We start from the raw sequence: 56445 nt of genomic DNA, 5'->3' as shown, positions 1-56445 counted from the left end.
TGTATCTACTACATTTACAGCCCATGTACTTGCCGGAACATTAGCGAACCCAAGCCCAACAATAGCCCCACGGTGTGTATATCCGCTACTTGCTGGCATACCATCCGTACCTGCCATATTTGAGAATATTCCCGTTGGGGACATATAGGAAACCGCATTAGAATAAGACGGTGCATTTTTAGCCCTTGTTTCAAAAATTCCACGGTTAGCGTCTATTGTCATTTTTGCACCAAAATCAACAAGCGCATAATCACCACCACCACTTGAAGATTCAATATAAATACGAGCCATTGAAGCATCCAACTCTATCTTATTGCCATCATCCATAGTGGAAACAATCTTACCACCCTTAGTAAACCAATCTCCAATATTTGCCCCCTCAGCCAATAATAAGTTTGTGGCAATAGTTTCAAATTGCGCTCCAAAAGTATTCCATTTACCTGTATTAGTCGGTACGAACCCAGTGAAAGTTCCAGCATCTATACGGGCTATATAGTATTGATTGTTGTATTTTACAGCATCCAACCGCTTGCTATTCCCGTAATAAGTCTTGGATGAATCATAAATACCCCTGTAAACAAGTACGGGGCTATCTCCTTTCTCCCCCTTATCACCCGGCTTTCCATCTTCACCTTTATCTCCTTTACTTCCCGTCACACAGATTGCAGCCGTAGTATCACTCGTTCCGTTCGTATAGGTGATAACCGAACGTGTCCATATATACCATTTGTCTTTCCATGTTGGGCGTGTCGTACTCCATGAGCCATTAAGTAATGAGGTTGCCGAACTGGATAGGTAGTATTGTTCAATGATAGAACTTACGCCAACACCGCTATTACCTGTAGAGCCTTTGCCGCCTGTGATACAAACCGCCTTAGTGTAGGTAGTCGTATTGTCGGAATAAGAAACTTTCGTCCTACTCCAAATATACCGCCCATCTATCCATGTCGGGGCGGTTGTTTGCCAACCCGTAGTAGGCGCAACGGAATTTGACGTGCTTTGTGCATATTCCACATCTGCCAATGTCACACTAACACCCGGCTTTCCATCTTCACCATCATAAGGATTTACACGGATAGGGGTACTCCATTTCTGTATCATCAAGTCCGCTTTGCCATTCATTACGGAAGCAATGTCATTCACGGGTAAAGCCCCCATCAGCAAACGCACATCATCGAAATACACGGCAGAGCCGAATACATCATCATCGTAAATAGCAAAGCCTACAGCCATGATATTAACGCTGCCACTATGTAATTGCTCCCCGTTTTTGAATACCGTAACGGTACGGTCATTAAAACGGAATGCAAGGTGAAACCACGTGTTAGGCGTGATTACAATACTCTTTTCCACATAGTGCCTACCGTTATATCCGTTCAACATCCACTTGACTTGATTTTGGTCTGACTTCATCCAAAAACAGAGCGTGAAACTTTCTCCAAAGGGTAAATCATAAGGAATACAGCTCTCCATTCCACCACTCAGATTGAGGGCATATCTCGTTCCGTCCTTTACCACCGTTCCACCGCCCAGCACACCATTATAACCGTTACCCGAAATATCGGCAATACTTGAAGTGTCGTTAGCTTCAATGGGCAAATGAAATTTGGTACGGTCTGCAAGCCCGGACTTCTTAGCCATTGTACACCAAATATATTCCAACGCTCCGACTTTCGGCATTTCCGTACTCCACCCGGTAGGGTTGGAAGAATTAACATCCAAATCGGGCGGTACTAAAGTCGAACCATTTTTAGCGTAACGATACTCGTAATATTCGCCAGCTCCGGCATCCGTTCCACCTGTACCCGATTCGCCTTTAATCAAAGCCCAAGTGTAATCCATCGGATTATCACTGTCTTTCTGCACATAGTCGGTGTATTGCCCTATATAGTCACCCGGCTCTTCGCCATTGTTTGCAGTGAACGACATTCCCCCGTTGTCCGAATACTTGATATGGAAGTATGGAGTACGCCCATCTTCACCGGGTAAACCGGGCGTTCCGTCTTGTCCTTTCGTGTCGCTCCACTTGTAAGCACTTGATTTGTCGCTATCGGTAGGTATCATATCCACGTACAAACCCAACCATCTTCCGGGTGTTTCACCGTTCCCGGCTGTGAACGTTTTGCCGCCATCATCGGAATACTTCTTGTGAAGATAGCTACTCTTTCCATCTTCCCCCTTAATAGCTCCAACATCTTTCCAGTTCGTACCATCCCAAATATAGAGGTTGCCTCCGATTAGATAAGCATCGCCCTCTGAATTTCCAACGGTAGGCAGTTGTGAAACATTTTCCTTAGAACCTTTGATATTGATTGAAGTACCATCAGCACCACGCACACGAAAAGGAATACCCCACGCACCCTCCGCATCGGTCTTGGCGTTCTTTATACTCATCCAAACCACGTTTTCGGACGAAGTTCTGTGCCAACCTCCCGTAGAGCCATCCCCCGTAGGGGTGGCAGGCTTGGTTTCACTGTCATTATAGGTATAGAATACGGATAAACCGCTTTCTCCCTTATCCCCGGTAGAACCTTTCGCCACAACCGACCAATATACGGAATTGGTAGGCAAGTTGCCCATGCTTGGCGTGGGGTTGGTGTATCGGTAGGTACACGTTTCACCAATCACCGTGTAAGCCACCTCATCCCCGGCATAGTACACGTACTTCGGGTTATATGTGCCACGGAACACCCCGATATGTGAGGTGTCCCCACTATCAGAAAGCAAACGGACGTTGTGCAACGTTAATTGGCGTTTTGCCGTTACGTTCCAATCAATAGAACTTGAAGAATCACCGATACGGAACTTGTTGCCGTCCAAATCCAAATAGCACTCCTTATCGCTTGTTATAATCTTACCCGTAGTGATAGTGTTCCCGTTGATACGGGTAAATCCGTAGGTGGTGGTAAAGTCCCTGAAATCATCATCTGAATGCACCGACCCCAATATACCCACTTGGAAATAATAGTTGTTCGGGTCTTCGGTTGGCTCAACCTTTAGTTGTTCCTGTGTCACATACCAAATGCCATCCGTGCTTTTTTTGGAGCATTTGGCAAACACATAGTACCCCTTTGGGCTTGATAGAGTGAATGAGCCAGCCGCCATGTTCCAATGCTTGATTATCTCATCATCAATAGTCAAGTGAGCCAATACCCCGGCAGAAGCGTCAAAGCGGTTAGATATTCCGTTCACGTTGGCTTGTAGTATCACATCAATCAAAACAAACTGTTGGCTTTTAGACCCCACCGTAAGCATATTGGTGTCAATGGAATTGGGCTTGATGTTTTCGGGGTCAAAATAACCGTCCGTATCATACACCATTGTACGCAGTTCCTCTGTTGTGCGCCATCCCCTCCGTGCCTTAGTCAAGTCCCGAAGCCGATTGTTTTCTATGATTGTTTCGTGCCGTCCCACATCCACAACCGTTTGAGTGATTGGGGAAATGGCTGTAATGTCCGAAAGGGTCAGTGTATAGTCATGCTCCACAAGCAGGTTCTTTGTCACCTTTTGGATGCGGATATTCTTTTCAATACCGAAACGCTCATCTTTCACGGGTACATAGTTACCCACATGAAAGACGGTTGTTTCGCTATCGCTTGGCAAAGCGTTCAAAAAATAGGAGCGTTCAAAGGTAAGCTGATATTGCGCCCGTGCCTGTGTGCGTGGCTTGAACTCGTTATATCCGGCATACCATAAATCTTCCTCTGCATCATCTTCATAAGATTTAGGCAGGCGAATATCCGTAATCTTATACGTGTCACCCTCCGTTATACGGTAAGCCTCGCTTTCAGTGGTAGGAATAGTTAACCCCCTGTTGTCCGTAAATGGAATGAGCGTAAACCTTTTTGTTGCATGGTCGTACCCTCCCTTTTGCGCCAATTCAAATTGTTGCCCAGCTAATTTACCCGAAATGAAAGTAATCTTTGCCGATACCTCGTTAATCAGATACTTTGTACCCTTATCGTCTTTCTCGTTCAGGTCAAAGTCCATTGTATCATCAATAAAGCTGTTTATATCATCAGCCACCAAAGCAGTAACCGTACCCGTTCGTTTCGGGAAAATATCATCATACGTCACAGCATCCTCATCACTGCCCAGTGCATCCCTCAAATCGCCATCCTCCAAATAACGCTTGTTATCATCGGATATGCCTATATATTCGCTCTGAGGCGGTACTATTGTACCGTCCCATAGTTTGTGTTCCTTTTTGTTCAAACGCACTGGAAACGGAAGCTGTAAGCGTTCCGAATAGTCCCTGTAATCACTCCGAATGTTGGTCGTGCCACCCTCCACCCAAAGCCTCGTGATAATGGTCTTATCATCCACCTTTTGCTCTTTGAGCTTGTACAAGCCGTTGCCTTTACCCCACTCAAAGAAAGCGTTGCCACCCGGGGGCACAACCTTTGCACCGAACTTTCCTATGTGAATGGTACGCACCCCGTCCTTTTGGGTAATGAGAAACTCCAAATCAAATTCACGGTCACTGCAAAGCATTTGCAAAACCTGTAGGCAGTTGTTACGGGCAAAGGAAATGGTACGGGGTTCTGTGTCCGGGCAATTAGCTTCATCGAAAGCCCATAAGCCCGGATAGTCACGGCTCACGTTGTAGATAAGCACCTTTACAAAGTCCCGGATATTATAAGTGAGGTCAAACGTGCTTTTGCTGGATTTCCCGTTTGCATCTGTGTTTCGATACAGGCTTTTCATCAGCTCGTACATCACCCCGTAGAAAGTGGCATCATGCACATAATGGTTGTCCGAAAGCATTTCACGGTTCACCTTAGTGCGGATGGTGTATTCTTCACCCTCCACTATGATTTTATCTCCCTTGCCTAAATTAAGTAACTCAGAGGAAACAATGGAAAGCTGTACGTTATCATCCCCCATTAAGGAACTGTTTTGAGCGGCTGATTTCAGCGTGCAAAACGGCTCTTTGGAAAACAAGCGTATCTTTTCACCGTTGCGCTTGATTATTTCAAGAGTTCCCATATCACAATAGCGTTGGTTTCAAATTTTTCAATGTCTTCAATCACGCCCGAAACGATTATCTCGTATTCACCGGGTGTAACGTAAGTGTGTTCTATCGTTTGTTCGCTACCAGACACATCGTAAGTGTGCGTGCCGTCACCCCAATAGATGTTAAGCAGCTTGGACGAAGTGACGGTAATCGTAGCTTTGCCGTTTGCAGTCCCACCTATATACCTAAGCACCTTTTTCACAGGTTCATCTTCCACCAGCTTTAAGCGGAATGTGCCCACCATCAAATCGTTGCTATATTGTCCCCAGTTCTTTTCCGGGTCTGCCTCATCCAGCAATTCCACTTCATATACCAAAGGCTTTGCCTTGCCGTCATAATCCACACGCAAACGGTGGTTTCCCTCCGCATCGAATCGGGAAAAGAAAAGGTTTACCCATTCCACATAGGCGGCACGTCCCGAAGCCTCTATAAAGCAATCCAGCGTAATATTGCGTTCCTTGTAGCGTGGTCGCTTCTTATCCCTTACAATGCCGTGATAGTTGTCCCAGTCCACTTGCAAGGCTTCTTTGCGCTCCAACCGTCCAACCAATCCGGCACTTTTGGAAACAAATACCCCAAACTCCTTGAAGTTCTTTCCGTCTATGAAATATTCCACATCCGTATCTTTTTGCAACTCGAATATTTCACGGGGTTCTTTCGCCACGTCAAACAGTTTCACTTCGTCCAGTAAGGCTTTCGTCCCAAATAGTGATTGGTCGTTAATGGAAAGCCCCGTTGGTGTCTTTGGCAACATTTCACTGAATATCCGGGTCGTGTTCTCATAGACGGTAAGCATATTGCCGGACTTAACGAAAGCAAAGAAAATCCAGACATCGGGCATTACATCCAGCCATTGCTCTTTATAATTGTCTATACCGGGCATATTCAGCACCCAGCCTAACTTTTGAGAAACAGGCAGTACCCAAAAACAAAGTGTAAAATCACCGCTAAAGGGTATGGAACGAGCCGTTTCGCATTCGCCCGTACCATTCAAAGCAAGGGATTTACCCACTTTGGATTTCTTGGAAAAATCCGCACCCTCCGATAAGGTGGCATCGTTGCGGTACTGTGAAAAGTCGTAAGCTATACTACCGTCCGGGTCATCGAAAGGCAGGTGTAAAATCATGTTCTTATCCATATCAGTAAGTATTTTTATTCATTTGTCTAACTTCTATCCCCACTCCCTCTATATCCGCTTTGGCATTGCCATACAGATTCACAAGCACCTTTGCATCCGTTCCGGCTACCGCCACATACAGATACGAGTTATCGAAAGCGTCTATGGTAACAATCGCATTGTCCGACACGTTTACGGCACTATGGGAATCATGCCGTGCATATACCCGTGAAACGGAATAGCCGTCATACTCCAACATAGCTTTGCAGTCACCATTCAGCACCACATCGGGTAAATTCACCTTATCTGTAACCTCATCATCCACAAACACCCCGTAAACCTCGCATTTACCTTTGAAGTGTTCCCGTATAAAGTCAAGCGTGGGGTAATTCTCCGATATACAGAAATCTATACCACGGATATAAAGCTGTATCAGTTGCTCATAGTCAAGCCCTGTTTTCAGCTTCATTTGCCACATCCGGCAAAGCCCTTTTGCCTTGCCATCCTCTTTAAGTTGTTGTACCAGTTCCATAACTATGCTATTCCTTGTGATAAAAGTGAACTATCTTTATTTTCAATACGCTTCAAAGTGCTTTTAATCTCCGTCAGCTCTGATGCACTCAACTTCGTGTTGGCAGCTATTTCGGCTTGATAAACGAGTGCCTGCCTCATAATAGAAGTTTGGTCGCTTTGGTTTATGACAAAGGCATTCAACCGCCCGGCTATCACACCACCCGTTTCCTCACTCATGGAAGTAACCGCACCCGTAAGGGGGTCTTGTTGTACGGTTTCTTCCTCCACGTCCTTAATCCAATCGCCAATACCCTCCAATGCGGAATTGAACAAATCTCCGGCAGCGTTCACCATCCTTTCAAATTCTCGCTTCTCTACATCGGTCAGTTTCCCGTCTTTCATGGATTCTCCCAAATAGAGAACGGCATCATTGATTCCCTTTGCCAAAAACTCACGTTTCAACGCTTCCACAACCGCTTTTTTAAGGACTTCTTTTGTCTTTTCGCCCAATGCTTCCGCTGCATCCTCACCTTTGCAATAAGCATCTACCAACGCATCGGCAAATTCATCAATGGCGGTTTTTACATCCGTTCCGGCAAGCGTTTCCATCATTGACCTATCCAAATCCTCTATCTGTTGGGTAATGGATTCTATTTGCTCGTTCCACTGTTGGATTTTTCCGTTATCGGTTTTCTTCTTATCCTTTTCAGCTTGAATTTGCTTTCTCAAATCCTCTTGTTGCTGTTTGAGGTTCTTTTTCTGAGCCTCATAGATGGAAAACATATCTCCGTTTTCTTCCGCATTCTTCAACTGCTTGTTGAGTTCCTTAATCTCCTTGTTGAGTTGAGCGTAACGGGCAAAATCCCAATTCTTCTTTGCTACGTTGGCTTCTTGTTCCAAAGCCCGTATTTGGTCGTTAATCAGTTGGATATTCTTTTCGTAGGCTTCACGTTGGCTATCATTGAACACCCAATAAGTATTATTGTAGGCTCGTTCCAAACGGCTGTAGGATTGTTCCAGCGCATCTATTTCCTTTTGCAGATTTTGAATTTTCTTCTCATACTTGGAATCATGCAATTTGGCAAATATGCCCACTACAGAAGTAACGGCACTTACCATACCCGTAACGCCTCCCAATATGTCACCGCTCATCATTTTACCTACAGAGGCGGCGGCATTGCCCAACTGCCCGAACAACTCCATTGCAGTGCCTAAGCCGTTTGCCAAATCATCCTGTCCCAAATCAGAAAACATGGATGCAATGGCATTGCCGCACGTGGTAGCCGTATCGGTAATCGTTTCAATGGACTTGGTTACGCCTTTGGCGGCTTTCTTCATGTCAGCCTCTGCCTTTTTCACATCCTCATCCGTACCCTTTCCGGCAGCAACATTCGCTTTGGCTTCTGCCAGCTTCTTTTTGGCTTCAATGTAATCATCATAGAATGTGCCTAAAGCCTTAAAGGGATTCTTTGAAATAAGCGTTTCCTTTGCTTGATTCAAACTATCAATCAAAGCACGGTAATCTACGGGATTCAGTTTCAAATCCGCATCTTTTAGCTTTGTTTCAATATCAGCCACCAACTTATCTATTTCAGCTACAGAAAGGCTATCCAAATCGCCAAATAACTTCTTCCAACTATCCGATTGCTTTAACATATTGGCGGTAAGGGTGCTTAACGCTTCTGCCTCCGACTTGTTTACTTGGTTAATCCGTTCTTGGTCGCCCGTCTTTTGAGCGGCAGCACGCAGCAAGGCGTATTCCTTTTGGATGTCATTTCTTTGTTCCTCAAAGGTTCTGTAAGAGGAAAGTATCTTTTGCTGTACTTCTTCCTGTAACTTTTCATCTTCTTCTGAAACAAACAAAGTGGCTTCCGCTTTTTCGTCAGCACCCACAAGCCCGGAGCTTCCATTAGCCAGCTTCTCTTTTGCATCGGCTATGGCTTCCAACTTCTCGGCAAGTGTTTGGGCTTGCTGAATGGTCTTAGATACAGATTCCTTGAAAGAATCCATAGCGGACTTTGCCCCCGTGATTTCATTGTATTGCATATTAAGGGAAATAAGTTGGTTACTTTCTCCCTCTGTGAGTGTTCCGGCTTGTTGTTTATCCTTTAGAGCCTTGATTTCATTTTCCACATACTCCTTGTACGATTTACCACCTTTTAGGAGCGTGGCAAATTGGGTATTGGCTACATCTTCGCCCATGTTACGCACCCAACGGAAATACAAGGCATATTGCTGTTTCTTGTACTCTATTTCACCGTCAAAGAGTTTGTTTTGGGCTTTGTCATATTTCTTGTTTTCGAGTGTTCGCCTTTCATCGAAGCCGTCCTTTTCAGACTTGGATAAGCCACCTTTTCCGGCATCCTTACGGGCTTTAGCCAAAGCCTTTTCCTCTTTGTCTATATTATCCAATGCCTCCTTGTGTTGGAGCGCAAGGGTGCGCTTGCGTTTTTCGTAGCCCTCTTCCAAGACTGCAATACGGTCAGCCTCCAATTTACGGTCAGCTTCAAGTTGCCTTTCTCGTAGTTGTTTGGCGGCAGTATCCGCTTTATCCCCCGTGGTATGCTTGGGTAAACGGGCTTCCAACTTCTTTATTTGCGTATCATAACTCTTATAGTCAGAGCTACCGATAATGGCAGCTTCACGCAATTCTTTAAGCTGCTTGATACGGTCTGATATTCCCTTTTCCGTGTTAAGGTTTGTAGTCTTGGTGTTTACAGCACCATTCAATTTATCCAACAAGTCTTTCAACTCTTTCAGTTGGGTATTATCGGCTTCCACCTTTACCTTTTTGGCATTGAGGGTATCAATGCTTCTCTGAGTTTCACCTATTTTCTTATCCAGCTCGTTAAACGACATAGCCACATAGTCGGTACTCTCTGTTACAGATGTCGTATCTTTCGGAGCAATGAACGCTTCTAATTCCTTATTTACCTTGCCTATGGTTTCATCTGCCTTTTTTGCTGATTGTACAATACTTTCAAGATATGTTTTTATGTTACCTTTGAAAGCATCCATTTCTTTATCAGTCGCACTTGTGCTTTGCTTAACTTGTGAAACAATGCTGTTTAATGAGTTGTTGAACGCATCGGTATAGGCTTGACCTGTAAGCCCTTTCAATTGGTTTGCGGATTCTACCGCCATAGATTCTACCGCATCCCATACAGCCCCCGAAGCTCCACGAATAGAACTTGAAGCCACATCAACAACCTTATTCATCATCACGGTTACGCCCTCCGGGGTGGTTTCCATAACTTCTTGAATTTCTTTGTAGGTTGCATCTTCGGCATTCTCTTTCAGCTTATCAAGTGCCTCCGTTTGGCTTTGTACCAGTTCTTGCATAGCTTGTTCGGTATATTTAGCCTTGATTTTTTCGGCTGTAGTTTGCTGAATGGCTGTAGTCAATTCCTCATATTTAAGACGCTGTAAATCAAGTGTAGCGTTTTCATCAAGCAATGTTTTATTATATTGTTTACATACGGCATTGATTTTTTCAATCGTATTTTTATGTGTTTGAGTTCCTTTCTCCGTATTTTGCAATACGGCAAAAAGTAAATTCAAATCGTCAATCTCTTTTTTCGTGGTATCTTGAAATTCACCCGTTGCCGTGGTTGCTTCTTTTTGTTTGCCCGTAAAAAGAGTAATTACACTGACTAATGCACCTATCAATCCCAGTACCCAGCCGATAGGATTGCTCATCATGGAAGCCCAAAGAGCTTTCACCGCTACCGTTGCTTTTGTTGTGATTGCAGTCAGTACGGAAGTTACAACCCCTTGTGTTGTCTTTGCCGTAGTATCTGCCACGGAAGCGGCTGTGGATTGCTTGGTGGCTGTAGCTTCAAGTAGTTTTTTCTTTGCGTAAAAATCGGATTGGGTGGCTAAAGCCGTCTTTCGTGCGATAGCTGCGTTATCCTCCGCTGCCTCCATCTTCTTAGTGGCAATGGCTATCTTTTCAGCATTCCCGGTCTGTTGTGCCCTGTACACTTCCAAATAAGCACGTTCTACAGCCGCCTTTGCCGCCAGTGCATCAGCCCGTGCCGATTCCATCTTTACGGCTGCTGCCTTGACATCGGTACGCATGGCATTTAAGGTAGCCGCACTGTTTTGTGTCTTAATGGCAACCTCATTTTCCAAAGCGGCACGATACACGGCACTTTTAGCCGACAAATCCAGCTTGCTTAGGGCTTGCTTTTGTTCAACGGTAAGAACACTCAGAGCCACCGCCTCATAATTGGCAGAAGAAGCCGTTAGATTCAAATTGGAAAGATATTCCGCTTGTTGGACGGTAAGCATTTGTTGAATGGCGGCAATGCGTAACTGCTTTACCATGTTGGCGTGTTCCTCTACCGTCAGTTGTGCTTGCAATGCTGCGACATGGCTGTTTTGGGCTGCAATCATCGCTTTTGTCTGAGTTGCCACCTGCCCAGTAGCAACGGCTTCCAACTTCATTAAGGAAATCTTAGCTTGCCGTGCCGTGTTATCCAAAAGGGCAACGCCCGTATATCCCTTTGTGGCTAATGTATTCAGCACAATAGCAGCTTTCATACTTCCATAGCCTATAACAACAGCTTTTAGAATACGCAAAATATCATCCAAATGCTCTGCCATGTAGGTAGCACTTTCAATAGCTCCGGCAAATATATCTTGATTGGCTTCCCCCAAAGCGTTAAGGGAACTTTCCCACGCATCACCCATATTGGAAATCATACCCGTGAGGGACTTGCTTTGCTCCTGCATGAGGTTAAAATAAAGCCCGGATTTATTCGTCATGTTTTGGAAAGCCTTTTCTATTTCAGCAAAGCCCACCTTGCCCTCTGTTACAAGGTTTGAAACCTCATCTTTGGTTACACCAAGCACCTTAGCCAGTTCCTCATAGATAGGAATACCACGCCCAGCAAATTGCCGAATATCCATCAAATAAGCCCTGCCTTGTGTCCGTAGCGTTCCATAAAGGTAGGCTATATCTTGAAGTGGTGCGCCAATACCCGAAGCCACGTTACCAAGCATTACCAGCTCATCCACCACGTTATCCACGGTTGAGCCGTAAGCAAGCATCTGTTTGGCACTACTCGCAATACCCGAAAGGTCAAACGGAGTTTTGGCGGCTGTATCAATAAGCCTATCCATCAAGCCCTTTGCTTGCGTACCACTTTTGAGCATGGTTGTAAAGGCAATTTCCAACTGTTGAAACTGCCCACGTGTTTGCACGATACTTTGAAGCAAAGTCCCCATACCCTGCCCAACGAGGTAGGAAACAATGTATTTCGCCCCATTTTGCGCAAAGCTCTGAATGGAGTTATCCATCACAGACGATTCCGATACGGCTGTGGATGAAACTTGTTTGATACTCCTTTCCATCGCTTGTGCCGACACGTTGAAATCGTTTATATCAAGGGTGGCTTTGAACGCCAACGCTCCGTTTATATTATCCATTACATTATTCCTTTCAGATAATTCTTAATATCATCCTTTGTCTTTAGCTGTACAGGCGGCTTCCCACCATCTTTATTTCCGTCCGTTTGCTCCGGTTCTTGTTCCACACGTGCCGCATCTGTCAGCATGATTTGTACGTTTAGCCAACTGATACCCCAAAGCAGATAATCGTAAGTCCAGCCAAAGGACTTGATAATTTCCCCACGATTACCCCACGGGCTATTTAGCCCGATTACTCTACTCGGTTTGCTTTGAGTTTCTTCGGATTGGTCGTTCCTATCTCCCGTATTGACCGAATAGAGGACGTAAAACCCCCGGGATTCATCATTTGGCTTATCACGTCTGCCAGCTTTTCAAGCCGAGTAGATGTAAGGTGTTCCATGAAAAACGCTTTCAAGGCTTTTACCTCTTTGTCTTTAGAGGGGTCAGCTACCACGGGATTGTTAAGCACGGCTACGGCTGCAATCTCTGCCATCAGAGGAATATACTTGAAAAGGCGTTTGCTTTCCTGTATGGGTTCGGCTTGTATCTTTTCCTCATCGTATTCTATATTCAGATACAACCGCCTCAAACAATCCATCGTACCCAAATAAAGAGGCTTCAAATGGAAGTGGCGCATATATACACGCTCCATAGTTTGCAAAGCGGCATTGGGTACTTCTGTTTCGGACACGTCCCAGCCTTTTGGAATACGTTTGTCACGCCACATCTTTACATGGTTCGGAAAATACCTATTCCACCAACGGATGAAGCGGGGCGGTTTTACCGGGTTAATTTTAAGCGGTACATTGAATTTCACTCCCATGTTCACAAGTGCCTGTATCGCCTTTTCTTCGATTTCCAAGCGTTCTTCACGGGTCAATTCACGTTCTTTATTCAGTTGTTCCATTTGTCTTAAAAGTTAAAAAGCCCCCCATCCGGGGATAGGAGGCTATCGGTTATCAGGCTTTTTCCAGTGTCATGCTACTGTTGGGTCGACCATTCCCTCATCGGCTTGCAAGTTGGATTGGAACTTGATAGTCATAGGCACAAGGCAGATACCCTTTGAAGAATAAGTAATCTCGAATGTCGGGATAACACGCACATTGGCACACCCGATAAACAAGCCCTCTTCCGGTTGAATCCATAACGCCCATTCCTTGTATTCCAATTTTCGTGGACGAATCCAAGTGCGCTTACCCTTTTCTCCAGCAATAGTACCACCGAAATAACGTGCAAGCAATTCCAAATCCGGGTCCATCAAAGAAAGCTCCACATTTGTAGGTGTTTCACCCACCAACGTAATAACCTTGCTTGACGTTTCCGACTTATGTTCCGTGATTTCGGGAGAATCATCTTTCAAGTTGCAAGTGTCTTGATACACATCGCCCAAATCAAGCCATTGGTTGCCTTTTGCGGGCATACTTCCATCGGTCATGGCAGGGGCGATATAAATCTTTTTCAACCCCATTGTTGCTAAAATCGGCATAATCTTATTTTTTTATTAGTTGATACTCTTTTCTCTTACTGTAAGCTCCAAAGCAAGGGAAACAAAATGTTCATTTTGGTCTTTCTCCTTAATCGGTGGGTTAAACCGCCCTATGTTCCAGTTATAGCCTTTCCCACTTTCATAATGTTTTTTCAACACTTCAACCACCTTTGCCCTTATCTCTATGAGCCTCTTAAAATGTGTCCTGTAAACGGCTTTCCCCTTGCCTTTGGCTATCACCTTATCCGGCACATGAATATTCACGTTTATCTGACCGTAGCGCACGGATGCTTCACCGTCTATCGTATGAGGGACAATTATCACATCCTCTTTGGTGTAGTCGTTACGCTCGTAATCAATCACACCCGAAATGAAGTTTTTCACCTCGCTTGCTTGAAGCATGGCGTAAACCCTTGTTGCTATTTCCTCAGTCGTTATCATGCTGCGTTCCCGAATAATTCGATTGCTTTCTTATTGGCTTTCATCACCAACTTGTTAATCTCGGCAGGTAGTTCGCTTTTGGCTTTCAGTTCGGCAGGTAGAATCACGTTGTACCCTTTGGCTTCCACGTAGGCGGCATAATTCATCCCGGCTACTATAATGAGGGAAAAAGTGTTTGGCAGCGTGGCGGCATACTTCATTGCAGCCTCCAACATGGCTTCCGCACCCTCTCCGGGCTGGTCTGACCCACCATAGTAAACGATTTCCTTATTCTGTACCACGGCATAGCCTATAGAGTTGGTTAAATTGCCCGTTTGGTCTTGGTAGTTGTGGTTATCCTTAGCATACTTAGCCAGCTTTTCGCCCATATATTTTAACAAGGTTACGAAAGCCAATTCAAGTTGCTTTTGGAAAGCAGCCACGGGGTTTAAGATAGCCCCTTTGTCAAACATCGGCATTATCCCCATATCTCTATGTATTTAGGGTTTGTATCATCTATTCCCGAAATGGTGAACTCATCCACACCGCCACGCTCCAAAGTCACTTCCACACGTGCGCCTATACTCAAATCACCCTCAAAGTAGGATGGTAAAAACACGTCAAAGGTGTATGAATACATTTGCCCGTCCGTTCCCAATCGTTGCTTGGCAGGTATGAATTTCTCCACTTGGCACTCACAGCCTTTCACCCACACGGGCGCATCATCGTCCGTGTAAAATCCCGTTGCTTCACTCCTCGTTGCTTCAAGAGGCAAAGCGGTGTATCTGAAAGTTCCGTTAATCCGTGCCATATCACCACAAATTAGAGCCGTCCGTAATGGAAGAAACTTCGACAAAATCCGAAACGTCTAAACCGTTCTCGTTGCAAAGGTCTTTAATGCGCTTCTCCAACTTCTCCACGCTGTAGCCTTGTGAGGACTTACCTAACGTGTCATTGGTAAGCACAATCATCCGCTTTAGCACCTTTATAGCGGCTATGGCTATCGTGCGTTGGTCTGTGTTGGCATTGTACTCACTATCCCAGTCGCTTATCTTCATATCAGCAAGTGCCTTTTGTAAAGCAAGGCGGCTTGGGGTATAAGGTTCAAGCTCACCCACCAACGCATTGTATTTTGTCAAAGTTCCCATCACTACTATTTTTCAAGGGCTTCTTTCAAAGCCGTTACACTCTCATCTGAAAGGGCTTCAATCGCTTTGGTTACACCCTTAACCCCGGCATTTTTGGCAACAGGGGCATTGATGGATTCCAAAGCATCCTTTACCACATTCAAATCATATTCATTGTCTTGGAAAGTGACCTTTTCAGTCTGTTTGCTTTCCAAAGACTTAATCACACAAAAGCCCCTTGCAACCAAATCATTAACTCGGTTAAGCTCATCGGTATGCAAGGTTTCACCTACCTTGTAGATTTTGCCTTTGTCGTTTTTGTCTATAAACGCTTTCTTTACTGTCAGTTCCATAAGCAAAAGGTTTAGCCTACTTCAAGAGCTGTTGCGCTCTCAAATTCGGATTTAGTCCAATAGGTACGTGCCACACCGTTTGCATCGGCTGGTACTTCCTTTTCCTCAAAGCCACGCACCTGTAAACAGATGATAGCACCAATTTCAGTGATAAGAGGCAACAAACGTCCAGAGCCTTGTGTGTATTCGGCTGCAACTTGACCAGTGGATTCACCAGTACGCCACTTGGCAATACGAATACCACCGCCAGCGTTCATGTAATCCACATCGTCCTCCTCTATCAACTCGCTATCTTCAATGGCGGGCTGAATTTCACCGATAACTCCGGCAGGCTTGATACAGATAAAGTTGTGATTCCACGGCTCAAGCGATTTACGCTTACCGTCCATATCCATACCCATTTTACGGGTAATCACCGTTACAGGGGGGATTTCATTACCAGCAAGCAAATCTGCCATCTGAGCCGTTGTTACGGTCTGAGCCTTTTTATCGTTACCATGTACCAACAAACGGGTTGTTTCGTCCATACGCAGCCAAAAATAGAGGTCTTGGCTCATAAGGATTTCGCCCGGCTCGATGCCACGGTTACGCAGGTCACTACAGATAGCCGATAACATCAGGACGGGGGACAACTTGCCAGCTTTGGTATTGGCAGAGTTCCACAAGAAAGCTGATACCAGCTTGTTTGTTTCCGGCATTTGATAATCAACCTCGTACTTACGTCCACCCGGATTGTTGATTTCCGGCACGAACTGAGCCACACCCCAATTAGAGAATGCCGTCAGAGCGATAAAGTCCATCACGTCCTTACAGCCCAAATAAGCATCTTTCATGTCGTGGGTAAGGAGCTTTTCAATTTGCTTCACCTTAGCGGATTCACTCAAACGGGGATTTTCGTAAACCTCCATCAGTTTACGGTAATCACGTGCGTACATGGGGAACTTGTGACCCACACGGGGGATTTCCTTAGTCCACACATCGAAGCCGTCAGAACGCCTCATAGGTGTAGGTGATTCATCACCTATCAATGTAGCCATGAAACGCAAGTTGTACTTACCTACAAGTGCCTCGGCAGTCAATGACATTTGGGGCGTGTTGGTAGTAAACCAGCTATCACAGTACATTTTCTGAAAAAGGATTGTTTCACGTTCGGAAGCCTTATCAAAAGTCTTTTTCCACGTTGCCAAAAAGTCAAGCGGTTTGCCGTCCTTGTGAAGCCCTTTGAATGTTGAAAAAATAGATTTCATGTCGTTACGCTAATTTTAGTTAGTGTGATTTCGTTAATTTCACGTGGGGATTCCCTTTCAAGTAATCGCCCGTAGTGTCCTTTTGCCCGGCAGGGATAGGCGGCACACGTCTTTCGTACATTGCGTATTGCATGGTGTCGGCAGAAACATCTACAGAGGTTTCAAACTCGCCTACTTCCACATCGGCAATCAGTACGGAGTTGGAAGCACCACGCTCCTTTGATTTTGCGGCAGCTTGTCCGTCCGAAACAACCTCTACCAATACATCTTCCTTTACAAGCCCAGCAATGGCTTTGGAAAGAGTGACAATGTAATTGTTTCCGTTTCGCTCAATCTTTTCGATTGTGGGGACATCGGCAATGGCTGTAGCGGCTGTGCCGTCTTTCAGCACCAAATCACCAACGGCAAAGCAAGGCTCGTAGAACTCATCCACGTACAGGCTTACTTTCTTCGCATTTTCCGCATCCACTTCCACCACTTTTGCAGTCTTGATGACTTGCACCGTTCTTTTCACCTCATCCTTGATAGCAAGCGTTCCGGCAGGCACGGTGTCGCCAACAGCGAAATGTTGGTTTTCCACGTCCAGATTGAAGCCGCCTTGCACGATAGAGGGCGAACCTGTGAAAATGGGTCGCATCCCAGTAAATGAAGCAGTCTTTCTTTTCATTTCATTTTTTATTTTACAGTTATTGATTCCAGCAAGCTATCAGCAGCTTCATCAATTTGCTTTTCACTTGCCGCCTTAGACCCCCCTGAGTGTTCATCATCCAGCCCATTTGTAATAAGCTCCTGTTTGTAAGCGGAAACGGCATCCTCAATATCTTCATCATCAGAGATTGATTTTGCCAAACGGTCACGGAGATAAGCCGGAATTTTGTGCTTTTCCATAGCCTTAACTACTTCCTTTGCACGGGCTTCCTTGCTTTCTTTGGCTTCGTAGTTAGCAATCTTTTCTTCCATTTCCTTTAACCTCTTTTCAGTCGCTTCATCCAAAGCCACCTTACCTTTCAGCCGTTCTTCCTCTTCTTTCTTTTTCCTCTCCTCTTCGGCTTTCTTTTCTTCTTCGGTCTTGGTTTCTTTGTTCTTGTTCGCCCATCGGGTTGCTTCACCTTGACTTTCCTTAGCCACTTCCGCAATCAGATTTGCCGTACTTTCTATTGCCTCATCATCGGTAGAATCATCCTCAATGCTGCCACCCATTTTTTCGGTTATCGCTTTAAGGTACTTCTCCGAAAGACCAGTGTCTTTACACAAGCCTTTGACTTTCTCAAAGAGTTTCTTATTCATTGTTGCTTTTGTTATTTAGTAAGTTGAACTTCTACAGAGCAAAGATATGAAATAAAATTATATATGCGTTCTATAAACACACATATTTTACTCGGTAAATTACTTGCCTATTAGCATCTTACGTTTAAAAACAAGACGTAAAAGCGATTTTTCATTTGCTATATTCAATATAACAAATATGTGTTTAATTAACACAATAGGAATAATATTTTTTCACTCAACAAAAATATATCCTCAGAAAAGCACAAAATATATCCTGTTTTTGCAGTAAATATATCCATTCGAGCATTTCTACCCATCTTAAATAAAGGAAATCACCACTAAAAGACCATCAAAACCAACTATCACATAGGCATTTTGAAAATATATCCAAAAATATATCCAAATACTTTGCTATATTAAATATATAGCCTATATTTGTTGCGTAATAAGATTGATAACGTTTAAAATATATGTGATATGGATGTGAATTATATTCTAATAAAAGGAAACAAGCATTTTAAGTGCCACAGTTTAGCAGAAATGGCTATCTATTTTAGCTTGTCCGTAACCAGCAATGGAAGCGTAATCTGTGATGGCTACCATGATACAATGTCTTATTCTAAAGAGTGGAGCCACGAAGATATTATTACCGATTTCATACGCAACAGAGTAGAGAAAGTAGTACCTGATGTTGAAATATACAAAGTACAAAAATAATAATGCAACACTAAATTTTCAGATTATGGCAACTAAGAGTATTGATAAAAAGAAAACATTGGAATATGCGGTAGCATTTTACTTCTATGATTCGGGATGTGTAAACTTTATGATGGGTAATATCATGTACCAGCATATCAAAACCATTTATGACGAAAGGGCAGACGGCAGAGGGCAAAACACATTAGAGGTAGTTTACAACTACAAAAAAATGAAATATGAAGTGCTGTGCCTCACAGACAGCAAATTAGCTCAAAAAGAAATATCAATACTATAATACATAATATCGCCATGACACAGAAAGAATTTGAAGAAAGAACCGGGTTGAAGCTAACAGCGGACAACTATACAGAGGTTGAAACTTGCTACATGAATACAGACCTTGATAAAGATGCGTTTTGCAAGTTGTGGATGAAAAACCCGGCAGCTCTGAAAGAAATAGAGCAAAAAACGGTGTTAGTTCGTGAACTTTACGAAGAACGCAAATGTCTTGCAAACTTTCTTATAGAACAAGCCGAAAAGTGGAGTGCATCAGATTTAAGAGAAAAAGCAATAGCTATGATTGGAGAAAGAGAGTATCTCAGAAGAAAAATAGCCAAAGGGTACAAACTTTGGAAATTAGACAAAGAACTATTAGACGAAATTTTAAGAAAGTAATAACCAGTAGGGTAGCTATCCCCTACACAATGCAACACCGTATGAAAAAATATTATTTGCAAGGCAAAGAGATTAGCGAAAAACAAGCTAAAGCCATTGAAGCCAAAAATCAGAAGTACATAAGCAGCAATGATTTTACGCTTTGGGCAAAGTGCCAATTTGTAACAGTAGTAACCAAGTAAATTTCAGAATTATGAATGAATACACTTACATCATTTTCGACCATAACGGCAGACGTTTGGGAAAGATTGAGTTTGGAGTGCGCAACAGCGTACCATCCGCAAAAGAGATACAAGAAGCCATTAGAGATGGTTTTCCCAACGGGACGACTTATAAATTACTCGTTCCAACAAGCGTGTGTATCAACCAATAAAATTTTAGGATATGGGAATATTGAAAGATGCAATTTTAGCGGCAATACAGCAGGAACACCCGGATGCTCATTGGGTGGAAAACGAAAAAAACCACATGATAGAATCTACAGCGCAAGCAAAATACAATGACGTTAGACGTGTTGAACGCAATTATACTAAAGGCGTTCACAAGGCAAGAAAGGAGGCTCACAATGGCAATAGTAACAGTACAAGACATTTATAGATGTGATTCATGCAAGGCAGCATCAGACGAATTTGGAAGAGGATGCAAGCATGGTATGCTCTTCCCTCTAATACTTATAATGGGGAATTTCAAAAAATGTATGAACTATGAATTTGATGCTGAAAAGGTCAAACTTCAATTAAAACGAAAGGAGGCAAAATAAGATGGCAACACTGATAAAGACAGACGGAAGTAAATTGGAAATCCAACCTCAAAACGGGCTGGACTTCCAACTGGATGAACTGCAAAAGTTCGTAGATGGTTACATTGAGATTATAAACCTACACAATGGGGATATTCTCGTAATCAATGATAATGGGAAAGACGTTTTAGATTCCAACGAAACAGCCACGGAAATAGCGCATAAACACAATGCTATTTTGGGTTGGGATTATATTTGTGGCGATGTCGTTATGTGTAAAGATGAGGAGGTGCAATAATGGAAATTCATAAATTCCATTATAACTGGAAGCTGGCAGAAGCCAATTTCACTAAAGACAAAGGCAAGGTGTTTTCTTGTTTTGCGTGTGGTGGCGGTTCAACTATGGGCTACAAGTTAGCAGGGTTTGATGTGATAGGTTGCAATGAAATAGACCCTAAAGTGAATCAGGTGTATGTAACCAACCATGCACCACGGTTCAATTTTTTAGGGGATATAAGAGAATTGAGAGAGAGAGCTACCACCCGAACTTTACAACTTGGATATTTTGGACGGCTCACCCCCATGTTCCACTTTCTCCTTATCCGGCAACCGTGAAAAGGATTGGGGCAAAGAAAAGGTGTTCAGAGAGGGGCAAACGGCACAAGTTCTTGATACACTTTTCTTCGACTTCATTGCTTTGGCAAAAGCACTTCAACCAAAGGTTGTGATAGCGGAAAATGTGAAAGGCTTGCTTATGGGTAATGCCATAGATTATGTAAGACGCATTTACAAGGACTTTGAAGATGCTGGGTATTATTGCCAACACTTCTTACTTGATGCTTCTAAAATGGGAGTACCACAAATGCGAAACCGGGTGTTCTTTGTATGTATTAGGCATGATTTGGGCGTGAATTTCTTGAAAGTGTCTGACCTCTTCAATGTTGAGCCACATATTAGTATGGACTTCAACGAGCCGGGGATTTGCTACGGAGAATTTGCGGATTACATGGGCAAACCATACGGCAAGCGCATGAAAGAAATGTTTGATAATAGAACACATGGGGATATTGATATGTCAAATGCTTATCGGAAGCTGACAGGCAAAAGAGGATTTTTCAATCAATGTTATTTGTATGAGGATGAAATTTGCAACACGCTTACGGCTCATGCAGACAGCACGATTCCTTTTAATAAGCCTGTGTATTTATCAAAATCTGAGGTGTGCAACGCTTCTACTTTCCCGCAAGACTACGATTTTTGCGGCTTTTCACCGCACTACATTTGCGGTATGAGTGTACCGCCTGTTATGATGGCGCAAGTGGCTACACGAGTTTACGAACAATGGCTATCAAAATTGAAATAATAAAGCTATATGACAATAATAAATGAAACCATCTTTTACGACAAGCCGGGAAGTTGTGGCACGTGTCCTTTCTTTTATAACGGTTCTACACATTTACGACCCGGTGAGGTAAAAGGGCACTGTAGGATGTTTGATGAAATGCACAAATCATACATAAATCCACCAAAGCGATGCCAAAAGATATTTAATAAGGCTTTCCGTATGCCGGATGGAAGCGAGTTAGTAATTACTATTAATAACGAATGACAAATCAAAATGAGCAAGAATGTATTATACAACAGTCGGTATTTCCATTACTGGGAAAAGTTGAAATTTGATTATAATGAATACTTTGGTAGCATGGTATCAACCAAACCTATCAAGAAACATATAAGAAGAACGAAAACGCTTGAATGGTATATAAAGATTAACCGAGATAATTTTACAGTTAATCCTCTTGGGGTAAAAACATATTTTCCACCATTTTAATAAAAAACAAATAGCGATGAAAATAAAATTAGATTGGCAGTACGCCAAAGGTGAATTAGACACTGATACACTGGAATTACTTTGTTTGCCAGCAAGAGGTAAACGCTCCTTTGGTGCGGACGAAATGGATGCAGAATTGTGCATTAAAGACGGATGGAATTTTACCATTGCAGATATTCATTTGGGCGATGTTGAAAGTTCAAATATCCTTTGCAAAGAAATAGCAAAGCGGTGGAATGAGTTTAAGGAATTGGAAGCAAATCAATCACAGTGGATAAGCGTAAACGATGCTATCCCTAAAGATAATGCCGAAGGTATTTGCAAGGTTAAGTTTGTGGATGATTCTATAGATGAAATGACAATGCGAAAAGTTAGCAAGTGGGTATTTCCTTACACAAAAGGTAAGTATGTTACCCATTGGAAGCCGATTGCAAAACCTAAAGAAGTTAAAGAATGATACGAGAAACAAAATTTAGCGGTAAAGAAGATTGCTGTAAGGAATTTTGCGAGGCAACTAAAAAGCATGATAGAACGAATTAGCTCTACTTAATGCAATAAACTTGGTAAATATTTGTTTTATTAAATATAATATAGTAATTTTGCGTTTATAGAACACACATAGCAATGAAACAGCAAAGAAAGGTCATTCATGTAGAATTGAAAGAGCCATACAAGGGCAAACGTCACTACTACTTTGGCAGCATTACGGCTATATATGAGCTATTGCCAACCGAAGCAGTAGGGGTGTCTAAAGAATCTCTTTGGAATGTTCTAAAGAATGGTGAACATAAGGGTAGAAAAGCCATTATACGATATGGCACACTCCATACAAAACAATCAAATAGGGGTATCAGAAAAGAAAAGGAGGTATAATATGTTAGGAGCGATTATAGGCGATATTGTAGGCTCACGCTTTGAGTTCGACAATACAGATAACTACAACTTTGAACTATTCACAAAGGATAGCACGTTTACAGACGATACAATTTGTACTATAGCGGTAGCGGATGCAATCAATACGGGCGCAAATTACGGAGATAAGTTTCTCCAATGGTGTAGGGCATACCCCAATCCGAAAGGAGCATACGGTGGCAGCTTTGCCCGCTGGATAGCCTCAGACAACCCACAACCATATAACAGCTTCGGCAATGGCTCTGCAATGCGTGTTTCCCCGGTTGCATGGGCTTATGACAACTTGGATAAGGTTTTGATGGAGGCAGAGAAAACGGCTATAGTAACCCATAATCACCCGGAGGGAGTTAAAGGAGCTGTAGCAGTCGCACACGCTATTTATTATTTGAGAACAACCCACAATCAGAAAGTATTTGAGAATATAATGCAATCGTACTATCCTCAATTCATGGTAAACGATTATTATGCCGGAGTATTTGATGAAACGTGTCAAGGCACTGTGCCGCTTTGTTTGAAGATTATTCGTGTAAGTACCTCTTTTGAGGATGCAATCAGACGGGCTATTTCATGGGGTGGGGATAGCGACACGATAGGGGCAATAGTCGGCTCAATGGCAGAAGCCCTTTGGGGTGTTCCCAAAGAAATTTCAGACAAGGCATTTGACTTATTGCCTACTGAGATGCTCAATGTAGTTGGTGATTTTTTCGGAAACTTAAATAGAAAACAATATGTATAAAAACGATTTACAATCATTTTGCCACTTCTACAAAGGCGAAACGGTATGCCCGTTCAAAGATGGCGATAAGCAAATGTTTTGGCTTTGTGAAAAATGGTGGACTGAGCAAATTATACCCGCCACTGATGCCGGGTGTAAACTCATTGCCCCTATTCTAAAGGAGTACACCGATGCCGGACTATCAAGCTTTGAATTGTACGATGGTGTGCCTATCACATTGAAAGCGGTGCTTTTCAATCGGTACTGCAAATACGCTGAAAGGGTGGATATAGAGGGCTTTAAAGAGTTATATCGGACTACATACATAAAAGGTTAAAGTAAAGGCGCACCGTAATTGATGCGCCTTTCTTATGTTGTCAATACTTACAATAGAATCCCATTGGAGTAGAAACCATTTCCTTTATCACTTTCGGGCTTTGTTCCAAAACTTCCATATCTATATACCATTTGCCATTTGTGTATTCGGCTTTAGTGATCCTGAATTTAGTGCCACGCTGTAGGATAATTTCATTTTCCCCCGTTGTTGTAGGCTTAGAAGTTCCGTTCCACTTCTTACCCGGACAATAGTCCCCGTTGTCATGGCTTGAACCAAATGCAGAGAAAGGCTCTGCATAGGTCATTTGTGTACCTTTCGGACAATAGATATTCAGACAAACGGGCTTACTTCCAAAGTTCGTATTCCGGCAATTACCACACGACATAAAGGAATCATCCGTACCAACCTTGCCAACCAGTTTAGACGGGTCAGATATATAAGCATCCAAATCAGACAATCCAAAACGATAGTTTACAAAAGCACTGATTTCGTCACGCTTTACCCAAACATCATCTTTAAGTGTGCTTCGGGCTATATATTGGGTCATATCGGCAATATGCTTTTCGGCTTCGGACAATCTACTGCCATAGTAGTGATAATATCCCTTGATAGCACGCAAAGGCTCTGTTATGTAACTACTACCAGCCGTATATTGATACATAGCCGCCTTTTCATTGGAGCTTGCAAGTTTCCACATATCCACGGCATTATCAAAGAAATAATCGTTTGCATCCGAACTATGAATAAACCATTTCGCTGCATCCTTTCTTTCCTGCGTAAAATCGGAATCTTTAAACTTAACATCCTTGACTTTTGATTTACGCATGGCAGCGGCTTTTTCAATGCTTTCTTTCCTTGCATTGAGTTCCGCAATGGTTTGTTGTGCCATTGCTTTATCATTGCCATTGATTGCATTTTCAAGCTGTGCAATGAGCGATTGGTAAGGCTTGGACTTGGTAGAGAACTTAGATAGGTCGGCATAGCTATCCTTAATGGCTTTCCAATCTATCTTATCTTGAACAATGCCAAGCTGTTTAACATAGGCTTGTTGTGACACCTGCCACGTTGGGTACTTCTGTTGTACATTATGATAGTTACCACCTAAAAAGTCGTATGCTTCAAAATTCAGTTTCTTTAATTGTTGTTCCAAAGAAAGGCTATCCCATTGTGCCAGCTTATCAGCAACCGCCTTGTTTACGGCTTTTGCATCGGCTAAAGAGAACTTTTTAGCCACCTCCATAGGGCTATCTATGTAACCCAGTGAATAAATCTCCTTACCTATGGCTTTCAGTTTATGGGCTTCCAACATGATAGCGGACAAATCAGGGTGTTTTAGAGCCTCAGCTAAAGCCGTAGTATCAACATCTGAAATACCACCCATAACACGGAGCATATTATTACCATAGTGATAGGTCGCTTTCCTCACATTCCACCGTTGCCGGATGGCATTTGCTTCCGCTTCCGTCCGGGCTTCGTGCCGGGCTTTCGCTATCTCTTTTGCAGTCGGTGGATAGATAACCTTTTCATTGTCCCGTAGGAAGTAGGGCAAAGTTCCTTTCTCCGTTGCATCCTTGATGCGTTGCTCATTGGCTTGCATCCACCCGGTAAATTGGGATGGCAGCTCTTTTACCTTTTCCTCACATTCCACCGTTGCCGGATTATCCCCGTCCAAAATCTTATCCAGCATTTCGTCCAATTCTTCTTGCTTTGCCAGTACGGGCACTTGATAACAACGGCAATTCGGGTGCCACCCTTTCCAACGGAATGTTTTAGGGTACACACCTTTCAAATCATCGCAAATGTCAGATACGGGATGATTGTTGGATAGCTTGATTTCAATGCCTACCACAAAGTCGAGTTGCGCCCAACGCTCAAAATCGGCTGTACGATACGCAATGTTGGTTTCAGTCCGTGCAAGCCTTTGGGCGTTACGTGCGGATGAACGGTACACGCCACGCCCCGGATGAAAATGTTTCGGGCTATCATCCACCCATTTGTAGGAGTTGGCTTCTTTGTCCCAAACCCTGCGTTTCCACTTTCTGCCATAGATAGGTTGCCCGTTCTCATCTTCCCCCACCTTGATACGGAAACGCCTGTAGAACTTATCGGGGTCTTGTAGGTACTTCTTTATCTGAGCCGCCAAACGATTAGCCGGGACACCCTCACCAATCGCCAAATCCAAAGTATTTTCCAGCTCATCACGGAACATACCCGTATATCGCCAAACCTTTTGAGAGAGATTCAAACCACCGTCACCACTCTTACGGGCAAAGAAAGCATCCATAGCCTCTTTGTTGCGCTTGAAGAAACGGGCAAAGTGATTATCTTTTATTGATTGTTCACCGAACACACTTTTAACCAAAGCATCGTTATTCTCGTTAGATGCAAGCCATTCCTTTTCTACACCGCCCCGGATAACTTGGTAAACACGGCTGTACATATCCCTAAGAATGGGCGTAACTTCCTCGCTATACCCATAGTCAGCAAAAGAGAAAGGCTTTCCATCCTCCAACTCCGTACCCTTTACCAAGTTAATTATTCGCTCAAATGCTTGTTGGTAGATGATACGGACATTGGCAGCGTAGCCCTCCGTTCTATTGAAAAGCTCCGCTTGCATCTTCTTATAGTCTATGTACTTCTTCTTTGCCATGCCACTACTTTAGTTTGAAGTTGGTGCAATAGTCCTTATCTAAAAACTTGCTGTATTTATGGAAAGGGCATTTGCATAAGAACGGCTCACCTTTCCAGTTCAATTCGTGGAAGTCGAAAGCGTGTTTGCAGTCCCTACAATGGTAGTTCTGCGTTGATGTCTGTTTCTTCTTTGCCATAATCATATATCATCAATATCAATCATATCTACAGTTTTTCCAGCCAACTCATGTGTGCAATCAGAAAGATATTCTATCTTCCCATTTCTAATAAAAGAATGACATATATTCATCTTTTCGGGCGTTGGGTAGGTTACTTTTATAGATGGAATAACAGTAGGATTCTCATTATCCCCATTCCAATTCCACACAGGAAAGCCACAATCATTTTTTGCGGTTGCTATATAATGGGCGCATTTGCAACCCGGACACCAAAATAAATACATTCCCTTTTTATCACTCTGCTTTTCCAATTTTGCCATAATTATTCCTCCATTATCTTTTTAATCAGCTCATCTTTGGTTGCATAGCAATTATACCATTGATGGTGAATAGTCATAGGGTTATTTCTCGCAAGCACATTCTTTTCCTCAATATAAACCTCAGTCATAACAGGGGATGGGTTCAAACTTCCATCATCCCTATAGCTCGGACGTGCGGAAACTTCTATTTTTGCAATTCTAAACTGGTGTGGCTTGTTGTCATACATAGTCCAAACAACATCGCCCGGATTGAATTTAGTAACTATCTCCATTATTCAGCCCCTCCGAAAACGTCCATTTTGTTTAACTCCATTTGTTGCTCCATCCGTTCCGCTTCTTCCTGTTTCAGACGCTCTATTTCTTGTTTCGCATCTTTTACAAGGTAGGACAATTCTACATAGGTTTCACGGCTCAATGCCCCATCATTGTATTGTTTGGATAGGTCGGCAAGCAATTCGCTCACATCTTCCCCGAAAGGCTCTTGGAACTCATGTCTTAACAGCAAGGCATCATATTCAGCCTTATGCCGATAGTCAAGCACATTACCCAAAATAGCCGTCATAAGGTTGGCGTGGCGTTTCATATAATCATCGTGCTTTTCCTTGTGGCGTTCTGCCTTGATAACGGCAAGCAACATCACTTTGCGGATAGCCTTTGCCGAAAGATTGCCCAATGATTTCATATTGTCAAAATCAATGTTGGGCGTGAAAGACTTTGAAAGAATGTGTTTATCCAATCTTTCAAACTCATTCTTTTTGCTTTCGCTCGCCTCGTTCCATGTAAGGTAGCGTACATCACCGCCATTTTTGAGAATAAACAGTTTTGCTTCTTCTTCCGACTTTGGCAAGCTATTGAGGATTTCAGAAGTAGCCACCATTGCCGGGTTAGAAAAGCGGTCATTAGTATCTGCATCGGTGCTTTCCATTATTTCAGAGCGTTCAATCATGGGTTGCACCTCCTTATGTTCGGGCGTTTGCTCAAATATCAGCACGGGAATTTTCCCTATTGGATTATCCTTTATCTCAACCTCCCAACCCATTTTGCCACGTTTGGCACGATATACAGTCTCTTTAGTGTATATATCCACATGGTAAACGGTATTGTTGCCTGCCTCTGTCAGATAGTAACCCCACGCAAAAGCGGTAATCCGTTTATATTGGTCACGAATGGTATAAATATCATCGTTGTTTTCCCGGCTCAACACATTCAGCAAAAGGGATGGTTTATTATCACTATCCCGGTACACATGGTAAAGAATGGCAGAAATGCCCTCCGCACCAGCCAAACGTTTAGCCTCTCTAACTTTGGCATTGAAATGTATTTCATTCAGCCAATCTTTGTAGTTCTGAAAAGCATAATCCGTACCCGTTGAAAGCTGTTGCCATTTTACGGGTCTGCCATAGAGGAACACCAAAGAAATTTCATTGATGAATTGAGGGTAAGGAATGGGGATTTTCCACCGTTTACTCCAACGTAGAAAGTTGCCTTTCTTATCGTAAACGGCTCTATCCTTACGCTCCATCACTTTGTGAGTGTCAATCTTATACTCACGTAAATTATTGGCGGCTTCTTCCGCATGGGCTTTCATCATGGAAAGCGCACGGGTCACATCCTTAGCCGTCAAAAGGTCGGCAAAGTTTTGTTGGTAGCCAATAGCCGCCTTTACCTCGTTAGAAATAATGTTTAGTAATCCCATTTTGCTTTATTGTTTTTAAGCGGTTATACCTAATCTGCGTTCTATATCATCGGGTATATCATACTCGTTATAGTCAAACCATGCTCGCATCAGAAACATATCCCTCCAGTCCGGGGAACAACCAATATCCATCTTGATTTCTTCTTTGGGTTTCAATTTTAGTTTCCCGTCCGAATCAGCTTTCCATGTTTGCAGTTGTTCCAGTTCCCTTATGATTTCTTCCTTATCGGCAGTGCTTATCAAATCCTCATCTATCCCCACTTCCGTAGCGTTTATGTGGTCTGCCAGCTTGTAGCCGCATTGGGTCTGTAGGTTTTGGTAGTTCTCACCATTGAAAGGGATAGAGTTGTTCACGAATCCTTGAATGTCGCAATTATCCACTACGCCACCGCCTACACCGTCCTCATCAACGATACATCTATGGTTTGGTATTCTGTACTTCTTTTGCTTGTTGATTATCCACGTCTGAATGTCGGTAGTCTTAGACACGGGGAAACATTGTAGTTCTATGATATGCCAACCATCCCAAACGGCAAGACGGGCATAGTCAGCACCAAAACGTGCAACATCCCCTGTAATATAGTTTGTACCTGTTTTGATTGAAATCTTATTCCCGAATATCTCACAGATTGCATCATGTGAGCAAAGGGCGTTGGGGTTATCGTCATATTCCCAATTACCTTTCAAAAGTCGTTCACGCTTTACCTTATCCTTTGTGGTTTTCAAACCCTCTATATAATCGGGGTCTATGAATGGATTTTCTTGTACAAGGCAAGCAAGGTAGTACATATATTCGAGCAATTCCCCTTTCTTATCCGGCTTGTAGAATGTATCATACATCCAATTCTTTTTAGGGTTGCACGTAATGAATAACTTTCGCCTCAACCCCAGTTCATTATTAAGGTGTCGCCCGATACGTGTTTTCAATGTATCATAAGCTCCAAAATTCACCTCGCCACCCTCTTCAATCCAGCCGCCTGTATATTCGATTGAGCCGTAACGCTCATACAGAGGGTCGCCCGGCTTATATTGCAAGTCCAGTAAGTCAATACGTGAACCGTTGAAAAATTCGATATAATTGTATTGCCCGTTATACTTGTACAAGGTATCATCAACCCCATATTGATTGCAAACCTTGTAAAATGTGATAAGTGTAGATTGTGTGATACGCTTTAACTCGGCACGTCCGATAAACCACTTTGAGCCGGGATAACAGAGGCACATAAACAGAAGCCACACCGCACCCGTCCATGATTTTGCACCCCCGGCAGCACCTCCGTACAAAAGTTCAACGTGTTCATTGTCGGTAAGTATCTTCAAAGCGTGTTCTTGCTTCTCATGCTTCAAACCATCCTTTACGGTGATGAAGTCGAAACAGCCACGCTTGAAAAGCTCAATCTTCACTGCAAGTGCCATCGGCACGTCTGTAACCTTACTTCGTGCCATTTCCTGCCTTTATTTTTTCCAGCAAGGAATTGTATTGTAACAACTCATCCGTAGTAAGAGCCGATAAATCCATGCTGTTGTTGGTTATTTGTGCGTTTACTTCGCTCTCTATCTGTTGGGTGGGCTTACCGAAAACCCTATCAAACAGACTATCTACCGTATAAGTCCTACCATAGCGAATATCTGCGTTAATGGCAGACACCACATTTAGCACCCACACGGGCGTTTTCTTGTTGGGCGTTCCGTCTTTGTTCTTAACCAACCCCTCCAAAGTTTCGGGCGTACTTTCCATCAAGAAACGGATAACCTTATAGTAATCCTCTTTGCTCATTTCCGGGGCTACCTTTTTGCCCGTAATATCTTTGATGTATTTATACACGGACGGCTTCCTACCCGAATTTTGGGGTTGGTTATCAGATGAGAATCTATTCCCTATTTTATTTCCTTTCTCAAAAAGTGCCATCCGTTGATTTATCGTTGATTTATGCGTTCATCAAACACACTTACAAAGTAAAGAAAATCGGATAGCGTGATACCGTCCGATTCCCTTTACCCGGTTAATTATTCTATGATACCCTCTTGTGCCTTGTACTTATCCCAAAACCAAAGAATGGTATCACCACCCTTTTCGTCTATCATTTCATCGTAGGCATCCAATTCCTTCAAAAGGGCGTTTGCCTTGTCAATTACCGAAGTGAGATGCTTTTGCTGATAATCATCAGCATTCCAAACCTCGATTTCACCATTTAATTGCTGCTTGATTACCTTAATCTCGTCAGCGGTTAATTCTATCTTCTTCATGTTGCATTGAATTATTTAAGCAAAAATACCTCTATAGTTTGTATTTCTTGCAGATTTCCTTTACTTTCTTGGTATATTTATCACTTTTACCATGTATTGCTTTGGTAACGGTTTCAGCCCAGAACTCCGACACATTGGTTTCCGCATACTTTCCATACCCGGATTTCTTATTGTCTTTCTTCCAAGACTTAAATAATTTATTCACTTCCTTTCCAGCCGCTTTTTGGTTTGCCCCTGTCATGTTGGCATTCCATGTAGCGTGCGCCAACTCATGCGTTACGGTATGGGCTACCGCTTTGTTGGTTTTCGTACTCCACCCACTCGCATAGCCCCTCTTGTGTGAGGCTTCCACCGCTTTTTTCGTTTGCATGAAATGTTTCTTGTTAAGGTAAACACCCTCTGACTTCCCATTAGCCGTAACGTGTACGCCATAAGTGCCAGCCGATAGTTCTGCCAACTTTACATTCTTTTGCCTTACACCAAGTACGGCATGATAGCGTGAAATAGCTTCTTTGGTTGCCTTATACAAAGCCGGGTCTTTCATGTTTACCAAAGGTTCAGGCTTTCCAATAGAGCCTTTATAGGTTGCATCACCCGGTTGCAGTCCTCCACGTGTTCCGCTTGAATTTCGTCCCATAATACTTTACTTCTTTTTTGCGTTAATAAAATCTGTGACGTACAACAGCCCATGTTCACGACAGAACTTCTGAATTTCCGCACCTCCACCATAAACGATAAGGTTTGGTTTTTCAAGCCCGCTTATTTCTTGGGCTACTTGCAAATCAGATTTAAGGCTTTCCATCCAACCGTCCAGCCCACGGGTAAAGAAAGCATTATATCCTTTGGGAATACCCATTTTGTTGTACTCAATAAACTTGTGAGAAACATTCAAGTCAGCATAAACCTTGATTCCGCATTCTTGGAAGTAACGAGAAAGCCAACGTTTCTTATAGATAAGCTGAATGCCCCACGCTATAGGCGTTTGGTCGTGGCAACTACAATTCGGCTCTACCACCGCCTTGCATCCGCTTGTTAGCAAATTTATCGGGTCTTTGAAAAGAGCCTCAAACCTATAATCATCCACATAGAAATGATACGTTGCCACATCTTTACGCAAACGGCTGTTAGCACCCCACGGGGACAAAGGCAATTCCATCTTTCCGGCTTGCATATCCAATAAGAGATTGGGAATTTCAAAGACGTTATCGCTTTCATAAAGAACGTCCTTAAACATGGAACGGTAGAAAGATTCCTTTTCGGCTTCTTCCTCGCTTTGTTCCTCATCGTCCGTTTCTTCCTCTGCGTTTTGGTCGTCTTCCGTTTTCTCTGCCTCTTTAGCCGCTTTCTTCTTACCCTTGCCGGACTTCTCATCATCGGATGGAAAATCAAGCCCAATAAAGCCGAAATCTACATCTTTCCAAAACTCATCCATTTGTAAGGCATTGCAATCCCAATCGCCATTGTTGATATTATCCCTCAGAATTATATCCTTTTCCTCATCCGGGGTCAGTTCCGAATAAAAAATAACGGGCACATCGGCAAGTTTCAGCTTCCTTGCAGCCTTCAAGCGTTGGTTTCCTGCCAACACCACCAGTTTACCGTCACGCTCCATAACCGCCAAAGGTCGGTGTTTCCAAAAGCCATTTATCTTTATGGAATCCACCAACCTTTCAAAGTCATTCTTCGTAATGGTACGGGGATTTTCGGGCAACAAAACCAGCTCCGAAACTTTCTTGTATGTAATCTCACTACATTTCATTCTCAACCTCCGTTTCGTCTTTGGCTTCGTCATTCTCCGAAGAATGGGAATCCGGTATTAATTGTTCCTCATCATCTTCTACACAGAAGCCCTTTCTAAGAAGCTCACAGAGCTTGACAAAGCGGTAACGTCTGCGATACTTCACATATACCAGCTTTGCACCTACGGAATCTTTGCCAATGGCATAGAAAGAACCCCGGTAATCAACGGGCAATACCACCGCACCATAGATACTAACCGAATTATCGGACACGCCCGTAATGGTTGCGTGTCTATCGTATTTGCCATTGATATAAACGTGTATCTTTCCCCCTTGCTTCAAATGCTCTTTTGGGGCAAACCTCCAAAAGTTCCTACCTATATACTCGGTCATGAGCAACAAGGCTAAAAAAAACAGCGTTAATCCGATAAGAATATACATACCCATAGCTTATTTGTTTACTTGGTGAATCATATTGCAAATATACTAAATATGCGTTTAACAGACACATATTTAACCGTAAAAAGAATACTAAAAGCCATAAACCAACATTGCGCCATCACGTCCATGCTCATTTGTCTGTTTTTGCCATCCAGTCAAAGCCTTAAACCGTTCTTGTGTCAGCTTGGTTACATTGCGTTTCGGGGCAACCATTTCATACTCCACGCCCAACTCTTTTAGATAATCATCCCATATAGAGGCATCCCGTTTCACAGAGCCTACACCTTGCAACTTCTTACGTTCCATTTCACGGCTCATACGCTCCGTTCCAAACCACGTTCTTTGCCGGGGGTCTTCCACCCTTACAATCACTTTGTCACCTATACCAGCCTTATACTCATCATACAAGGAACGTACACGCTCCATCGCTTTATGTATAGGCAAAGAGCATACTTGAAGCAGGGAACGTTGCTTGCTATCCCAAACAGCGAACCCGGTATTTACACCCGTATCAATCCCTACATAAATCATTATTCAGCCTCCATTTCTCCGTTGGGAATCTGATACAGAATAACACCCTTAATCTCGTTTGCTTCGGCTCTATCTCCGAAAATCTGAGCCATCATAAGGTTATTAGGCAGATACTTGTACCTCACCTCTTTAATGAGTGGCAAACCTATCGGAGCTTCACTTATCACGTGCAACGTCCATAACCCATCTTCTTTAGATATGGTTACAAAGGCATTCTTATAGAGGAAAGAACCAACCTTATACACTCCGTAATCATCCACATCGGTAAAATCCGCTTTTGCAGTTTCTTCCAGCTTCTTTATGAAGTCGGGGCGCATACGCTTCTTTTTCTTCTTGAAGTATTCAGGGTAAACCACCATACCTTTGTTCTCTGCGTTGGCTTTCACCAATTTTGCTTGCAATTCCTCTTTGCTCATAGGTCAAATAAATTTTTATAATACTCAAAATTCTTGTTTTCTATCTTTATATCTTCCGGGTAATGAGTGGCGCATCCGTACCATTCATTGTAGCATTTAGGACAAAACCAGCAATTTAGCACGGCTACATAATAGCCAGCATTAGAAGTACCGTTACATCTATCGCAAATACCAATACCGCCAATTTTAGCCAACTCGTTTCGGCTCAATTCAATCACCTTAAACCTTTTGGGATTATCTACTATTTTAGCCATATCAGTATATTGTTTCTTGGTAACTTGAAGTAGGAACTTTCCCGGATAGGATAGCGTTGCCACACGTGATAAGCCCGTTATCTTCATCATAAGAGGGGACAAACACAATAACATCGAATCCGTTGTCTTTCAAATCTTCCTCCACGGCTTTATATGGGGTAAACAGCTCATAGCCTCCGCTTGTGTGCAAATCGTTCTCATCACAGCTATTTGTTCGGTGTAATGGGGTAATCTTACACATAAATTTATCGGGGTTGAAAAGCTCTCTCAAACGCTTGCCGTCTATATGTGTATCATCTGCCAAAGCAAAGTTTAAGGCATATTTCCTGCCAACAGGCATAGGCAGCGATTTCCCAATTTCTGATATTTCACCAAGTGAAAGCGAACTACCCGAAAACAGATAATTTCTTTCTTCATCATTCGTTGTATTGATGGAGAATTGAAGTCCGGCATCACCCTTATAAAGCTCGTTCTTTATGTAACACCACTTATGTAAAAACTCAACCAGCTTCTTATTTCTCTTTGGCAGCATTGTACTTATAACCGGGTGTACCAAAGAATCGCCTATAAACGGCTCTATGTCCTTCTTTACACTGATTGCATGAAGTAACACATTTGCGTTCCATGTAGGCTCTCCCATACGTGCATAATGTATGTTTAGACGTTTCGTGTGCTTCACTTCCGGGTGTTGCTTGATAGCCGTTAGCACTTCTCCTTTCAAATCATTAAAAGTGGCATTTCTCCCAATACCCACTTTTGGAACATCGCAGAACTTGCAGCCCATAGAGCAACCGTACTGTGTGGAAATGGTAATCACCCATTTTTCAGTAAGAGGCATCGGCTCGCCATTGGGTACACCGTTCAAATCACGGGTAATCCCCAAAAAGTCCGCTTTGATATTAGCGTTCTTACCATAATCTCCAACCGTAAGGAACTCCAACATTCCCTTTTCACCTATAGCGGTATATATTTCGCCCGTAGGCACTACTATCTTCTTTTTAATTTCCATATCTTGAAATCATTAAAATACAAATACTACTTTTTCGCCATTCATAGCCCTTTTTCGCAGGGTGGGGTATCGCCCATAAACCTTGTTAGCCATATCCTCAATGTCGAATTTGAAAGCTGGGCAATACTTGTATCTGAAAGCCGCATAAAAGCGGTCATTCAGCATTATATCAATCATCAGCGTTTTCATGCCATCTATTTACCACAACAAGGTAATTTAGTGTTAAACACGTCTTTCAGCCATTGCTTGTACGGGAGAATTGGTTTACCGTATAAAGTCATATTGGCTTTGTAGTTCTCATACATTTGTTTGCGGAAATCCGCAGGTATTTGTTCCTTTTCTTTTCTCAGTTTCATTTTATGCCCCCTTTCTTGTATTCTCTCATCGCTTGGCTAAGGCTTTCCGTCTTATCCAATAGCCTTGCCAGCTTATCCACGTCCACGATAACCTCACCATCCAAATAAGCCCAAACCTTTCTCAGAGCTTCCGCAATGGCTTTTGCTTCTTTGGAATCTTTCAGAGAATTAAGAACCTCCTTATTGGTAGCTGTAGCCCTACCGTTTTCTTTGGCGTTATCCACAGCCGACTTTGCAGCCTTTACCTGTTCTTTCTCACTGCCATAATTGGCGGCAATCTCCTTAGCTGCCTTAACCGACAATTCCCCTTTCATAATCCTTTCTTGAATGTATGGGGGCAAATCCAACAAGGAAAGGCATTTGCTTATGAAAGCCGGGCTTTTCTTGAACTTATCCGCTATCTCAACTTGGCTATATCCAAATTCCTCTTTGAAACGTCTGAACATGATAGCGCACTCGTATTCGGTAAATTTCTTACCCTCGTTACGCATCATCTGTTGAATATACAATTCTTCAGTAGAAGCGTCCTTTCGGGCTTTCATGGCACGAACATAAGGAATATCCGCACCCTCGGATATAGCCAACATGGTAGCCCTATACCTGCGTTCACCATCCACCAATTTGTATTTCTCGTTGCCCTCATCATCCTTAAAGGCTATAACCGTCAGAGGATTTAAGACGCCCTTTGCCTTTATTTGCTCTTTCAGTTCGTCAAGGTCAAAATCACGTCTTACATTGAAACCGTCCACAACCACGATATTACGGGGGTCAATCAAAAACAGGTCTGTATTTTTTGTTTTATTCGTTTCCATACTACTATCATTTATTGGGCTTATAATGTTTACAATACTTCTTTCTTGCTGTTATGCGCCTACCTAATTTGTAGCAATACATTTGGGTTGTATGAGGATAACACCAATAGTATTTACATTCGCTACAGTGTCTTATTTCATTCATACTTGCAATTGAATTTGCCACAATTACATTTGAAATGAGGAAGTACACCTTTGGGGTCTGTACGTTTAGTACCACCCTTAACTATTGTATGAGCCATACAGCAATAAGCACTATAACCGTCCCTTATTTTTTTCAACTCCATAAAAGAGCAATTATTACAAATCTTTTCCATGTCTTAGTATCTAAAAGAGGTAAAATGAATAACAACACCTTCAAAAACATTCTCTTTGTTGTTCCCGAAAAACCATTCTACAAAGTCCTCCACGCTCAAACCATCATTCTTTGCTACTTCATTGATTGAAACTTTCTTGTTGTCTACCCATACTTTGGGTATGGTATCATCGCTTCCATAGGTCATAGTAATATGCTGTAAACCTATCTTCTCATACCGGGCAAATTCCCGTTGTTCTGAGTTGTACGGTCTGCCCGTCCATTCACGCACTGAAAGATATTTTTTGCCGGATGCAATATCTTTATATCTCTTATCCCACACGCCATTCTTATTGTAGCGTATAGTATGTATCTTCTTATGCTCTTTTAGTTTTCCCTCAAACTCTGTAGGCTTTCCAGCCAAAGAATGTGTAACCGGGAATACACGGCATAAGGTCACAACCACTTTTTTCTTTTCTGATTTTTGGTGTTGCATAGCTTTATTATTTACTTGGTGTATTACTCGCTGAATAATAAGCAAGCGTTATCACATCCCACATTTCGCTTACAATGGCAAACGAAAATGTCTTATCCGGGTGGGTACTACTTGGCATATCCAGCATTTCTTTTTGTATCGCCTCGTTCCAATAATGGCAATCGGGCGTGTAGTTAGATTGAAAGCTATTAATGCTTGCAATAAGTTCGTTGTAATACGCTTCACCGAAAGCATTAATGAGCTTTGTTTTGTTTCTGAGCGCAAATCTCATTTCCGATAGCTTTTTTGGCTGTAGTGCAGCCGTTCAAACATTTCTTCCATTCTATCAGCAATACGCTCTCCGTACCTGTCGCCAAATTCCTCATCTGCCAAATTGGAAGTGGCTATAGTGAATAGCTGCCTGTCATATCGGGCATAAATTAGTTCAGTAACCGGGGAAAACTCGTTGCCCCAACTTTTCACGCTTGCTGGTTCAGTGCCCACATCATCAATAAACAAAAGTTCTTGATTCTTTAGCTTGTTGAAATAAGTCGGGTCATCGGCTATTGACTTGGCAAGGTTCAGAGCTGATATGCGGTACACTCCCTTTCTTTCGGAAGATAAATCACTATTGTACAAGATACCTATAATGTTGCATATCGCCTTTGCAAGCGTGGTTTTACCACTCCCTACCGTACCATACAGAAGCAAGCCGAACTTTCCGTTTCCGCAAAGGAACTTAGCCGCTTTGCCTATCTTTTCCAACGTGGCTTCATCCGAAACATACTTCATGTTTCTGCGCTCAACTTCTGACTGATAACACATCCTTAGCATTTCCGCTATGTCTTGTTCGGGAAACTTCTCAATCTTAAAGCGTGTCCCTAAAAGTCCTCTTTGCGCTTGGTTTGCCAATATCTGTTGCAGCCGTTGTACCAGTTTGTTGTCCATATCTATTCATATTTTCGTAATACTTATCTTTTACCCAGCCCCTAATAGTCAGGTAATCGGATTTATACTTCTTACCCTTAGAACCTTTGTAATTGTTGAGAATATCAATCATCGCTTTAGCGGCTTCTTCGCCATATTCGGTACATAATTTTGCGTATTCATCACGTGTCAAAGTAACGTAATCAGCATAATTGTACTTCTTGGCTTTTTCAATCTTCCGCTGTTGTTCATCAGTCAGTGGCGGTGGATTCTCCGGCAAATCATCGGGGAATAGGTCTGCTTGCGCCCCTTGTTGCGTTTCAGCCGTTGGGGACGGTGTATGTGGCGTTTCTATCGGTGGCGTTTCCACAAGCGCATCAACTTTGGCTAATATCCGTTTACCCATAGTTACACCACCTTTTTTCCCAGCCTCAGACCGTTTTACCCGTATTGATTCCATTTTAACCATATCAGCGTTGTACAAAGCTCCATCATTCCTTACAGACAATAATTCAGCGTTAATCAATGATTCTATCAGCTCCTTTGTTCCACTTCCGTAGAGGGCTTCTAATTCATCAACCGTGTACGCACCGCCAATAGGTTTCAGCATAACCCCACGCTCTATACTCACCCACATACAGCAAAGCATATCCAGCCACAAGCCCTTACAAGCAAATGACAACCTCATAGCCGCATTGTTGGATAACCAAGCGGTAGCATCGAAAGGCATAGGCGGTATGATTTTTTTATTAGCCATATTATGAGCTGTTATAAGTGGGGGATTGCTCCCCCACGATATAGTATTTAGATTTCAAGAATAGCAATGTCCGGGGCAATGGCACGAATACCGTCCAACACCTCATCAATACACTTATCTCTGTAGTCCTCTGCCAGTTCGTTAGCACCGGGCGAAACAAGTTGCAACAACACATCACCATTAGAAAGATAGTGGTCGAACTCAACTTCAATAGGCGTTTTTGCAGTTCCCTTGAAAATGGCGATGTTAATCGTGAAACTCTTGGGCAAATTACTTTCTACCTGTGAACGGTACACCTCAGCCATAGAGCCGGACGGGTCACGCTGTTTCTGAATTTCAGTCTTGGCGTTAGCCGTGAAGTTCTTTAATACCGAAACGAGCTTCATACAATCCTCTTTTTGCATGAATACGCCACGATTCAAACGCAGGAACTGCCCCAGTTTAGCCGGAATCCAGCCACATTCTCCGTCATTGATACCGAACTTTGAAAAGACTTCCGATAATTCCACCGTACCTACAAAGGTGTTTTTGGTGTAATAATCATCCTCATTCACGGTAAGCGTGATACTCATTTTCTCACGGTTTACTTTAACATTCGCACGCTTTTGGTCGATGGTGTCAATACGCTTTTCCAACCAATCCAACGGAGTTCTGATAACACCTGATACAGAAATACTTTCCGGTTGCTTAATGGGCAATTCGTCCAATGCTTTAGGAGCATTACCAATTCTGTACACTACTTCGATAGGTTTTTCACCCTTGTACTCACCGATGTTTACGGTTAATCCTTTTTCTTGATTTTCCATTTTACTAAAATTTAATGTGTTAATAATCAATCATTCGTACCCGTTCTATCCGTTCTAATGGCACGGAATACGTTACGTTGTCTTTCTTCTTGCGTCATGGCACGTTGCTCCAGCAAATAACCCTCCGGGGTGTAGAATCCAACCATGCCCTCATCTTCATCTACAAACTTGAAGCAATCACCTTTTACATAATCGCCTCCGGCTTTCAACTCATCACGAACCTTTCCAATTCTCTCATCCAAAGGCTTAATTTTGGACTTGTATTCAGCTCTGATTCCAGCCAACTCATCTTCCAAATCAGCTTTTTGAATTGCTACGTTTGCAAGTTCAGCACGTCTTTCGTTAATCTGTTGCGTGTCAAATTTGCGTGTGTAGCTACGTTCTACAATTTGGTCGCAGCTATCACGTAGAATCTGTTCCCTTTGTTCCACCGGGGTATCGGCTAACATGATGTCTTTCATTTCACTTTATTTTTTAGTTGATAATATGTTTGACAAACACACTTTTATTTCAAACGATTTCCTACGGTAAAGTTGAATTTCAAATATTCAGCCCAAAGTTCAATGAATTGCTGCCCAAAATACTTAGCCTTTTCTTCCGTTTCTTGGCACAAGCGGAACCCAACGCTCGCATTCGCACTCGAGGAACGATAATGCGCAGCCAGAGAACCGAAACCCGCAGTCGCACCATAACACGCATGCGCAGACAAAAGGGCACCTCTTTGTTCGGGATTCATATCCTCAACCTCTTTCTTAGTCCATAAGGCAAACCACGGATACCAATACACTTTGCTTCCCTCCCCATCCGGCTTTGGTTGGAAATTTCTACCCCACAAAGCCCGGCTAATAGTTTCCAACTTCATAAGGGCTATGATATGATTGGGCAAATTATTAGGGTCTTCAAAAATAGGCTCACCAAGTGCCTTACAAGCATCCTCATACGTGCGAATTGTCTTGTAATCGTCCAGTGTAGGTTTTACCATTTCTTCCTTGCAGAACAAAGCCGCCAATATTTTCTTTGCTTCTCCACTTTCCGCTTCACGAAATGCAGCCGCTACTTCTTTCTCTGTAATTTCAAATGTTCTCATCTTTCAATGTTTTTAATTTGTTGATAATCTTTTTTGTTAATCTTATTGCGTTATCCACTCTCGTACTTTGTCCGGGTGGAATATTTGCTATCAAAATGGGCACTAAGCGTATCAGCTCAGATACCAAGCTGTTAGGTATTCTTTTCATGGCTTCTCCAATATTTATCCGGGTCGGGAATATCCACATTCAGAAACTCTTTGGCGTACTCCCTCAGCTTTTCGCAATAGGTGGAAAATGTCACCGTGTCCATAGTGGCTGTAGAACATGGGAACTCTACAATCTCCCCCGTGTGCTTGTTTACCACTTTGTCAGCCGTCATTTGAGCCTTAAAAAACTCATGCACTTGTTCCACTGAAACGAACTCCCAACCAGCTTCCAAAAGAGCGTCTAAAAGGATAGGGTAAATACACCCGAACAACCACCCGTTTTGGTCTAAAGAACGTGGTTTTCTGACTTTCTTAACCTCTATCCTATAGATACCATCCAAAGCGTTACGCATCCATTCGTACAGAGGCTTCAAATCAAATAACCCGTTTCTCTTTTCTACTTGGAGTTTAGCCATATCCTTATATTCTGTCTAAATCAATCGTTAAACCCGGCTTTGCCGCATAAACCACTTTTCCCGTATGCCTTTCCACTTCCGATATGAAATAAGGCTCATCGCTATTATTCTCGGAAAGGTGTAAAAGCACGATTTCCGAAACATGGGATAAGTCGTTTGCTTCCAAAAAACCCTTGCACGTAGTAAGCTCCATGTGTGAGGTAAGCAGACGTTCACGCTGTGAGGGCAACGTGCGCCCGGCTGTAATCGCCTCGATGAGCTTCTTATCAGAGTAATTGCACTCTATCAGCACATGGTTAAGCCCCTTGAACTGATATTCGCACATACAGCTATCGGTAAGAAATACCATCTTTCCCATATCGGGGTGGTCTATCAGATAGCCGACACATGGCACATCATGGCAAGCAGGAAAAGGAAGTACCTTAAAATTACCCATCTTATAGCCTTTGCCCTCTTTAACCACCAAAGAACGGGAATCCCAAACGCCTTTTGCAGTCCATACCTCCCGTAATGCCAACGTGTGAAATCCACTATCTACCATCGCCTTAATATATTTGGCATGGTCGTTGTGGGCGTGCGTTACCACACACCCTACAACCTTTCTCAGATTGAAATCCAACGCTTTCTTGACTTCTTGGAAACGGATTCCAGCCTCTATAATCAGAGCTTCATTACCGTTATCCAAAATGTAACAGTTGCCACTACTACTTGAACCAAGAACTATCAGTTTCATACGCTATCAATATCCGGGGTCAATAGTTGCCGTTTGTTGCTCGCTTTCCGCATGGTGTTCAGACACACTTTCAAAGCTCACATCTTCCGCATCAATCAATTGTTTGTTTGCGTAATTGTCGGTCAATATTTCACGCTGTGAAGTTTCGTCACCCTCGTAGTCATTGGTGATGGCATTTTGCATTTCTACGGACAAATAGCCGTATTTACTCAGTAAATTACGGATAACGGTTTTTTGTGCCATTCCGTGAAAGTTACCCATCCAACCAACCTTGTTGCTATCGGGAGAAACGGGCAAATTAGCCAAATTCAGCAACTTTTCTACCGTTACATCCTTATCGCTTGTGATGGCTTTACTATATCGCTTTGCGTGGTTTGCCATTTGCTCCACTGTCATGTACAAAGTCTTGCTAAAGCCGTTCATAAGTTCAAAGTAACAGAAATAGCCTATCACCTTATCGCTTTTCCTTTCACCGTCAAAGGCTATTTCCCCGGTCAGTTTGTTTACCTTGCGCAACTCACCATCATACACCACATCCGCATTGATTGTACGGTATTGTCCCGTGCGCATAGCAAGCTGAATATAACCCTTATAGCCCATTTGAAAAGTCGGCTCATACACTTTAATCCAGTTGCCCTTTTCATCCTTTTTGGAGTTTTTGAACGGGATAATGAAAGCATAACCCAAAGCCTTGTTTATTGGCAAATGTAACGTGGCGGCTTTGAGTGCTTCCATTACCACCTGTTTAGGATTACAGAGTTGCAGATTGCTATCTCCGTTGTATAGGTCAATTACAGAGGCTACGAATGTTGCCGAATTTTTACCAAGCGCATTTTTGAATTGTTCTTGTACGCTTTCGGCATTCATCATGCTTTTAAGAATATCTACAGGCTTTCTTTGGGTGGCGACCTGCCCTCCGTTTGCAGTCTGTTGTACTGCCGTACTCGCTTGCTGTGTCATAATCGTAATTACTTAATGGTTAGTTCTTTGTCTGTAGTTACCACCAGCCGGATAATTTGGCTCAGTGATGGGATGATTTGGTTCACGCTTTCCGCATTATCAACGAAAATCGGTGCAGATACCCCCTTTGCCGTGCAAATGGCATTGATTATATCTATTCCGGCATTGATTTGTCCGGCATTGTTCACGTCAAGGAAAGGTGTACCGTTCACGGTGCATACACACGTCAGTTTTTCGCCTCCGTTCAGTTGTTCATTCACAAAGGAGAATGATACATACCTGAACATTCCATTAATGCGTTTCAACAACTCCGCATCCTTATCCTTTTGGAATTGGAGTGCCGTAAACTCCCATTTTTCAAGGTCTGCCAACTTTTGATTGTTGGCAATGCGCTTTTCTTCCAAAGAGGCGATTTCCTTTTCAGCCCTGCCAATTTGTTCACGGTTTGCCAAACGCTTGTATAAGCCTTGCACGGCTTCATTCAAAGTTCTTTTCTCCGATTGCAGTTCCGACACGTCCACAATCTTTGCATCCACTTTAAACTGATTTTCAAGTTCGACAATCTCGTTCTTGATGTCAATGCAAGTTTGGTCGGATGCTATCATTGCTTCCACGTTTTGCGCTTCGGGGATATAAGCCTTTGCTTGTTGAATATCGGCATTGATACGCTCTATCTTTTGTTCCAGCTCCACGATTTCGGCATTGGTACGGTCTTTAAGCCCTTGCACTTCTTCAAGCCGTTGTTTTTTAGCCATGCCAACCTCTTTATTCGCTTTCAGACGTGCCGCTTTATTAACGTTAAAATTGGCTTGCATTTCACGTTGCTTGGCTTCTATATCCTCAATTTCCAAAGGACGTTTGCAAGTGGGACAAATAAATTCACCCTCATTATAGGTAAGTTCCTCCTTGCTGATAAATGCAAATTCACCACGCAATGCGGACAATTTGGTGTTGAGTTTTTCTATCTCAATATCCATAGCCGCAACCGATTGCCTTTTTCTGTCTAAAGAGGCTTTTTCAGTACGCAACGAATATTCCAATTCATTCAGCTTCAAAGATGCCTCATTGCGCCCTTTGTTAGCTTCTGTAGCGATTTCATTCATTCTGCTATTGAGTTGTAGGCGTTTTTCACCTATTTGCTTTTGGATAGAAGCCTTACGTTGATATTCCTGCTCATTCAGCTTTGATTTGTCGGCAATTTGTTCCTCTATCTGCTGAATACGGGCATTTTTATCCTCAATCTCACTATCAATGGCTACCCAATCCTCTTCCTCCGGCATAAGTTTACGAGCCGTTTCTATCTGAGAGGGAATAACTGACAATTCATCTTTGCAAGCCTTTTTCTTGGCGGCTACCTCTTTAGCGTATTGGGCGATGCTCCTGCCTGACAACTGAGCCAGCAACTCCAAATATTCGGGCTTGGTCTGCGCTACGTCTTGGTCGGTAAGCGTTCCTACCATATCCAAAAGGATTTCTTTTTGCGCTTCCGGCTTCATTGATGTAAAGTAGAAAGGGTTGGTTATCATTCGGAAAACATCTTCCGGGATGATGGCAGCTACTTCACTATCATACTCCTTTTTGGTAGCCAACTTAACACCGTTCAAATAGAACTCTGTTGTATGATTCTTTAGGCTTTCTTCCGTAGTTCCACGTGGCTTGACCCAGTTTTCCACATAGCAGCGTTGCAGTGTTACCGTTTTGCCATCCACTGATAGTACACCAGTAACGGAGTGTTCAAGATGCAAAATAGGCTTTCCGTCCGCATCCAACGTCTTAATGTTGAAATTACTGTCCGAGCGTCCTGTACTGTCTTTACCAAAGAGCAACCAAAGGAACGAATCAAATACTGTTGTTTTTCCTGTACCGTTATCTCCGGCAACCAGCGTTTCCGCATCGGAGAAACCGATATTTAGGCTTCTGACACCCTTAAAGTTGATAAGGGATAATGATTTTAATTTGATTGTACGCATATCACTTGTTAATTATAGAATTGATTTTTTCTGATTTATCTATCGCCAAAAGTTCGGCACGTGAATACAATACTTTGGAATGTATAGAGCTACCGCCACGGATAGTGGAAACCCTGCCGTCTTTCTGCCAGCGTTTCACCCGGCACTCTTGAAACAGTCTGTATGCTTCACGTTGTGAAATGAGGTCTTTTGCCGGGGTAGTCTGTTTTACATAGTTGGCAGCACCCAAAGAAGCCATTTCCATACAGAGGTTCTTTAACTCGTATAGTTCCATCTGAATTGCCATAGGTCAGTCCTTTTTGTAGCGGTTCTTAAAATATTCTCTAACACTTACTATTCCATACTCATTGTCGGTATAGAAAACCCATGACAGCCAAAAACAAGCCATAGCGGTAATGAAGTGGAATGAGGCATTACAAAACAATGCCCCAGCAAGGGCAATAATGCCAAGAAGTAGCGTAACGCCACATTGGATAAGGTTTGCTAAAGTTTCTCCTTTCATCGGTGTTGCATTTATTATTATTATTTAAAAAGATTGTTGGTCATAGCATACCGCATAAATTCAGCCATTGAATGTACGCCAACCTTTCGGAAACTGTTTTTTCTATGGTTATTCACGGTATTTAAAGAGATAAACAGCTTTTCGGCTATTTCTGAATCGTTTTTCCCATCATAGAGCATTCGCATAACTTCTATTTGCCTATCGGACAACTTAGAGTTGAATTTAGGAGCGCAAATAACTTTATCATGTTTGCATTCTCCACGTAAGGGACAACCTACAAACTCAAAATTAAAGTTCCAATTCTCATCTACATCAATCATGTTGTCATACAGACCGAAGTTGCATTTAATGAATCTACGAACCGCTATGAAATCCCGATACCTCTTGTTGTTTGAATTTTTAGAGTATATATCCATAAGCGCATCGTATGCTTCGGGATAAAACTCCCTCAGTATAGCCAAGAAAGCTTGGATAAAGTCGGTATCAGTTTCTTTCAACTGCCTTTCGGCTTCTCCGAGAGGGCGCATAGTAACTTCACCCTCCGGGGTTGTGTAGAACTCTATAGCTTTCATTCTGTAACAGGAAATAAAATATTGGCTGGAACGCCCAGTTTGTCACTAATCATCTTTTGCTTGAGGGCATCCGGCTTTTGTACGCCATGAATCCACATTCGCACCGTCTTGGTACTACACATACACAAAGCCGCTATTTCCTCCACAAACTCAGTCTTTGGAGCTTTTACGGCACTCCTTTCGGGCAATCCTTTGTAAATCTGAATAAAAGACTGATAGTCTTTTTGGGTTACTTTTTTCATTTTCTCCAATTTATATGTTCTACAAACACGCTTTTTGGTTATATTTGTAATGTCATTTATTTAATTACGCAACAAATATAGGCTATATATCCGGATATAACAAATTTTTTGGATATATTTTCTATTAAAAATATTTCATTTATATGCAACGATTTGATTTAAAGCGATTTAGAATTGATAGAAAACTTACTCAAAAGGAGTTAGCAGAGCTGTTAATGTGCAAACAGAACTATATTTCAAATATAGAAAACGGAATAAAACCAATTTCAAAAGAGAAATTGGATATATTGCAGTCTAAATTTGGTGATATTTCAAGATATTATTCGGATATATCACCAAAGCAAAATACGGTATTAAAAGAAGTCACTCCCGAAGATTTCATGTTTGCTGGTGCTGACGCTTTTTCAAGACAAGTCGTAAAGATGATGAATGACAAGCTGATTGCACCTTATGGAATATTAGTAGAAAAAGATAAGGAAATAGAACGGTTGAATAGATTGATAGGCAGATTGCAAAACGAAATAGAGGAACTTAAAAAGGGAAGTGCCCAAATGGAGAATCCTGCCGGATGTGCCAATGCCGTATAGTGTTTGGTTTAAAGCAAAGAAAGTATTGATATGGAAAAGTATTACAGAATGGTTATAGACCTCTACAAAGAAGCCCTTTTAATTAACCGGGTAAACCTTGATAGGGTATTAGATGCGCAAAGGGAAATATCCAACGCTATCACCACGGCTATAATCACCAATGAGCCTACAAGTGAATTGGAGTTGCTAAAATCCGATATAGAGAATTTGAAGAGCCATATATCGCAATGAATACCGTCATAAGCAAGCAAATAATGGAAAGATTCTATAGTGCGCTGGATGCCATTATAGCCATGAAGAAAATAAGAGGAGTAAATACATACTGTAGGCTCAACAACATAGATAGAAGAAATTTCATTGCGCAAAGAAAAGACTTGGAGCGTGGATGGTTTCAATTATCTTGGTTACATCCTATGGTTAAGGATTATGGAGTAAGTGCCAAATGGCTGCTTACTGGATTTGGAAGAATGTTTGAAGAACAAAAATAGCCCCATGCAAACATTATTAGTCTGCATGGGGCTATTTCTTACAAATATTCCATATCACAAATTAGCAAGCCATTTCTTGCCAGATTTTGTTCTTAGCCAAATCATAAATGCACCCGTCACGACTATTCCAACGGTAAAGATAGCTCCTAACATTTCCATATCATAAATTAGATAACCATCTTTTACCGCTTTTGGTTTTAAACCAAATTAAGATTCCAATGCCTATTACTGAGCATATAGAGAAAAACATAATCATAAAATCCATATTTCTATCTTTTTAAAATGTTATAACCTATAGAAGCAAATATATATGTCAGTAGCATTCCTGTTGCGAGCAACACCCCTTGTTTTATCTGAGGCTCATCAATTATCAGCGAAACGCCCCCAACTAAAGCCATAGCCGTAAATACAAGTTTAGCCAAGTCGTAGAAGAATTTTCCAAGCGTTTCCCTACTTGCTCTTTCTTTCTCCTTGACTTCTTTCTTAGCTTCTTGTTGTACGCTCCAATTACCCATATAAACTACTATTTTCTACAAAGGTACAAAATCCCCGCTTATTTGGAAACAAAAACCTATATATTTTTGATACGTCATTATAAATATAACACTGCAAGACTATTTTTATAACAAATAATACACTATATTTGCTGCTGAATTAAAATATCACTAAATAGCATTGGCTATTGTTGTAGGGATTAAGAAAACGACCAAATTTCAGAAACAGCCCTCAGACAATTTGCTAATGCCTGCGCTTTGCGTGGGCATTACTCTTGTTGGGCTGTTAGGTGCTTGGTCGTACCTCTTAATCCTCGGAGTAATCCCACGCTTTCGTGTGTATTACAGTAGCTTGCTAAGTACAACCGTTAAATACACACCTTATGAGAACTTTACTAATGCTTTGCCTGATAGCTTTGATAACAGGATGTAGCAATGATGATGAGCCTAAAATCATGTCAGCCCTTAATGTGAATGAACTCGTTGGCTTCGTAGGGAAACCATCTGAACACGTCAAATCTAACTTTAAAAATGCCACTTTAGAAAATGAAAGCTCTTCACTTGGAAAAGTTACATTGAGATATGGCTTACTTACCGAAGAAAGCAATTATTCAATTACATTCAAAAGTGATGCAGATGGAATTATAAACCAAATAGACGTTTATGGTTCGCTTGATGGCGGTTATGATAAAGGGGTAGAAATCTATAAAGCCAATATGGATAAGATTGATTCTACTATTAACCACGAAACCTACCGTTCTCAATACAGTAGCGCATCAGCCGGGCTTATTGATTTTTCAGACCGTTCCGAATTTTGGGATTATGTTGCCAAAAACGGTGTGGGTACATCCATTTATGAGATTTGGTGGATAGAAAATACTGCCAAAGTGAAATTCACCATCGAATGCGAATACATAAGAGGAAACAATGCAATCTCTATTGAGATAGAAAAAAAGTCTTGGGAGTGACTTGTAAACTCGGAAAGATATTTATCAATAGGCGGTGCAATCAGCATCGCCTTTTTTGTTCTTCCCCCACACCCCTATTTCATATATTTACTCTTAATTAACTATATAATATTATATATTAGTATATATTATCCCTTATAACTTGCATAAAATTTTGCCTAAGCAAAAATAGGCTTGTAAATCACTGAACTATAACAGCTTACAAATTTTGCTTAGGCAAACGAAAAAAGGCTATATTTTTGCTTAGGCAAAATAACGCTTATAACACACTGTATTTCAATCATTTGCAAATTTTGCTTAGGCAAAACGCTATTTTTAGGCTTAAAAACAACTATTTATTTGATTATCAGAATATTATAATTTTTGCTTAGGCAAAATCATTTTGCTTAGGCAATTTGCTTAGGCAAAATCTGCAACTATCTGATTATCAGAGATAATACAGATTTAGAGGATAGATAAACACCTATTAAAATTTTGCCTAAGCAAAAATAGGCTTGTAAATCACTGAACTATAACAGCTTACAAATTTTGCTTAGGCAAAACACGCTTATTTTTGGGTATATACTTCTTTTCTGTTACATCATCCAAAGATAGCTTGACATAATCCAATACCTTACGGTTGGCAGCATCTATGCTGTCCCACGATTTCGCAATATAAATATCCGTCACTCTCATATTTTCGTCCACGTGGTTAAGAGCTGTGTGAACGGTGTATTTATCTACTCCGGCTTCATTGCTTGCAATGGTTGCCCATGTATGCCGGGCTGCGTAAAACTCCAAATCATCTATTCCCAAATCATCACCAATCTTTTTCAAACCCTTGTTAATTGCAGCCGTAAAACTATCCACGCTTGAATACAGCTTGTAGAAATTAAAGACCCTTTGCCCGGTATGGTCTTTATATTTTTTCATAAGGGCTTTTAGTTCCGGCTCTATCCTCACAGATATTTCCGCTTTGTCGGCTCTCCGATTCTTTGTTTTTGTCCGTTGGTATGTAATTCGTCCTTTCTTCAAATCCGTACAAGTGTACAAATCTACCGCATTCATTCCGATTAGGCAGAAACTCAAAAGAAAGACATCCTTTGCGAGATTGTACCTGTTTGTCCCCGGTTGCATAATCAAAGAATAAGGCAGCTCCGAAAATTTACGAAGTAAATCCGTAGAAATAGCCCTTTTTCTTGTAACTGGAACTTTTGGAATTTCCACCCTCTTAAAAGGAGAATAGGGAATGCGTATCAGCCCGGCATCCTCATCGTTAAACTCTTTCTTTGCTCGGTTGTGTATGGCTCTTAGCTGGGATATATATAGGCTCTGTGCCCTTTCTCCGTGATTGGCTTCGGGTTTGGAACGTGCCGGATTCTCTTTTATCCACTTTATCCAATCATTGATAAACTTAACCGTGATTTCTTTTATGCTCACGCTATCCCTGCCAACAAAGCGTACAAGGTTGTTAATAGCTACTTGGTAAGAAAGCGCATTGCCTGTATGCCCGGTTTCCTTTAAGTGCAATATGTATTGACGGGCATAAGCCACTATATCCAAATCGAAGTGTTCCCCATTGTCGTTAGTGATTGCATCTACCACCTGCTCAACGGTCATGGATTTAAGCCGTTCCCCCATACGGTCACAAATGGAACGGTATTTCTTTATCATATCATCGGTGGCATCTATGTACTTTTGGTTTTTCAATTTGAAAGTCGTGCGTGTCAAATCATCCTTTGTCACGTAGTAAGTGGTCGGGATGTACTTTTTCCTCTTTTGGTGTATAACCCTTATCTTTATATTATATGTGCCGTCAGCCCTTTTTTGGTGAGCGTACACCTCTGCTTTGAATGTAGCCATAATCTTTGTAGAACTATAGTAGAACTTTTATCCGCAAATATACCTCTTTTTTGCTGTAAATGCTGTAAAAAAAGAAGTCCACCCCGTAATGGAATGGACTTGAAAAGTAGCTCCGAGGGGAATCGAACCCCTATCTAAAATTTAGGAAATTCTTGTTCTATCCGTTGAACTACAGAGCCTTATGTAATAGTTATCGTTATAACTTCCTTTTCTTATTTACTATAAATCTAAATTTTACTACCTTTGCCATTGTTTGGAAGAACATACGTTTAGGAAACTTCCGTTCTATCCGTTGAACTACAGGGGCTCCTAATCGAATTGCAAAACTAATCGAAAAAAACGTTAGTTCCAAATAATATTTTTCAATTCACAAATCCGCAGATTCAACTCTCCAATACAACTTTTCAAGTCATTTTTTTCGAAAAGCCTCAAATACATATATAAATCCGTTCAAGTATAAAAAAAGCTACCAGCCAAATTGCCGATAGCTTTGCTATGAAAAAAGATCCTCACCAAGTTCTCCATCATCGTGTAATCATTTTCCGACAAATCTCCCCTAATTCTGCCGTCCGTTGTTCAATACACCGGAATCATCTTCTATCACGTACACTCCCAGTTCATTAGCATTAAAAGCACCTTCCGGACAAATCTCTCGTCCGTTTTCATAAATCTTCCCGTCAAATTCACCCTTCCCGTTCATCCATTCCCAAATTTCGGGATACACGTCTTTTATATGTTTCATCTCTTGCGGGTAATTAAACCAATCTTTACCACACACTTGATTGTTTTTGTCTTTATATTGCATTCCCGTTTCGGTAATCACCAAACCGTAAGGCAATTTATCCTTATCCAAAGATTCTTTCAAGTGATTCACGGATAAAGCGTATATTCGAGTCCCACCGTCCACTTCAATAAACCATTCTACTCTCATAGCCCCTTCCCCGTTAATCTTGGATATATCCCAACTTCTTATCGTGGAACCGAGAAAGGTTCTATTCCGGTCAAAATTTACTTCATTGAACATGACATTGAGAAACCCCTCATACTCTTTGTCATCCTGCTCTTTCCCGTAATTGAACATTTGTTTTCGGCAAGTCTTGTCTTTCGTGATCAGGCCACTGAAGATTTGCTTACTTCCTTTATAAACGTCACATCCCAACTTTATCTCTTTTGTAGAACCTAACGCAACCGGTTGTACCCCGAAGCCAAAGATGTTTCCCGATTGCTGGTATTTCACGTGAATCACGAGATCATTATAATCATAGTCACCCACCCAAGAATCCTCGAAACAAATCACTTGAAACAATCGGAATTGATTTTCTCCTACAATATTCGGGAATTTATCATCAAAACCTCTGGACAAACTTCTTCCCCCAAGATCTTCATTCTTATCCGCGTAAGAAACTTTTGCCTGCACGCCTTTAGGAACAAGTATCGGAAACTCCGAATACCCAATGGCTACCGTATCTTCTCCCACGGTTACTATAGTTACTTTCCCGTCCTTCACCGGAACATTAAATTCTTCCGTTGTAATAAAACGAGAAACATCCTCCTTTGTAAGGTCACTTTTTAAGCCGTCGGAACAGGCTCCGAACATTACTCCGGCTACCAAAACAGATAAAACTTTTCTCATACACACCTTTTTAATTAATTACCTGAGACAAAGGTATGAATTTTATTTCTTTACCGGAGTCACTTTTAAGATATAATTGTCGAAAAGTATACTATTTTGTTACATCTTAAAACACACAACTGACACAAATAACCTTTATTCCCGTGTGTATCACTCGTTATCTCCGCTTGTCTAAAAATTAAATTATTACTAAAACAGCCTTAAAACATCGAAATTGAAAGTTTTGCAATCGATTTTATTAAAAAATTGATATGAAAAATTTTATTTCAAAAACTTATTATTAACTTCGCAACACAAATACATAACAGCGTATATTCACTTTAAAACAGATAAACATGGTTAGCGACTACAAAGAAATTCTATCAGACAGCGCCAAAGGAATGAAGCGCTCTGCTATCAGGGAGTTATTAAAGTTAACTCAAAAACCGGAAATCATTTCTTTCGCCGGGGGACTTCCCGCCAAAGAATCTTTCCCGTTAGAACAATTACAGGAGATTTCCGCGGAAGTAATCGCCACGGATGGTGCTGCCGCTTGTCAATACGGTTCAACCGAAGGTGTTCCGGAATTATTGGAAATTCTGGCTCAACGTTATCGTGACCAAGGATTAAGCTACGTGACGAAAGAGAACATCACGATTATTACCTCCTCGCAACAAGGTTTGGACACGGTAGGTAAAATCTTCTTGAACCGCGGCGATAAATATATCTGCGAGTTGCCTTCATATTTAGGAGCTATCGGCGCTTTCAACTCTTATGGCGGCGTGGGAGTGGGTATCCCGCAAGACGAACAAGGGATGAGCGCTATCGAGCTGGAAAAGACTTTGGCTGAAATGAAAGCGAAAGGCGAGAAACCGAAGTTCATCTACTTGATTCCGGATTTCCAGAATCCCGCCGGTATGACGATGCCGGAGGCGAGAAGAATCGAGATTTTGGACATCGCCAAGAAGTACGAGATTATGATTATCGAGGACAGTCCCTACCGCGAATTGCGCTTCTCGGGCAAACCGCAACGCATGTTGTACGACTTGGATAACGGCGAGGGTAACGTAATCACGCTGGGCACGTTCTCCAAGATTTTCATGCCGGGATTCCGCATGGGTTGGGTACTGGCACACCCGATGGTGATAGACAACTTCGTGAAGGCTAAACAAAGCACAGACTTGTGTACTTCTGCTTTCTTGCAAAAAATCACGGTGAAATTCTTCCAAAAGAACTACTTCGACGCCAACGTGAAGAATATCGTTGAAATGTATCGCAAGAAACTGGAAGCCATGTTAGGTGCTTTCGAAAAATACATGCCGGAAGGTGTTACATGGACTCGTCCGGAAGGTGGTTTGTTCCTGTTCTTGAACTTGCCGGAAGGATACGACGCTGAAGAATTGTTCCAAATCGCTATCGAGAAAAACGTGGCTTTCGTTCTCGGAACCGTGTTCTTCGTGAATGGCAAAGGCAAAAACACCATGCGTATCAACTTCTCGTACATGAGCGAGGAAATGAACATCGAAGGTGTGAGAAGACTTGCCGAATCTATCAAAGAATTGTACGCAAGACATAAATAATTTAGAATTTAAAATTTAAAGTTTAGAGTGGAGTATATGAACAAAATTCATATATTTCACTCTAAATTTTAAAACTCAAATTTAAATGAAAATAGTTATTCAAAGAGTTACACGTGCCAGCGTCACTATCAGTCAACAATTGTTTTCTTCCATAGGAAAAGGAATGCTTGTACTGGTGGGCATTCAAGCTGACGACACGGATGAAGACATCGCGTGGCTCTCTTCCAAAATAGTGAACCTTCGTATTTTCGATGACGAAAACGGAGTAATGAACAAATCCATCTTAGAAACGAGTGGTGAAATCCTTGCCGTCAGCCAATTCACACTGATGGCTCGCACAAAAAAAGGCAATCGTCCATCGTATATTGACGCCGCTCCACCGGCAATCTCGATTCCCCTGTACGAAAAATTTGTCTCGGTATTAAGCCAAGAGCTTCATAAACCGGTGCAAACCGGTCAATTCGGTGCAGATATGAAAGTAGAACTCGTCAATGATGGCCCGGTGACTATTATTATTGATAGTAAAACCAAAATTTAAAAATGAAATGACTATTTTTGGGACTTTCAAATTAATTCACTTTTAAAATTATAACACTTTGGATGTTGCGGAATTACAAACAGCAGTAGACGCATGGATCAAGACGCATGGAGTCAGATACTTCAGCGAGTTGACAAACATGACGATTCTCGTGGAAGAAGTCGGGGAATTAGCCCGGGTGATAGCAAGGAAGTACGGGGAACAATCCTATAAAGAAGGAGAAGTAGATAATTTGGCCGAAGAACTAAGCGATGTATTGTGGGTTTTGGTGTGTTTGGCAAATCAAACAGGGGTGGATTTGAACGAGGCCATAAACAATAATTTTGCAAAAAAAACGGCAAGAGATGCTAATCGGCACAAAAAAAATCCCAAACTCTTTAAAGATTAACCACATTTATCCTACTTTTGCCTACAAATGCGTAAACAATAAAATATATCATGTGGACTAAGATAGCAGGGATTCTTCTTCGTAACCGGATTGCCTTTATTACAGAGATCTTGATCATAACCATCTTCATGGGATTCCAAATTCCAAAAGTGGAAATGTCTTACGAATATGCCAATTTGCTACCAGCCACAGATAGCGCCTATCTGGATTACGTTGATTTTCACGAGAAATTCGGTCAAGAAGGCAATGTAATGGTTTTTGCTGTTCAAGATTCGAACTTCTACCAGTTGGATAAGTTGAATGACTGGATTGCCATGTGTGATAGTTTAAAGGCTTTGCATGGAGTCATTGCCCTCGTGGATATTACGCATTCATATAACTTGCAAAAGGACACTCTCAACAAAAAATTCGAGATTCATCCCATTTTTCCGAATCGTATCAAAGATCAGAAGGAACTGGACAGCCTTGTCAATATTATTGAAAACTTACCCTTCTACGACGGGACGCTTTTTAATAAGGCGAAAGATATTTACGGGATGATGATTTCGGTTTCCGCCGATGTGATGAATTCTCCGGCACGGGTAGGACTGGTAAAGGATGTGTTGGAAATCACGGAAGAGTATTCAAAGAAATATAACATACAGATGCATTATTCGGGGATGCCTTACATCCGGGTAATCAATGCCGAGAATATCAAGGGAGAAATGTACATGTTCATTTTCTTGTCCTTGCTGATTACCACGTGCATCTTGTACCTGTTTTTCCGGTCGTTCCGGATTATCGGCTTCTGCTTGTTGATTGTACTGATTTGCGTAAGTTGGACGGTCGGCGTCATGGCTATGCTGGGGATTAAAATTACTCTGCTGACCGCCATGCTTCCACCATTATTAATCGTGATCTGTATACCGAATCTGGTATTCATGATTAACAAATTCCACGCGGAATACGATCGACACGGTAACAAAATCAAGGCATTGCAACGCATGATTCAAAGAATCGGAAACGCTTCTTTCTTGAGTAACTTGACAACGGCTGCCGGATTTGCCACGTTTATCGTGACTTCCAGCCAAATTCTGGTAGAGTTCGGTATCACGGCATCTATCGGTATCGCCTTTGTTTACTTTGTGTGCCTCATCATGATTCCCTGTGGATTCAGTTTTATGCCCAACCCGGATAGCAAACAAATCAAACATCTGCATAACAAATTAGTAAATAATACAATAGATCGTGTCATCCAGCTTATTCTAAATCGCCGGAATGTAGTTTACGCCATAGCTATCGTGATAGTCATTCTAGGTGGAATAGGGATATCCATGATAAAATCTACCGGCTATATGGTGGATGATTTGAAAGAAACAGATCCTATTCGTCAAGACCTTTCCTTTTTTGAAAAGAATTTTGACGGACTGATGCCGTTGGAAGTAACTGTCGATTTCAAAAAACCAAAGCAGGTTTTAAATTTACCTAATCTCGAAAAACTGGATAGACTCTCCAAAGAATTAGCCGAAGATGAAGATGTATCCAAGCCTATTTCTATCGTGGAAGTAATCAAGTTT

The 56445-nt window shown here is 42.1% G+C and carries 67 protein-coding genes, 1 tRNA gene and 1 pseudogene (2 of these 69 running past the window's edge); 19 read left to right on the top strand and 50 right to left on the bottom strand.

What is annotated here, in order from left to right:
- The 15 genes from L0M98_RS16735 to L0M98_RS16670 form a co-directional block, all read right to left on the bottom strand.
- On the bottom strand, positions 1-4989 hold the 5' portion of the coding sequence (locus L0M98_RS16735) for a LamG domain-containing protein (protein ID WP_227216985.1). It extends 417 nt beyond the left edge of the window; only the first 4989 of its 5406 coding nucleotides appear in the window; it begins with the start codon at positions 4987-4989; its stop codon lies off the left edge, out of view.
- Positions 4971-6155 carry a hypothetical protein gene (locus tag L0M98_RS16730; protein ID WP_007219362.1) on the bottom strand — a complete coding sequence of 395 codons (1185 nt, stop codon included), beginning with the start codon at positions 6153-6155 and terminating at the stop codon, positions 4971-4973. Before L0M98_RS16730 ends, L0M98_RS16735 begins: the two co-directional genes overlap by 19 nt.
- A gap of 1 nt (position 6156) precedes the next feature.
- On the bottom strand, positions 6157-6666 hold the full coding sequence (locus L0M98_RS16725) for a hypothetical protein (RefSeq protein ID WP_007219361.1): 510 nt from the start codon (positions 6664-6666) through the stop codon (positions 6157-6159).
- A gap of 2 nt (positions 6667-6668) precedes the next feature.
- A complete protein-coding gene (locus tag L0M98_RS16720) occupies positions 6669-12080 on the bottom strand; it encodes a tape measure protein (protein WP_227216984.1) in 5412 nt (1803 codons plus the stop codon).
- Positions 12080-12208: a hypothetical protein gene (locus L0M98_RS22605; protein WP_007219359.1), complete on the bottom strand. Its 129-nt coding sequence runs from the start codon at positions 12206-12208 to the stop codon at positions 12080-12082. Before L0M98_RS22605 ends, L0M98_RS16720 begins: the two co-directional genes overlap by 1 nt.
- Positions 12209-12312: 104 nt before the next feature.
- Positions 12313-12969, bottom strand: a complete 657-nt coding sequence (locus L0M98_RS16715) for a hypothetical protein (RefSeq protein ID WP_227216983.1) — start codon at positions 12967-12969, stop codon at positions 12313-12315.
- A 69-nt stretch (positions 12970-13038) separates the two neighbouring features.
- Positions 13039-13548 (bottom strand): hypothetical protein, encoded by a 510-nt coding sequence (locus L0M98_RS16710; RefSeq protein ID WP_007219357.1) that lies wholly within the window; start codon positions 13546-13548, stop codon positions 13039-13041.
- Between the two features lie 15 nt (positions 13549-13563).
- Complete coding sequence (locus L0M98_RS16705; protein WP_227216982.1) at positions 13564-13989, bottom strand: hypothetical protein; 426 nt, start codon at positions 13987-13989, stop codon at positions 13564-13566.
- On the bottom strand, positions 13986-14456 hold the full coding sequence (locus L0M98_RS16700) for a hypothetical protein (RefSeq protein ID WP_007219355.1): 471 nt from the start codon (positions 14454-14456) through the stop codon (positions 13986-13988). Before L0M98_RS16700 ends, L0M98_RS16705 begins: the two co-directional genes overlap by 4 nt.
- A complete protein-coding gene (locus L0M98_RS16695) occupies positions 14447-14779 on the bottom strand; it encodes a hypothetical protein (RefSeq protein ID WP_227216981.1) in 333 nt (110 codons plus the stop codon). Before L0M98_RS16695 ends, L0M98_RS16700 begins: the two co-directional genes overlap by 10 nt.
- Position 14780: 1 nt before the next feature.
- Entirely contained in the window at positions 14781-15116 is a 336-nt protein-coding gene (locus tag L0M98_RS16690; RefSeq protein WP_007219353.1) for a DUF6706 family protein, read from the bottom strand.
- Positions 15117-15121: 5 nt separating this feature from the next.
- Positions 15122-15448, bottom strand: a complete 327-nt coding sequence (locus L0M98_RS16685) for a hypothetical protein (RefSeq protein ID WP_007219352.1) — start codon at positions 15446-15448, stop codon at positions 15122-15124.
- A gap of 11 nt (positions 15449-15459) precedes the next feature.
- Positions 15460-16695, bottom strand: a complete 1236-nt coding sequence (locus L0M98_RS16680; RefSeq protein WP_007219351.1) for a hypothetical protein — start codon at positions 16693-16695, stop codon at positions 15460-15462.
- A 19-nt stretch (positions 16696-16714) separates the two neighbouring features.
- On the bottom strand, positions 16715-17362 hold the full coding sequence (locus L0M98_RS16675; protein ID WP_007219350.1) for a hypothetical protein: 648 nt from the start codon (positions 17360-17362) through the stop codon (positions 16715-16717).
- 8 nt (positions 17363-17370) lie between these two features.
- Entirely contained in the window at positions 17371-17982 is a 612-nt protein-coding gene (locus tag L0M98_RS16670) for a hypothetical protein (RefSeq protein ID WP_007219349.1), read from the bottom strand.
- Between the two features lie 459 nt (positions 17983-18441).
- Between L0M98_RS16670 and L0M98_RS16665 the strand changes: the two genes are divergently transcribed.
- The 11 genes and pseudogenes from L0M98_RS16665 to L0M98_RS16615 all read left to right on the top strand — a co-directional run bounded on the left by L0M98_RS16665 (position 18442) and on the right by L0M98_RS16615 (position 23872).
- The gene (locus L0M98_RS16665) at positions 18442-18681 is read left to right on the top strand and encodes a hypothetical protein (RefSeq protein ID WP_005655420.1); all 240 of its coding nucleotides are present in this window, start codon (positions 18442-18444) and stop codon (positions 18679-18681) included.
- 25 nt (positions 18682-18706) lie between these two features.
- Positions 18707-18958, top strand: a complete 252-nt coding sequence (locus L0M98_RS16660; RefSeq protein ID WP_007219348.1) for a hypothetical protein — start codon at positions 18707-18709, stop codon at positions 18956-18958.
- A gap of 14 nt (positions 18959-18972) precedes the next feature.
- Positions 18973-19338, top strand: a complete 366-nt coding sequence (locus tag L0M98_RS16655) for a hypothetical protein (RefSeq protein WP_007219347.1) — start codon at positions 18973-18975, stop codon at positions 19336-19338.
- Positions 19339-19379: 41 nt separating this feature from the next.
- Entirely contained in the window at positions 19380-19520 is a 141-nt protein-coding gene (locus tag L0M98_RS16650; protein ID WP_162487773.1) for a hypothetical protein, read from the top strand.
- A gap of 11 nt (positions 19521-19531) precedes the next feature.
- A complete protein-coding gene (locus L0M98_RS16645; protein WP_007219346.1) occupies positions 19532-19711 on the top strand; it encodes a hypothetical protein in 180 nt (59 codons plus the stop codon).
- An 11-nt stretch (positions 19712-19722) separates the two neighbouring features.
- A complete protein-coding gene (locus L0M98_RS16640) occupies positions 19723-19935 on the top strand; it encodes a hypothetical protein (RefSeq protein ID WP_151922881.1) in 213 nt (70 codons plus the stop codon).
- Positions 19936-20099: 164 nt separating this feature from the next.
- Positions 20100-20375, top strand: a complete 276-nt coding sequence (locus L0M98_RS16635; RefSeq protein WP_038605347.1) for a DUF3846 domain-containing protein — start codon at positions 20100-20102, stop codon at positions 20373-20375.
- Positions 20375-21440 (top strand): annotated as a pseudogene (locus tag L0M98_RS16630) (DNA cytosine methyltransferase). Before L0M98_RS16635 ends, L0M98_RS16630 begins: the two are co-directional and overlap by 1 nt.
- 484 nt (positions 21441-21924) lie before the next feature.
- On the top strand, positions 21925-22365 hold the full coding sequence (locus L0M98_RS16625) for a DUF551 domain-containing protein (protein WP_007219340.1): 441 nt from the start codon (positions 21925-21927) through the stop codon (positions 22363-22365).
- Positions 22366-22782: 417 nt separating this feature from the next.
- Positions 22783-23556 carry an ADP-ribosylglycohydrolase family protein gene (locus L0M98_RS16620; protein WP_007219338.1) on the top strand — a complete coding sequence of 258 codons (774 nt, stop codon included), beginning with the start codon at positions 22783-22785 and terminating at the stop codon, positions 23554-23556.
- A complete protein-coding gene (locus L0M98_RS16615; RefSeq protein WP_007219337.1) occupies positions 23549-23872 on the top strand; it encodes a hypothetical protein in 324 nt (107 codons plus the stop codon). Before L0M98_RS16620 ends, L0M98_RS16615 begins: the two co-directional genes overlap by 8 nt.
- A 40-nt stretch (positions 23873-23912) precedes the next feature.
- On the opposite strand, the gene L0M98_RS16610 is transcribed toward L0M98_RS16615, so the two are convergent.
- The 31 genes from L0M98_RS16610 to L0M98_RS16460 all read right to left on the bottom strand — a co-directional run bounded on the left by L0M98_RS16610 (position 23913) and on the right by L0M98_RS16460 (position 46392).
- Positions 23913-26522, bottom strand: coding sequence for an ADP-ribosyltransferase (locus L0M98_RS16610; RefSeq protein WP_227216980.1), 2610 nt, complete (start codon positions 26520-26522; stop codon positions 23913-23915).
- Positions 26523-26702: 180 nt separating this feature from the next.
- Positions 26703-27002, bottom strand: a complete 300-nt coding sequence (locus tag L0M98_RS16605; protein ID WP_007219334.1) for a DUF6527 family protein — start codon at positions 27000-27002, stop codon at positions 26703-26705.
- A gap of 2 nt (positions 27003-27004) precedes the next feature.
- Positions 27005-27274: a hypothetical protein gene (locus L0M98_RS16600; RefSeq protein WP_007219333.1), complete on the bottom strand. Its 270-nt coding sequence runs from the start codon at positions 27272-27274 to the stop codon at positions 27005-27007.
- Complete coding sequence (locus L0M98_RS16595; RefSeq protein WP_038605351.1) at positions 27274-28698, bottom strand: phage portal protein; 1425 nt, start codon at positions 28696-28698, stop codon at positions 27274-27276. The genes L0M98_RS16600 and L0M98_RS16595 overlap by 1 nt, the downstream gene beginning before the upstream one ends.
- A 15-nt stretch (positions 28699-28713) precedes the next feature.
- Positions 28714-30144, bottom strand: coding sequence for a phage terminase large subunit (locus L0M98_RS16590; protein WP_007219331.1), 1431 nt, complete (start codon positions 30142-30144; stop codon positions 28714-28716).
- The gene (locus L0M98_RS16585) at positions 30131-30607 is read right to left on the bottom strand and encodes a hypothetical protein (RefSeq protein ID WP_007219330.1); all 477 of its coding nucleotides are present in this window, start codon (positions 30605-30607) and stop codon (positions 30131-30133) included. Before L0M98_RS16585 ends, L0M98_RS16590 begins: the two co-directional genes overlap by 14 nt.
- 98 nt (positions 30608-30705) lie before the next feature.
- A complete protein-coding gene (locus L0M98_RS16580; RefSeq protein ID WP_007219329.1) occupies positions 30706-30945 on the bottom strand; it encodes a hypothetical protein in 240 nt (79 codons plus the stop codon).
- Between the two features lie 31 nt (positions 30946-30976).
- Positions 30977-31582, bottom strand: coding sequence for a hypothetical protein (locus L0M98_RS16575; RefSeq protein ID WP_007219328.1), 606 nt, complete (start codon positions 31580-31582; stop codon positions 30977-30979).
- 6 nt (positions 31583-31588) lie between these two features.
- On the bottom strand, positions 31589-32704 hold the full coding sequence (locus L0M98_RS16570; protein WP_007219327.1) for a DUF4417 domain-containing protein: 1116 nt from the start codon (positions 32702-32704) through the stop codon (positions 31589-31591).
- Positions 32694-33131: a hypothetical protein gene (locus L0M98_RS16565; RefSeq protein WP_007219326.1), complete on the bottom strand. Its 438-nt coding sequence runs from the start codon at positions 33129-33131 to the stop codon at positions 32694-32696. Before L0M98_RS16565 ends, L0M98_RS16570 begins: the two co-directional genes overlap by 11 nt.
- A gap of 84 nt (positions 33132-33215) precedes the next feature.
- The gene (locus L0M98_RS16560; protein ID WP_005655451.1) at positions 33216-33656 is read right to left on the bottom strand and encodes a hypothetical protein; all 441 of its coding nucleotides are present in this window, start codon (positions 33654-33656) and stop codon (positions 33216-33218) included.
- On the bottom strand, positions 33656-34072 hold the full coding sequence (locus L0M98_RS16555) for a hypothetical protein (RefSeq protein ID WP_007219325.1): 417 nt from the start codon (positions 34070-34072) through the stop codon (positions 33656-33658). Before L0M98_RS16555 ends, L0M98_RS16560 begins: the two co-directional genes overlap by 1 nt.
- Complete coding sequence (locus L0M98_RS16550) at positions 34069-34326, bottom strand: hypothetical protein (RefSeq protein WP_034754860.1); 258 nt, start codon at positions 34324-34326, stop codon at positions 34069-34071. The genes L0M98_RS16555 and L0M98_RS16550 overlap by 4 nt, the downstream gene beginning before the upstream one ends.
- A gap of 1 nt (position 34327) precedes the next feature.
- Positions 34328-35335, bottom strand: coding sequence for a radical SAM protein (locus L0M98_RS16545; protein ID WP_007219323.1), 1008 nt, complete (start codon positions 35333-35335; stop codon positions 34328-34330).
- 194 nt (positions 35336-35529) lie between these two features.
- Positions 35530-35691 (bottom strand): hypothetical protein, encoded by a 162-nt coding sequence (locus L0M98_RS16540; protein ID WP_005655457.1) that lies wholly within the window; start codon positions 35689-35691, stop codon positions 35530-35532.
- A complete protein-coding gene (locus L0M98_RS16535) occupies positions 35688-36503 on the bottom strand; it encodes a ParB/RepB/Spo0J family partition protein (protein WP_007219321.1) in 816 nt (271 codons plus the stop codon). Before L0M98_RS16535 ends, L0M98_RS16540 begins: the two co-directional genes overlap by 4 nt.
- A 320-nt stretch (positions 36504-36823) precedes the next feature.
- Positions 36824-37294, bottom strand: a complete 471-nt coding sequence (locus L0M98_RS16530) for a hypothetical protein (RefSeq protein ID WP_007219319.1) — start codon at positions 37292-37294, stop codon at positions 36824-36826.
- Positions 37295-37301: 7 nt separating this feature from the next.
- Positions 37302-37565: a hypothetical protein gene (locus L0M98_RS16525; RefSeq protein WP_007219318.1), complete on the bottom strand. Its 264-nt coding sequence runs from the start codon at positions 37563-37565 to the stop codon at positions 37302-37304.
- Positions 37562-38221: an AAA family ATPase gene (locus tag L0M98_RS16520; RefSeq protein ID WP_225665232.1), complete on the bottom strand. Its 660-nt coding sequence runs from the start codon at positions 38219-38221 to the stop codon at positions 37562-37564. The genes L0M98_RS16525 and L0M98_RS16520 overlap by 4 nt, the downstream gene beginning before the upstream one ends.
- Positions 38142-38957 carry a hypothetical protein gene (locus L0M98_RS16515; protein WP_034754857.1) on the bottom strand — a complete coding sequence of 272 codons (816 nt, stop codon included), beginning with the start codon at positions 38955-38957 and terminating at the stop codon, positions 38142-38144. The genes L0M98_RS16520 and L0M98_RS16515 overlap by 80 nt, the downstream gene beginning before the upstream one ends.
- Positions 38958-39004: 47 nt before the next feature.
- Positions 39005-39763: a hypothetical protein gene (locus L0M98_RS16510; protein WP_007219316.1), complete on the bottom strand. Its 759-nt coding sequence runs from the start codon at positions 39761-39763 to the stop codon at positions 39005-39007.
- Between the two features lie 26 nt (positions 39764-39789).
- Positions 39790-40224: a hypothetical protein gene (locus tag L0M98_RS16505; RefSeq protein ID WP_007219315.1), complete on the bottom strand. Its 435-nt coding sequence runs from the start codon at positions 40222-40224 to the stop codon at positions 39790-39792.
- A gap of 44 nt (positions 40225-40268) precedes the next feature.
- The gene (locus tag L0M98_RS16500) at positions 40269-40850 is read right to left on the bottom strand and encodes a hypothetical protein (RefSeq protein ID WP_227216979.1); all 582 of its coding nucleotides are present in this window, start codon (positions 40848-40850) and stop codon (positions 40269-40271) included.
- A gap of 131 nt (positions 40851-40981) precedes the next feature.
- A complete protein-coding gene (locus L0M98_RS16495) occupies positions 40982-41413 on the bottom strand; it encodes a hypothetical protein (RefSeq protein WP_005655471.1) in 432 nt (143 codons plus the stop codon).
- A gap of 4 nt (positions 41414-41417) precedes the next feature.
- Positions 41418-42146 (bottom strand): MBL fold metallo-hydrolase, encoded by a 729-nt coding sequence (locus L0M98_RS16490; RefSeq protein ID WP_227216978.1) that lies wholly within the window; start codon positions 42144-42146, stop codon positions 41418-41420.
- A 6-nt stretch (positions 42147-42152) separates the two neighbouring features.
- Positions 42153-43106 carry a recombinase RecT gene (locus L0M98_RS16485; protein ID WP_227216977.1) on the bottom strand — a complete coding sequence of 318 codons (954 nt, stop codon included), beginning with the start codon at positions 43104-43106 and terminating at the stop codon, positions 42153-42155.
- Between the two features lie 8 nt (positions 43107-43114).
- The gene (locus L0M98_RS16480; protein ID WP_227216976.1) at positions 43115-45076 is read right to left on the bottom strand and encodes an ATP-binding protein; all 1962 of its coding nucleotides are present in this window, start codon (positions 45074-45076) and stop codon (positions 43115-43117) included.
- A gap of 1 nt (position 45077) precedes the next feature.
- Entirely contained in the window at positions 45078-45362 is a 285-nt protein-coding gene (locus L0M98_RS16475) for a hypothetical protein (RefSeq protein ID WP_227216975.1), read from the bottom strand.
- A 3-nt stretch (positions 45363-45365) separates the two neighbouring features.
- Entirely contained in the window at positions 45366-45578 is a 213-nt protein-coding gene (locus L0M98_RS16470) for a hypothetical protein (RefSeq protein WP_227216974.1), read from the bottom strand.
- A 20-nt stretch (positions 45579-45598) separates the two neighbouring features.
- Positions 45599-46150 carry a helix-turn-helix domain-containing protein gene (locus L0M98_RS16465; protein WP_227216973.1) on the bottom strand — a complete coding sequence of 184 codons (552 nt, stop codon included), beginning with the start codon at positions 46148-46150 and terminating at the stop codon, positions 45599-45601.
- On the bottom strand, positions 46147-46392 hold the full coding sequence (locus L0M98_RS16460) for a hypothetical protein (protein ID WP_007219307.1): 246 nt from the start codon (positions 46390-46392) through the stop codon (positions 46147-46149). Before L0M98_RS16460 ends, L0M98_RS16465 begins: the two co-directional genes overlap by 4 nt.
- A gap of 143 nt (positions 46393-46535) precedes the next feature.
- Here L0M98_RS16460 and L0M98_RS16455 point away from each other — a divergent pair, with 143 nt between their 5' ends.
- The 3 genes from L0M98_RS16455 to L0M98_RS16445 are packed head-to-tail and all read left to right on the top strand — an operon-like array spanning position 46536 to position 47467.
- Positions 46536-46979: a helix-turn-helix domain-containing protein gene (locus L0M98_RS16455; RefSeq protein WP_007219306.1), complete on the top strand. Its 444-nt coding sequence runs from the start codon at positions 46536-46538 to the stop codon at positions 46977-46979.
- 30 nt (positions 46980-47009) lie between these two features.
- On the top strand, positions 47010-47210 hold the full coding sequence (locus L0M98_RS16450; RefSeq protein WP_227216972.1) for a hypothetical protein: 201 nt from the start codon (positions 47010-47012) through the stop codon (positions 47208-47210).
- 23 nt (positions 47211-47233) lie between these two features.
- Positions 47234-47467, top strand: a complete 234-nt coding sequence (locus tag L0M98_RS16445) for a hypothetical protein (RefSeq protein WP_007219304.1) — start codon at positions 47234-47236, stop codon at positions 47465-47467.
- Between the two features lie 269 nt (positions 47468-47736).
- On the opposite strand, the gene L0M98_RS16440 is transcribed toward L0M98_RS16445, so the two are convergent.
- Positions 47737-47982, bottom strand: a complete 246-nt coding sequence (locus L0M98_RS16440) for a hypothetical protein (protein WP_227216971.1) — start codon at positions 47980-47982, stop codon at positions 47737-47739.
- Between the two features lie 362 nt (positions 47983-48344).
- On the opposite strand from L0M98_RS16440, the gene L0M98_RS16435 reads away from it, so the two are divergent.
- Positions 48345-48929, top strand: a complete 585-nt coding sequence (locus L0M98_RS16435; RefSeq protein WP_227216970.1) for a hypothetical protein — start codon at positions 48345-48347, stop codon at positions 48927-48929.
- Between the two features lie 519 nt (positions 48930-49448).
- Here L0M98_RS16435 and L0M98_RS16430 read toward each other — a convergent pair.
- The 3 genes from L0M98_RS16430 to L0M98_RS16420 form a co-directional block, all read right to left on the bottom strand.
- Positions 49449-50771, bottom strand: a complete 1323-nt coding sequence (locus tag L0M98_RS16430) for a phage integrase SAM-like domain-containing protein (RefSeq protein WP_005655495.1) — start codon at positions 50769-50771, stop codon at positions 49449-49451.
- A 107-nt stretch (positions 50772-50878) separates the two neighbouring features.
- Positions 50879-50950, bottom strand: a tRNA-Arg gene (locus tag L0M98_RS16425).
- Positions 50951-51327: 377 nt separating this feature from the next.
- Complete coding sequence (locus L0M98_RS16420) at positions 51328-52404, bottom strand: hypothetical protein (RefSeq protein WP_099291295.1); 1077 nt, start codon at positions 52402-52404, stop codon at positions 51328-51330.
- Positions 52405-52739: 335 nt separating this feature from the next.
- Between L0M98_RS16420 and L0M98_RS16415 the strand changes: the two genes are divergently transcribed.
- From L0M98_RS16415 to L0M98_RS16400, 4 genes are all read left to right on the top strand, one after another.
- Positions 52740-53963 (top strand): aminotransferase-like domain-containing protein, encoded by a 1224-nt coding sequence (locus L0M98_RS16415; RefSeq protein ID WP_227216969.1) that lies wholly within the window; start codon positions 52740-52742, stop codon positions 53961-53963.
- Between the two features lie 85 nt (positions 53964-54048).
- Positions 54049-54501, top strand: a complete 453-nt coding sequence (dtd, locus tag L0M98_RS16410; protein ID WP_227216968.1) for a D-aminoacyl-tRNA deacylase — start codon at positions 54049-54051, stop codon at positions 54499-54501.
- 58 nt (positions 54502-54559) lie between these two features.
- Complete coding sequence (locus L0M98_RS16405; protein ID WP_186974856.1) at positions 54560-54889, top strand: nucleotide pyrophosphohydrolase; 330 nt, start codon at positions 54560-54562, stop codon at positions 54887-54889.
- Positions 54890-54939: 50 nt separating this feature from the next.
- Positions 54940-56445 carry the 5' portion of an efflux RND transporter permease subunit gene (locus L0M98_RS16400; RefSeq protein WP_227216967.1) on the top strand. 855 nt of this gene lie beyond the right edge of the window, so the window shows 1506 of its 2361 coding nt (coding positions 1-1506); the start codon lies at positions 54940-54942; the stop codon falls past the right edge of the window.

This window comes from Butyricimonas sp. DFI.6.44 (assembly GCF_022132345.1).
GTDB classification, from domain to species: Bacteria; Bacteroidota; Bacteroidia; order Bacteroidales; family Marinifilaceae; genus Butyricimonas; species Butyricimonas muris.
Note: the sequence above shows the minus strand (reverse complement) of the source record. Positions and strands in the feature narration are given on the sequence as shown.

Coding starts and splice junctions, on each gene's coding strand:
- L0M98_RS16620 (WP_007219338.1), top strand. CDS start 22,783: ATGTTAGGAGCGATTATAGGCGATATTGTAGGCTCACGCTTTGAGTTC.
- L0M98_RS16665 (WP_005655420.1), top strand. CDS start 18,442: ATGGATGTGAATTATATTCTAATAAAAGGAAACAAGCATTTTAAGTGC.
- L0M98_RS16605 (WP_007219334.1), bottom strand. CDS start 27,002: ATGGCAAAATTGGAAAAGCAGAGTGATAAAAAGGGAATGTATTTATTT.
- L0M98_RS16600 (WP_007219333.1), bottom strand. CDS start 27,274: ATGGAGATAGTTACTAAATTCAATCCGGGCGATGTTGTTTGGACTATG.
- L0M98_RS16535 (WP_007219321.1), bottom strand. CDS start 36,503: ATGGAAACGAATAAAACAAAAAATACAGACCTGTTTTTGATTGACCCC.
- L0M98_RS16640 (WP_151922881.1), top strand. CDS start 19,723: ATGGGAATATTGAAAGATGCAATTTTAGCGGCAATACAGCAGGAACAC.
- L0M98_RS16420 (WP_099291295.1), bottom strand. CDS start 52,404: ATGAGAAAAGTTTTATCTGTTTTGGTAGCCGGAGTAATGTTCGGAGCC.
- L0M98_RS16435 (WP_227216970.1), top strand. CDS start 48,345: ATGAGAACTTTACTAATGCTTTGCCTGATAGCTTTGATAACAGGATGT.
- L0M98_RS16560 (WP_005655451.1), bottom strand. CDS start 33,656: ATGATTTATGTAGGGATTGATACGGGTGTAAATACCGGGTTCGCTGTT.
- L0M98_RS16580 (WP_007219329.1), bottom strand. CDS start 30,945: ATGAAGAAGATAGAATTAACCGCTGACGAGATTAAGGTAATCAAGCAG.
- L0M98_RS16570 (WP_007219327.1), bottom strand. CDS start 32,704: ATGAAATGTAGTGAGATTACATACAAGAAAGTTTCGGAGCTGGTTTTG.
- L0M98_RS16700 (WP_007219355.1), bottom strand. CDS start 14,456: ATGGGGATAATGCCGATGTTTGACAAAGGGGCTATCTTAAACCCCGTG.
- L0M98_RS16465 (WP_227216973.1), bottom strand. CDS start 46,150: ATGAAAGCTATAGAGTTCTACACAACCCCGGAGGGTGAAGTTACTATG.
- L0M98_RS16670 (WP_007219349.1), bottom strand. CDS start 17,982: ATGAATAAGAAACTCTTTGAGAAAGTCAAAGGCTTGTGTAAAGACACT.
- L0M98_RS16470 (WP_227216974.1), bottom strand. CDS start 45,578: ATGAAAGGAGAAACTTTAGCAAACCTTATCCAATGTGGCGTTACGCTA.
- L0M98_RS16505 (WP_007219315.1), bottom strand. CDS start 40,224: ATGAAAGACATCATGTTAGCCGATACCCCGGTGGAACAAAGGGAACAG.
- L0M98_RS16540 (WP_005655457.1), bottom strand. CDS start 35,691: ATGAAACTGAGAAAAGAAAAGGAACAAATACCTGCGGATTTCCGCAAA.
- L0M98_RS16610 (WP_227216980.1), bottom strand. CDS start 26,522: ATGGCAAAGAAGAAGTACATAGACTATAAGAAGATGCAAGCGGAGCTT.
- L0M98_RS16555 (WP_007219325.1), bottom strand. CDS start 34,072: ATGAGCAAAGAGGAATTGCAAGCAAAATTGGTGAAAGCCAACGCAGAG.
- L0M98_RS16690 (WP_007219353.1), bottom strand. CDS start 15,116: ATGGGAACTTTGACAAAATACAATGCGTTGGTGGGTGAGCTTGAACCT.
- L0M98_RS16495 (WP_005655471.1), bottom strand. CDS start 41,413: ATGGCTAAACTCCAAGTAGAAAAGAGAAACGGGTTATTTGATTTGAAG.
- L0M98_RS16720 (WP_227216984.1), bottom strand. CDS start 12,080: ATGGATAATATAAACGGAGCGTTGGCGTTCAAAGCCACCCTTGATATA.
- L0M98_RS16490 (WP_227216978.1), bottom strand. CDS start 42,146: ATGAAACTGATAGTTCTTGGTTCAAGTAGTAGTGGCAACTGTTACATT.
- L0M98_RS16525 (WP_007219318.1), bottom strand. CDS start 37,565: ATGAGATTTGCGCTCAGAAACAAAACAAAGCTCATTAATGCTTTCGGT.
- L0M98_RS16565 (WP_007219326.1), bottom strand. CDS start 33,131: ATGGGTATGTATATTCTTATCGGATTAACGCTGTTTTTTTTAGCCTTG.
- L0M98_RS16660 (WP_007219348.1), top strand. CDS start 18,707: ATGGCAACTAAGAGTATTGATAAAAAGAAAACATTGGAATATGCGGTA.
- L0M98_RS22605 (WP_007219359.1), bottom strand. CDS start 12,208: ATGCTGACAGATGCGGCACGTGTGGAACAAGAACCGGAGCAAACGGAC.
- L0M98_RS16460 (WP_007219307.1), bottom strand. CDS start 46,392: ATGAAAAAAGTAACCCAAAAAGACTATCAGTCTTTTATTCAGATTTAC.
- L0M98_RS16655 (WP_007219347.1), top strand. CDS start 18,973: ATGACACAGAAAGAATTTGAAGAAAGAACCGGGTTGAAGCTAACAGCG.
- L0M98_RS16515 (WP_034754857.1), bottom strand. CDS start 38,957: ATGGCTAATAAAAAAATCATACCGCCTATGCCTTTCGATGCTACCGCT.
- L0M98_RS16705 (WP_227216982.1), bottom strand. CDS start 13,989: ATGATAACGACTGAGGAAATAGCAACAAGGGTTTACGCCATGCTTCAA.
- L0M98_RS16430 (WP_005655495.1), bottom strand. CDS start 50,771: ATGGCTACATTCAAAGCAGAGGTGTACGCTCACCAAAAAAGGGCTGAC.
- L0M98_RS16485 (WP_227216977.1), bottom strand. CDS start 43,106: ATGACACAGCAAGCGAGTACGGCAGTACAACAGACTGCAAACGGAGGG.
- L0M98_RS16595 (WP_038605351.1), bottom strand. CDS start 28,698: ATGGGATTACTAAACATTATTTCTAACGAGGTAAAGGCGGCTATTGGC.
- L0M98_RS16530 (WP_007219319.1), bottom strand. CDS start 37,294: ATGCAACACCAAAAATCAGAAAAGAAAAAAGTGGTTGTGACCTTATGC.
- L0M98_RS16510 (WP_007219316.1), bottom strand. CDS start 39,763: ATGGAAAATCAAGAAAAAGGATTAACCGTAAACATCGGTGAGTACAAG.
- L0M98_RS16545 (WP_007219323.1), bottom strand. CDS start 35,335: ATGGAAATTAAAAAGAAGATAGTAGTGCCTACGGGCGAAATATATACC.
- L0M98_RS16715 (WP_227216983.1), bottom strand. CDS start 12,969: ATGGAACAACTGAATAAAGAACGTGAATTGACCCGTGAAGAACGCTTG.
- L0M98_RS16475 (WP_227216975.1), bottom strand. CDS start 45,362: ATGGCAATTCAGATGGAACTATACGAGTTAAAGAACCTCTGTATGGAA.
- L0M98_RS16650 (WP_162487773.1), top strand. CDS start 19,380: ATGAAAAAATATTATTTGCAAGGCAAAGAGATTAGCGAAAAACAAGCT.
- L0M98_RS16635 (WP_038605347.1), top strand. CDS start 20,100: ATGGCAACACTGATAAAGACAGACGGAAGTAAATTGGAAATCCAACCT.
- L0M98_RS16480 (WP_227216976.1), bottom strand. CDS start 45,076: ATGCGTACAATCAAATTAAAATCATTATCCCTTATCAACTTTAAGGGT.
- L0M98_RS16695 (WP_227216981.1), bottom strand. CDS start 14,779: ATGGCACGGATTAACGGAACTTTCAGATACACCGCTTTGCCTCTTGAA.
- L0M98_RS16575 (WP_007219328.1), bottom strand. CDS start 31,582: ATGGGACGAAATTCAAGCGGAACACGTGGAGGACTGCAACCGGGTGAT.
- L0M98_RS16710 (WP_007219357.1), bottom strand. CDS start 13,548: ATGCCGATTTTAGCAACAATGGGGTTGAAAAAGATTTATATCGCCCCT.
- L0M98_RS16625 (WP_007219340.1), top strand. CDS start 21,925: ATGAAAATAAAATTAGATTGGCAGTACGCCAAAGGTGAATTAGACACT.
- L0M98_RS16450 (WP_227216972.1), top strand. CDS start 47,010: ATGGAAAAGTATTACAGAATGGTTATAGACCTCTACAAAGAAGCCCTT.
- L0M98_RS16675 (WP_007219350.1), bottom strand. CDS start 17,362: ATGAAAAGAAAGACTGCTTCATTTACTGGGATGCGACCCATTTTCACA.
- L0M98_RS16645 (WP_007219346.1), top strand. CDS start 19,532: ATGAATGAATACACTTACATCATTTTCGACCATAACGGCAGACGTTTG.
- L0M98_RS16500 (WP_227216979.1), bottom strand. CDS start 40,850: ATGAGAACATTTGAAATTACAGAGAAAGAAGTAGCGGCTGCATTTCGT.
- L0M98_RS16415 (WP_227216969.1), top strand. CDS start 52,740: ATGGTTAGCGACTACAAAGAAATTCTATCAGACAGCGCCAAAGGAATG.
- dtd (WP_227216968.1), top strand. CDS start 54,049: ATGAAAATAGTTATTCAAAGAGTTACACGTGCCAGCGTCACTATCAGT.
- L0M98_RS16680 (WP_007219351.1), bottom strand. CDS start 16,695: ATGAAATCTATTTTTTCAACATTCAAAGGGCTTCACAAGGACGGCAAA.
- L0M98_RS16585 (WP_007219330.1), bottom strand. CDS start 30,607: ATGGCACTTTTTGAGAAAGGAAATAAAATAGGGAATAGATTCTCATCT.
- L0M98_RS16440 (WP_227216971.1), bottom strand. CDS start 47,982: ATGGGTAATTGGAGCGTACAACAAGAAGCTAAGAAAGAAGTCAAGGAG.
- L0M98_RS16455 (WP_007219306.1), top strand. CDS start 46,536: ATGCAACGATTTGATTTAAAGCGATTTAGAATTGATAGAAAACTTACT.
- L0M98_RS16520 (WP_225665232.1), bottom strand. CDS start 38,221: ATGGACAACAAACTGGTACAACGGCTGCAACAGATATTGGCAAACCAA.
- L0M98_RS16445 (WP_007219304.1), top strand. CDS start 47,234: ATGGAAAGATTCTATAGTGCGCTGGATGCCATTATAGCCATGAAGAAA.
- L0M98_RS16685 (WP_007219352.1), bottom strand. CDS start 15,448: ATGGAACTGACAGTAAAGAAAGCGTTTATAGACAAAAACGACAAAGGC.
- L0M98_RS16725 (WP_007219361.1), bottom strand. CDS start 6,666: ATGGAACTGGTACAACAACTTAAAGAGGATGGCAAGGCAAAAGGGCTT.
- L0M98_RS16550 (WP_034754860.1), bottom strand. CDS start 34,326: ATGGCTAAAATAGTAGATAATCCCAAAAGGTTTAAGGTGATTGAATTG.
- L0M98_RS16730 (WP_007219362.1), bottom strand. CDS start 6,155: ATGGATAAGAACATGATTTTACACCTGCCTTTCGATGACCCGGACGGT.
- L0M98_RS16590 (WP_007219331.1), bottom strand. CDS start 30,144: ATGGCACGAAGTAAGGTTACAGACGTGCCGATGGCACTTGCAGTGAAG.
- L0M98_RS16615 (WP_007219337.1), top strand. CDS start 23,549: ATGTATAAAAACGATTTACAATCATTTTGCCACTTCTACAAAGGCGAA.